General features: G+C 70.2%; 83 protein-coding genes (2 of these 83 running past the window's edge). 6 read left to right on the forward strand and 77 right to left on the reverse strand.

Going from position 1 to position 48740, the window contains the following annotated elements; all coding sequences use genetic code 11:
* From BMW85_RS09475 to BMW85_RS49410, 12 genes are all read right to left on the reverse strand, one after another.
* Positions 1 to 54 carry the 5' portion of a hypothetical protein gene (locus BMW85_RS09475; RefSeq protein ID WP_091079486.1) on the reverse strand. It extends 177 nt beyond the left edge of the window, so only the first 54 of its 231 coding nucleotides appear in the window; its start codon is at positions 52 to 54; its stop codon lies beyond the left edge, outside the window.
* 213 nt (positions 55 to 267) lie between these two features.
* Positions 268 to 549: a hypothetical protein gene (locus tag BMW85_RS09480; RefSeq protein ID WP_091079488.1), complete on the reverse strand. Its 282-nt coding sequence runs from the start codon at positions 547 to 549 to the stop codon at positions 268 to 270.
* Positions 542 to 733 carry a hypothetical protein gene (locus BMW85_RS09485; protein ID WP_091079490.1) on the reverse strand — a complete coding sequence of 64 codons (192 nt, stop codon included), beginning with the start codon at positions 731 to 733 and terminating at the stop codon, positions 542 to 544. Before BMW85_RS09485 ends, BMW85_RS09480 begins: the two co-directional genes overlap by 8 nt.
* A 1-nt stretch (position 734) precedes the next feature.
* Positions 735 to 1013 carry a hypothetical protein gene (locus tag BMW85_RS09490; protein ID WP_091079492.1) on the reverse strand — a complete coding sequence of 93 codons (279 nt, stop codon included), beginning with the start codon at positions 1011 to 1013 and terminating at the stop codon, positions 735 to 737.
* A complete protein-coding gene (locus BMW85_RS48235; RefSeq protein WP_143082175.1) occupies positions 1000 to 1332 on the reverse strand; it encodes a hypothetical protein in 333 nt (110 codons plus the stop codon). Before BMW85_RS48235 ends, BMW85_RS09490 begins: the two co-directional genes overlap by 14 nt.
* A 95-nt stretch (positions 1333 to 1427) precedes the next feature.
* The gene (locus BMW85_RS09500; protein ID WP_091079496.1) at positions 1428 to 1808 is read right to left on the reverse strand and encodes a hypothetical protein; all 381 of its coding nucleotides are present in this window, start codon (positions 1806 to 1808) and stop codon (positions 1428 to 1430) included.
* Between the two features lie 70 nt (positions 1809 to 1878).
* Positions 1879 to 2253 carry a hypothetical protein gene (locus BMW85_RS09505; RefSeq protein WP_091079499.1) on the reverse strand — a complete coding sequence of 125 codons (375 nt, stop codon included), beginning with the start codon at positions 2251 to 2253 and terminating at the stop codon, positions 1879 to 1881.
* Between the two features lie 37 nt (positions 2254 to 2290).
* Positions 2291 to 2509 (reverse strand): hypothetical protein, encoded by a 219-nt coding sequence (locus BMW85_RS48240; RefSeq protein ID WP_143082176.1) that lies wholly within the window; start codon positions 2507 to 2509, stop codon positions 2291 to 2293.
* A complete protein-coding gene (locus BMW85_RS09510; RefSeq protein ID WP_143082177.1) occupies positions 2503 to 2712 on the reverse strand; it encodes a hypothetical protein in 210 nt (69 codons plus the stop codon). The genes BMW85_RS48240 and BMW85_RS09510 overlap by 7 nt, the downstream gene beginning before the upstream one ends.
* 57 nt (positions 2713 to 2769) lie before the next feature.
* Positions 2770 to 3066, reverse strand: a complete 297-nt coding sequence (locus tag BMW85_RS09515) for a hypothetical protein (RefSeq protein WP_091079504.1) — start codon at positions 3064 to 3066, stop codon at positions 2770 to 2772.
* A gap of 78 nt (positions 3067 to 3144) precedes the next feature.
* Positions 3145 to 3429 carry a hypothetical protein gene (locus BMW85_RS09520; protein ID WP_091079507.1) on the reverse strand — a complete coding sequence of 95 codons (285 nt, stop codon included), beginning with the start codon at positions 3427 to 3429 and terminating at the stop codon, positions 3145 to 3147.
* A gap of 108 nt (positions 3430 to 3537) precedes the next feature.
* On the reverse strand, positions 3538 to 3702 hold the full coding sequence (locus BMW85_RS49410; RefSeq protein ID WP_177240578.1) for a hypothetical protein: 165 nt from the start codon (positions 3700 to 3702) through the stop codon (positions 3538 to 3540).
* A gap of 158 nt (positions 3703 to 3860) precedes the next feature.
* On the opposite strand from BMW85_RS49410, the gene BMW85_RS09525 reads away from it, so the two are divergent.
* The gene (locus BMW85_RS09525) at positions 3861 to 4151 is read left to right on the forward strand and encodes a hypothetical protein (protein WP_091079509.1); all 291 of its coding nucleotides are present in this window, start codon (positions 3861 to 3863) and stop codon (positions 4149 to 4151) included.
* Between the two features lie 273 nt (positions 4152 to 4424).
* Here BMW85_RS09525 and BMW85_RS09535 read toward each other — a convergent pair whose 3' ends face one another.
* The 12 genes from BMW85_RS09535 to BMW85_RS09585 form a co-directional block, all read right to left on the reverse strand.
* Positions 4425 to 4631 (reverse strand): hypothetical protein, encoded by a 207-nt coding sequence (locus BMW85_RS09535; protein WP_091079513.1) that lies wholly within the window; start codon positions 4629 to 4631, stop codon positions 4425 to 4427.
* Positions 4628 to 5014: a hypothetical protein gene (locus BMW85_RS09540; protein ID WP_143082178.1), complete on the reverse strand. Its 387-nt coding sequence runs from the start codon at positions 5012 to 5014 to the stop codon at positions 4628 to 4630. The genes BMW85_RS09535 and BMW85_RS09540 overlap by 4 nt, the downstream gene beginning before the upstream one ends.
* A 104-nt stretch (positions 5015 to 5118) precedes the next feature.
* A complete protein-coding gene (locus BMW85_RS52295; RefSeq protein ID WP_091079519.1) occupies positions 5119 to 5409 on the reverse strand; it encodes a DUF397 domain-containing protein in 291 nt (96 codons plus the stop codon).
* Positions 5406 to 5807, reverse strand: a complete 402-nt coding sequence (locus tag BMW85_RS09550) for a hypothetical protein (RefSeq protein WP_091079521.1) — start codon at positions 5805 to 5807, stop codon at positions 5406 to 5408. The genes BMW85_RS52295 and BMW85_RS09550 overlap by 4 nt, the downstream gene beginning before the upstream one ends.
* Positions 5800 to 6045: a hypothetical protein gene (locus BMW85_RS09555; protein WP_091079523.1), complete on the reverse strand. Its 246-nt coding sequence runs from the start codon at positions 6043 to 6045 to the stop codon at positions 5800 to 5802. The genes BMW85_RS09550 and BMW85_RS09555 overlap by 8 nt, the downstream gene beginning before the upstream one ends.
* A complete protein-coding gene (locus BMW85_RS09560; protein WP_091079525.1) occupies positions 6038 to 6433 on the reverse strand; it encodes a hypothetical protein in 396 nt (131 codons plus the stop codon). Before BMW85_RS09560 ends, BMW85_RS09555 begins: the two co-directional genes overlap by 8 nt.
* Entirely contained in the window at positions 6430 to 6672 is a 243-nt protein-coding gene (locus tag BMW85_RS09565) for a hypothetical protein (RefSeq protein ID WP_091079528.1), read from the reverse strand. Before BMW85_RS09565 ends, BMW85_RS09560 begins: the two co-directional genes overlap by 4 nt.
* Positions 6669 to 7439 carry a hypothetical protein gene (locus BMW85_RS09570; RefSeq protein WP_091079530.1) on the reverse strand — a complete coding sequence of 257 codons (771 nt, stop codon included), beginning with the start codon at positions 7437 to 7439 and terminating at the stop codon, positions 6669 to 6671. The genes BMW85_RS09565 and BMW85_RS09570 overlap by 4 nt, the downstream gene beginning before the upstream one ends.
* A gap of 189 nt (positions 7440 to 7628) precedes the next feature.
* On the reverse strand, positions 7629 to 8033 hold the full coding sequence (locus BMW85_RS09575) for a single-stranded DNA-binding protein (protein WP_091079532.1): 405 nt from the start codon (positions 8031 to 8033) through the stop codon (positions 7629 to 7631).
* A gap of 2 nt (positions 8034 to 8035) precedes the next feature.
* Positions 8036 to 9643: an ATP-binding protein gene (locus BMW85_RS09580; protein WP_177240579.1), complete on the reverse strand. Its 1608-nt coding sequence runs from the start codon at positions 9641 to 9643 to the stop codon at positions 8036 to 8038.
* Positions 9643 to 10665 (reverse strand): LvrA C-terminal domain-related protein, encoded by a 1023-nt coding sequence (locus BMW85_RS49415; protein WP_177240580.1) that lies wholly within the window; start codon positions 10663 to 10665, stop codon positions 9643 to 9645. The genes BMW85_RS09580 and BMW85_RS49415 overlap by 1 nt, the downstream gene beginning before the upstream one ends.
* The gene (locus BMW85_RS09585) at positions 10665 to 11282 is read right to left on the reverse strand and encodes a PDDEXK family nuclease (protein WP_143082179.1); all 618 of its coding nucleotides are present in this window, start codon (positions 11280 to 11282) and stop codon (positions 10665 to 10667) included. The genes BMW85_RS49415 and BMW85_RS09585 overlap by 1 nt, the downstream gene beginning before the upstream one ends.
* Positions 11283 to 11456: 174 nt before the next feature.
* Here BMW85_RS09585 and BMW85_RS09590 point away from each other — a divergent pair, with 174 nt between their 5' ends.
* A complete protein-coding gene (locus BMW85_RS09590) occupies positions 11457 to 11681 on the forward strand; it encodes a hypothetical protein (RefSeq protein ID WP_143082180.1) in 225 nt (74 codons plus the stop codon).
* Positions 11682 to 12324: 643 nt separating this feature from the next.
* Here BMW85_RS09590 and BMW85_RS09595 read toward each other — a convergent pair.
* The 20 genes from BMW85_RS09595 to BMW85_RS09675 form a co-directional block, all read right to left on the reverse strand.
* A complete protein-coding gene (locus tag BMW85_RS09595) occupies positions 12325 to 13062 on the reverse strand; it encodes a hypothetical protein (RefSeq protein ID WP_091079540.1) in 738 nt (245 codons plus the stop codon).
* Complete coding sequence (locus BMW85_RS09600) at positions 13062 to 13472, reverse strand: hypothetical protein (protein WP_091079542.1); 411 nt, start codon at positions 13470 to 13472, stop codon at positions 13062 to 13064. The genes BMW85_RS09595 and BMW85_RS09600 overlap by 1 nt, the downstream gene beginning before the upstream one ends.
* Before the next feature lie 27 nt (positions 13473 to 13499).
* Positions 13500 to 13775 carry a WhiB family transcriptional regulator gene (locus BMW85_RS09605; protein WP_091079544.1) on the reverse strand — a complete coding sequence of 92 codons (276 nt, stop codon included), beginning with the start codon at positions 13773 to 13775 and terminating at the stop codon, positions 13500 to 13502.
* Complete coding sequence (locus BMW85_RS09610; protein ID WP_091079546.1) at positions 13768 to 14106, reverse strand: hypothetical protein; 339 nt, start codon at positions 14104 to 14106, stop codon at positions 13768 to 13770. The genes BMW85_RS09605 and BMW85_RS09610 overlap by 8 nt, the downstream gene beginning before the upstream one ends.
* Complete coding sequence (locus tag BMW85_RS09615; RefSeq protein ID WP_091079547.1) at positions 14096 to 14926, reverse strand: DNA adenine methylase; 831 nt, start codon at positions 14924 to 14926, stop codon at positions 14096 to 14098. The genes BMW85_RS09610 and BMW85_RS09615 overlap by 11 nt, the downstream gene beginning before the upstream one ends.
* Positions 14919 to 15092, reverse strand: a complete 174-nt coding sequence (locus BMW85_RS49420; RefSeq protein WP_177240581.1) for a hypothetical protein — start codon at positions 15090 to 15092, stop codon at positions 14919 to 14921. The genes BMW85_RS09615 and BMW85_RS49420 overlap by 8 nt, the downstream gene beginning before the upstream one ends.
* On the reverse strand, positions 15089 to 15403 hold the full coding sequence (locus tag BMW85_RS09620) for a hypothetical protein (RefSeq protein ID WP_091079550.1): 315 nt from the start codon (positions 15401 to 15403) through the stop codon (positions 15089 to 15091). Before BMW85_RS09620 ends, BMW85_RS49420 begins: the two co-directional genes overlap by 4 nt.
* Complete coding sequence (locus BMW85_RS51855; protein ID WP_281249563.1) at positions 15396 to 15530, reverse strand: hypothetical protein; 135 nt, start codon at positions 15528 to 15530, stop codon at positions 15396 to 15398. The genes BMW85_RS09620 and BMW85_RS51855 overlap by 8 nt, the downstream gene beginning before the upstream one ends.
* Positions 15527 to 15835 (reverse strand): hypothetical protein, encoded by a 309-nt coding sequence (locus tag BMW85_RS09625; protein ID WP_091079552.1) that lies wholly within the window; start codon positions 15833 to 15835, stop codon positions 15527 to 15529. Before BMW85_RS09625 ends, BMW85_RS51855 begins: the two co-directional genes overlap by 4 nt.
* Entirely contained in the window at positions 15835 to 16371 is a 537-nt protein-coding gene (locus tag BMW85_RS09630; protein WP_091079554.1) for a DUF4406 domain-containing protein, read from the reverse strand. Before BMW85_RS09630 ends, BMW85_RS09625 begins: the two co-directional genes overlap by 1 nt.
* Positions 16364 to 16723, reverse strand: coding sequence for a hypothetical protein (locus BMW85_RS09635; protein ID WP_091079557.1), 360 nt, complete (start codon positions 16721 to 16723; stop codon positions 16364 to 16366). The genes BMW85_RS09630 and BMW85_RS09635 overlap by 8 nt, the downstream gene beginning before the upstream one ends.
* Complete coding sequence (locus BMW85_RS09640; protein ID WP_091079558.1) at positions 16720 to 16917, reverse strand: hypothetical protein; 198 nt, start codon at positions 16915 to 16917, stop codon at positions 16720 to 16722. Before BMW85_RS09640 ends, BMW85_RS09635 begins: the two co-directional genes overlap by 4 nt.
* Positions 16917 to 17411: a hypothetical protein gene (locus tag BMW85_RS09645; protein ID WP_091079560.1), complete on the reverse strand. Its 495-nt coding sequence runs from the start codon at positions 17409 to 17411 to the stop codon at positions 16917 to 16919. Before BMW85_RS09645 ends, BMW85_RS09640 begins: the two co-directional genes overlap by 1 nt.
* Positions 17408 to 18028, reverse strand: coding sequence for a hypothetical protein (locus tag BMW85_RS09650; RefSeq protein WP_091079562.1), 621 nt, complete (start codon positions 18026 to 18028; stop codon positions 17408 to 17410). Before BMW85_RS09650 ends, BMW85_RS09645 begins: the two co-directional genes overlap by 4 nt.
* On the reverse strand, positions 18025 to 18258 hold the full coding sequence (locus BMW85_RS48245; RefSeq protein WP_143082181.1) for a hypothetical protein: 234 nt from the start codon (positions 18256 to 18258) through the stop codon (positions 18025 to 18027). The genes BMW85_RS09650 and BMW85_RS48245 overlap by 4 nt, the downstream gene beginning before the upstream one ends.
* A complete protein-coding gene (locus BMW85_RS09655; RefSeq protein ID WP_091079565.1) occupies positions 18255 to 18665 on the reverse strand; it encodes a hypothetical protein in 411 nt (136 codons plus the stop codon). Before BMW85_RS09655 ends, BMW85_RS48245 begins: the two co-directional genes overlap by 4 nt.
* Positions 18666 to 18740: 75 nt before the next feature.
* Entirely contained in the window at positions 18741 to 18980 is a 240-nt protein-coding gene (locus BMW85_RS09660; RefSeq protein ID WP_143082182.1) for a hypothetical protein, read from the reverse strand.
* On the reverse strand, positions 18980 to 19489 hold the full coding sequence (locus BMW85_RS09665; RefSeq protein ID WP_091079568.1) for a hypothetical protein: 510 nt from the start codon (positions 19487 to 19489) through the stop codon (positions 18980 to 18982). The genes BMW85_RS09660 and BMW85_RS09665 overlap by 1 nt, the downstream gene beginning before the upstream one ends.
* Complete coding sequence (locus BMW85_RS09670; protein ID WP_143082183.1) at positions 19489 to 20331, reverse strand: hypothetical protein; 843 nt, start codon at positions 20329 to 20331, stop codon at positions 19489 to 19491. The genes BMW85_RS09665 and BMW85_RS09670 overlap by 1 nt, the downstream gene beginning before the upstream one ends.
* Complete coding sequence (locus BMW85_RS09675) at positions 20328 to 20522, reverse strand: helix-turn-helix domain-containing protein (RefSeq protein ID WP_091079573.1); 195 nt, start codon at positions 20520 to 20522, stop codon at positions 20328 to 20330. Before BMW85_RS09675 ends, BMW85_RS09670 begins: the two co-directional genes overlap by 4 nt.
* Positions 20523 to 20636: 114 nt before the next feature.
* Here BMW85_RS09675 and BMW85_RS09680 point away from each other — a divergent pair, with 114 nt between their 5' ends.
* Entirely contained in the window at positions 20637 to 20999 is a 363-nt protein-coding gene (locus BMW85_RS09680) for a helix-turn-helix domain-containing protein (RefSeq protein WP_091079575.1), read from the forward strand.
* Positions 21000 to 21092: 93 nt separating this feature from the next.
* Here BMW85_RS09680 and BMW85_RS09685 read toward each other — a convergent pair whose 3' ends face one another.
* From BMW85_RS09685 to BMW85_RS09775, 21 genes are all read right to left on the reverse strand, one after another.
* Positions 21093 to 21998: a phosphatase domain-containing protein gene (locus BMW85_RS09685; RefSeq protein WP_091079577.1), complete on the reverse strand. Its 906-nt coding sequence runs from the start codon at positions 21996 to 21998 to the stop codon at positions 21093 to 21095.
* Entirely contained in the window at positions 21995 to 23071 is a 1077-nt protein-coding gene (locus BMW85_RS09690; RefSeq protein WP_091079579.1) for an RNA ligase, read from the reverse strand. Before BMW85_RS09690 ends, BMW85_RS09685 begins: the two co-directional genes overlap by 4 nt.
* 9 nt (positions 23072 to 23080) lie before the next feature.
* Positions 23081 to 23224: a hypothetical protein gene (locus BMW85_RS49425; protein ID WP_177240582.1), complete on the reverse strand. Its 144-nt coding sequence runs from the start codon at positions 23222 to 23224 to the stop codon at positions 23081 to 23083.
* A gap of 3 nt (positions 23225 to 23227) precedes the next feature.
* A complete protein-coding gene (locus BMW85_RS09695) occupies positions 23228 to 23749 on the reverse strand; it encodes a hypothetical protein (RefSeq protein ID WP_091079581.1) in 522 nt (173 codons plus the stop codon).
* Between the two features lie 16 nt (positions 23750 to 23765).
* Complete coding sequence (locus BMW85_RS09700; RefSeq protein WP_091079583.1) at positions 23766 to 24200, reverse strand: hypothetical protein; 435 nt, start codon at positions 24198 to 24200, stop codon at positions 23766 to 23768.
* An 11-nt stretch (positions 24201 to 24211) separates the two neighbouring features.
* Positions 24212 to 24427, reverse strand: a complete 216-nt coding sequence (locus tag BMW85_RS09705) for a hypothetical protein (protein WP_091079586.1) — start codon at positions 24425 to 24427, stop codon at positions 24212 to 24214.
* The gene (locus BMW85_RS09710) at positions 24424 to 25194 is read right to left on the reverse strand and encodes a hypothetical protein (protein WP_091079588.1); all 771 of its coding nucleotides are present in this window, start codon (positions 25192 to 25194) and stop codon (positions 24424 to 24426) included. The genes BMW85_RS09705 and BMW85_RS09710 overlap by 4 nt, the downstream gene beginning before the upstream one ends.
* The gene (locus BMW85_RS09715) at positions 25191 to 25628 is read right to left on the reverse strand and encodes a hypothetical protein (protein WP_091079590.1); all 438 of its coding nucleotides are present in this window, start codon (positions 25626 to 25628) and stop codon (positions 25191 to 25193) included. Before BMW85_RS09715 ends, BMW85_RS09710 begins: the two co-directional genes overlap by 4 nt.
* Positions 25625 to 26230 carry a hypothetical protein gene (locus BMW85_RS09720; RefSeq protein WP_091079592.1) on the reverse strand — a complete coding sequence of 202 codons (606 nt, stop codon included), beginning with the start codon at positions 26228 to 26230 and terminating at the stop codon, positions 25625 to 25627. The genes BMW85_RS09715 and BMW85_RS09720 overlap by 4 nt, the downstream gene beginning before the upstream one ends.
* Complete coding sequence (locus BMW85_RS09725; RefSeq protein WP_091079595.1) at positions 26217 to 26900, reverse strand: hypothetical protein; 684 nt, start codon at positions 26898 to 26900, stop codon at positions 26217 to 26219. Before BMW85_RS09725 ends, BMW85_RS09720 begins: the two co-directional genes overlap by 14 nt.
* Complete coding sequence (locus BMW85_RS09730; protein ID WP_091079597.1) at positions 26900 to 27145, reverse strand: hypothetical protein; 246 nt, start codon at positions 27143 to 27145, stop codon at positions 26900 to 26902. Before BMW85_RS09730 ends, BMW85_RS09725 begins: the two co-directional genes overlap by 1 nt.
* The gene (locus tag BMW85_RS09735; RefSeq protein WP_143082184.1) at positions 27142 to 27426 is read right to left on the reverse strand and encodes a hypothetical protein; all 285 of its coding nucleotides are present in this window, start codon (positions 27424 to 27426) and stop codon (positions 27142 to 27144) included. Before BMW85_RS09735 ends, BMW85_RS09730 begins: the two co-directional genes overlap by 4 nt.
* Positions 27423 to 27725: a hypothetical protein gene (locus BMW85_RS09740; RefSeq protein ID WP_091079601.1), complete on the reverse strand. Its 303-nt coding sequence runs from the start codon at positions 27723 to 27725 to the stop codon at positions 27423 to 27425. Before BMW85_RS09740 ends, BMW85_RS09735 begins: the two co-directional genes overlap by 4 nt.
* Positions 27722 to 28177, reverse strand: a complete 456-nt coding sequence (locus BMW85_RS09745) for a hypothetical protein (protein ID WP_091079604.1) — start codon at positions 28175 to 28177, stop codon at positions 27722 to 27724. The genes BMW85_RS09740 and BMW85_RS09745 overlap by 4 nt, the downstream gene beginning before the upstream one ends.
* Positions 28174 to 28908, reverse strand: coding sequence for a hypothetical protein (locus BMW85_RS09750; protein WP_091079605.1), 735 nt, complete (start codon positions 28906 to 28908; stop codon positions 28174 to 28176). The genes BMW85_RS09745 and BMW85_RS09750 overlap by 4 nt, the downstream gene beginning before the upstream one ends.
* Positions 28905 to 29288 carry a DUF6197 family protein gene (locus BMW85_RS09755; protein ID WP_091079607.1) on the reverse strand — a complete coding sequence of 128 codons (384 nt, stop codon included), beginning with the start codon at positions 29286 to 29288 and terminating at the stop codon, positions 28905 to 28907. The genes BMW85_RS09750 and BMW85_RS09755 overlap by 4 nt, the downstream gene beginning before the upstream one ends.
* On the reverse strand, positions 29285 to 29545 hold the full coding sequence (locus tag BMW85_RS09760; RefSeq protein ID WP_091079610.1) for a hypothetical protein: 261 nt from the start codon (positions 29543 to 29545) through the stop codon (positions 29285 to 29287). The genes BMW85_RS09755 and BMW85_RS09760 overlap by 4 nt, the downstream gene beginning before the upstream one ends.
* Positions 29542 to 29904: a hypothetical protein gene (locus BMW85_RS09765; protein ID WP_091079613.1), complete on the reverse strand. Its 363-nt coding sequence runs from the start codon at positions 29902 to 29904 to the stop codon at positions 29542 to 29544. Before BMW85_RS09765 ends, BMW85_RS09760 begins: the two co-directional genes overlap by 4 nt.
* 86 nt (positions 29905 to 29990) lie before the next feature.
* Positions 29991 to 30122, reverse strand: coding sequence for a hypothetical protein (locus tag BMW85_RS51860; RefSeq protein WP_281249564.1), 132 nt, complete (start codon positions 30120 to 30122; stop codon positions 29991 to 29993).
* The gene (locus BMW85_RS09770) at positions 30119 to 30298 is read right to left on the reverse strand and encodes a hypothetical protein (protein WP_091079614.1); all 180 of its coding nucleotides are present in this window, start codon (positions 30296 to 30298) and stop codon (positions 30119 to 30121) included. The genes BMW85_RS51860 and BMW85_RS09770 overlap by 4 nt, the downstream gene beginning before the upstream one ends.
* Positions 30298 to 30558, reverse strand: coding sequence for a helix-turn-helix domain-containing protein (locus BMW85_RS09775; protein ID WP_143082185.1), 261 nt, complete (start codon positions 30556 to 30558; stop codon positions 30298 to 30300). Before BMW85_RS09775 ends, BMW85_RS09770 begins: the two co-directional genes overlap by 1 nt.
* A 158-nt stretch (positions 30559 to 30716) precedes the next feature.
* On the opposite strand from BMW85_RS09775, the gene BMW85_RS09780 reads away from it, so the two are divergent.
* A complete protein-coding gene (locus BMW85_RS09780) occupies positions 30717 to 31271 on the forward strand; it encodes a helix-turn-helix domain-containing protein (RefSeq protein WP_177240583.1) in 555 nt (184 codons plus the stop codon).
* Between the two features lie 24 nt (positions 31272 to 31295).
* On the opposite strand, the gene BMW85_RS09785 is transcribed toward BMW85_RS09780, so the two are convergent.
* Both BMW85_RS09785 and BMW85_RS09790 read right to left on the reverse strand, forming a co-directional pair.
* A complete protein-coding gene (locus BMW85_RS09785) occupies positions 31296 to 31709 on the reverse strand; it encodes a hypothetical protein (protein ID WP_143082186.1) in 414 nt (137 codons plus the stop codon).
* Positions 31710 to 32008: 299 nt separating this feature from the next.
* Entirely contained in the window at positions 32009 to 33469 is a 1461-nt protein-coding gene (locus BMW85_RS09790) for a recombinase family protein (protein WP_091079624.1), read from the reverse strand.
* 154 nt (positions 33470 to 33623) lie between these two features.
* Here BMW85_RS09790 and BMW85_RS09795 point away from each other — a divergent pair, with 154 nt between their 5' ends.
* Positions 33624 to 34799, forward strand: a complete 1176-nt coding sequence (locus BMW85_RS09795) for a membrane dipeptidase (RefSeq protein ID WP_245774705.1) — start codon at positions 33624 to 33626, stop codon at positions 34797 to 34799.
* Here the strand turns inward: BMW85_RS09795 and BMW85_RS09800 are convergent.
* From BMW85_RS09800 to BMW85_RS09840, 9 genes are all read right to left on the reverse strand, one after another.
* Positions 34786 to 35709 carry an aminoglycoside phosphotransferase family protein gene (locus BMW85_RS09800; RefSeq protein WP_091079625.1) on the reverse strand — a complete coding sequence of 308 codons (924 nt, stop codon included), beginning with the start codon at positions 35707 to 35709 and terminating at the stop codon, positions 34786 to 34788. The two genes, BMW85_RS09795 and BMW85_RS09800, sit on opposite strands and share 14 nt — an antisense overlap.
* Before the next feature lie 15 nt (positions 35710 to 35724).
* Entirely contained in the window at positions 35725 to 37086 is a 1362-nt protein-coding gene (locus BMW85_RS09805) for a type III PLP-dependent enzyme domain-containing protein (RefSeq protein WP_091079628.1), read from the reverse strand.
* Positions 37087 to 37226: 140 nt separating this feature from the next.
* Entirely contained in the window at positions 37227 to 39152 is a 1926-nt protein-coding gene (locus BMW85_RS09810) for a helix-turn-helix domain-containing protein (protein ID WP_245774706.1), read from the reverse strand.
* Between the two features lie 45 nt (positions 39153 to 39197).
* Positions 39198 to 39665 carry a DoxX family protein gene (locus BMW85_RS09815; RefSeq protein ID WP_091079632.1) on the reverse strand — a complete coding sequence of 156 codons (468 nt, stop codon included), beginning with the start codon at positions 39663 to 39665 and terminating at the stop codon, positions 39198 to 39200.
* 212 nt (positions 39666 to 39877) lie between these two features.
* Positions 39878 to 40543, reverse strand: coding sequence for a rhomboid family intramembrane serine protease (locus tag BMW85_RS09820; protein WP_091079634.1), 666 nt, complete (start codon positions 40541 to 40543; stop codon positions 39878 to 39880).
* Between the two features lie 43 nt (positions 40544 to 40586).
* Positions 40587 to 43199 (reverse strand): HAD-IC family P-type ATPase, encoded by a 2613-nt coding sequence (locus BMW85_RS09825; RefSeq protein ID WP_091079636.1) that lies wholly within the window; start codon positions 43197 to 43199, stop codon positions 40587 to 40589.
* Positions 43183 to 43527 (reverse strand): ArsR/SmtB family transcription factor, encoded by a 345-nt coding sequence (locus tag BMW85_RS09830; protein ID WP_091079639.1) that lies wholly within the window; start codon positions 43525 to 43527, stop codon positions 43183 to 43185. Before BMW85_RS09830 ends, BMW85_RS09825 begins: the two co-directional genes overlap by 17 nt.
* Entirely contained in the window at positions 43514 to 43837 is a 324-nt protein-coding gene (locus tag BMW85_RS09835; RefSeq protein WP_091079641.1) for an STAS domain-containing protein, read from the reverse strand. Before BMW85_RS09835 ends, BMW85_RS09830 begins: the two co-directional genes overlap by 14 nt.
* A complete protein-coding gene (locus BMW85_RS09840) occupies positions 43834 to 48000 on the reverse strand; it encodes a SpoIIE family protein phosphatase (RefSeq protein WP_091079644.1) in 4167 nt (1388 codons plus the stop codon). The genes BMW85_RS09835 and BMW85_RS09840 overlap by 4 nt, the downstream gene beginning before the upstream one ends.
* A 131-nt stretch (positions 48001 to 48131) precedes the next feature.
* Between BMW85_RS09840 and BMW85_RS09845 the strand changes: the two genes are divergently transcribed.
* On the forward strand, positions 48132 to 48488 hold the full coding sequence (locus BMW85_RS09845) for an STAS domain-containing protein (RefSeq protein ID WP_245774707.1): 357 nt from the start codon (positions 48132 to 48134) through the stop codon (positions 48486 to 48488).
* Between the two features lie 5 nt (positions 48489 to 48493).
* Here the strand turns inward: BMW85_RS09845 and BMW85_RS09850 are convergent, their stop codons facing one another.
* Positions 48494 to 48740, reverse strand: partial view of a helix-turn-helix transcriptional regulator gene (locus BMW85_RS09850; RefSeq protein WP_091079646.1) — the end only. The gene runs 725 nt beyond the window's last position; only the last 247 of its 972 coding nucleotides appear in the window; its start codon lies beyond the right edge, outside the window; it ends in the stop codon at positions 48494 to 48496.

Here is a 48740-nt window from a genome sequence, read left to right on the forward strand (position 1 = left end):
GCACTCGACCTCGAAGTACGAGAGGGGGATCAGGCCAGGGTCGAAGGGGTTCAAAGGGTGATCCTCTCGTTGAGGGAGACGCACGCCCACCCGGTTGGGGGCAGAGCGCACGTCGGCATGGTCGGCTCCTAGACGGACACCCGACCGCAGCCAGGGCAGGAGCGCTGACGGTGGGTACGGGACATGGCTTCCGCCCACTCGTGCCACGCCAGGTAGCCGGAAGGGGCGGGAGTGTGAAGGGCGGCGCGAGGGCAGGGGCGGAGGTCGTCAACCATGCCGCACCTGCTCTTCGGTAATCCACAGTGCGCCCTCATCGCTGGGCTCTTCGTCGCGCTCGTGCACAGCCCACGTGCGTGCGCCGTTGGTGCCGAGTGCGCTCCCCTCCGTCATCTCCGTGGCCACAAGGTCGCCGCCGAAGATGTCGTGACTGCTGAGAGCGTTCAGGGCGGCGTCGAGACTGGCACCCACGGCGATGCGCTTGCGTCCGTCCACGGGATTCTCGCTGAACCAGATCACTTCGGCGATGTAGACGACGGCGGGGTCAGGCATGGTCGTTCCTCTCGGGTAGGGCGGCTTGGTAGGAGTCGGCGAGCTCGCGGAGCGCGTCGTCGGCCTGCTTCTGATGGATCTTGGCCAACCGTGACATCCCTTGATCCAGTGCCCAGGCGGCCTTGCCTTTGTGTCTGCGAGCCTCACTCTTCAGGATGCTCAAGTACAGATCGTTCCTGGCCATGTCAGCCCTCCTCGGGCAGAGCGGCGCGGAGACGGTTCATCGCCTCCACCTCTCGCTTCAGGTCGCTTCCTCGGTACAGGTAGGCGCGCAGATCTTCGGCGGAGACGACGACCAGCCCTGCGCCGGCCAATGCGTCGAGGGCGATTCTGGCCCCCTCTTCGGCCTCCCGGCCGGACAGCATGATCGGCTTGTCGAGCATGGCGTCGGTCAAGGCCCGCTTGCCGAGACGGAGTCTCAGGTGCTCCCGCAGCGCCTTCTCGATCAGCTCAGCGGGGGTCATGGGCCGCTCCCTCGATCTCGTCGGCGACCGCGAGCAGCACAGCCACGACGCTGTCCCCTGTGACCAGCCGCTTGTGGCGGGACTTGAACGCCCTCCAGGCGTCCATCGGGTACGGGCCGTCGTCGGCGACGATGGCGCGGATCTCCTCGGCTACCTTGCGGCGTGTGCGCGCTTCGATGTGCGACAGGGACTCGCCCACGTGCCAGCCCAGCGGTCCATCCCAGTACGGGCAGCATGCGCGCACATGCTCTACGCCCGGATGGTCGCCGTGGCAGACGCACGGGCAGGCTTGTACGGCCCCTTCGGGGATCTCAGGCATCGCTGCCTCCTTGTCGTTGAGGTCTCGGGGTTCGAGCGCCCTCTCTGCGCTCCGAACGCTGTCCCGGCCGGTACCGGGAGGGAGAGGGCTGGGGGTCAATCCTTCGCCGCGTAGTACTTCCTGACCTCCGCCTCGACGTCCACGACGCGCAGGCCGAGAAGCCGGTACCACCAGCGGAAGGCGCGGGCGGTCGGGATGCAGAAGTCCTGCACGATGTCGTCGTTGGCGTCGAGGATGTCGAGCACGGCGTAGCAGTCGCACGGGCCGTCCTCGTGGGTGGTGGGGCGGACGAAGCCGATCGCCCACGCCCTCCGCAGGGAGCGGCGGATGACCCGCTTGGGGTCGGAGGAGTCGACGGGCTCGCTGACGGTGTACTGGCGTCCGTCGCCGTCCGGCAGCGCTCGGAACGCGGACACGGCGACGGCGTTCTCGTGGAGTTCGGGCAGTTCCGGCTTGGTGGCAATGGTCGCGCTCATCGGGGACGCTCCGTTCAAGATCGGGTTGGGTGGCCCGGTGAGAACCGGGCCGGTATCGGCGGCGGTGCCGTCAAACAGTTCGGGCGCGGACCTCTTTCAGCCATGCCGCCACTACGGCCGGATCTTCGCCTGCGGACAGCCGGTCGCACGCCTGCCTGATCGCCGTGTCCAGAGTGGAGATGCGGGCCGCGTCCGCTCGGCGGGCTTCCGCAGTCAGGCGAGCATTGACGGCCAGGCTCCGCTCCTCGTGCTGCTCCTGGGCGGCGTCCCGCAGCAGGCCGGCGCGTGACAGGAGCAGGATCACGCCGAGGCTGTAGTCGTCGGCGTGCCACAGCACCCACCGGCGCTCGTTGAGGGCGTCGACAGCGGCCTGCTCGGCGGGGTTGAGCGGCTGGTCTTCGCGGAGGATCGCTCGGGCTTGGGCGGCGTCGGCGGTGGCGGCCATCGGGGTCTCCTCTGGGTCGGGCAGGAAGCAGATGCGGTCAGGCGGCCGGGAACAGCCCGGCCAGCGGGTTGCCGCAGTCCCGGCACCGCAGCGCGTCCGGGGCGGCAGGACGGCCCTGCGGAGGCTCCCCGCAAGAGCCGCAGCGAACGGACGGGCGGGGTCGGCGGAACAGAGACCGCAGACCCTCGACGAACAGGTCCACGAACTGGCGGGGCGAGCGGGGGACGTAGGCGAGCATCGGGGTTCCGTTCAGCATTGAGGGGGCAGCTCGTGGCAGGTGTAGCCGTGCTCGGCCAGCCACCTGCGGGTCTTCGCCAGCGACATCGGGCCGGTCTCAGGAGTGCCGGTCGCGCTCCACACGGCCTGAAGCTTGAAGTCGGCGTAGTGAAGTACCAGCCCGTAGTGGACGCCGTTCTCCAGCACGGGCATCGTTCGGGGAAGGCGAAGATCCTTCGGCATGTCGATCTCCAAGTCGGGACGGGAGGCTCCGGGCAGAGCCCGGAGCCCAGAAGACGGTCAGGCGTCGGCGGGCCAGAAGCGAGCAACCTGCCGCTCCGCCCAAGCGCGTTCACGGGGCGACTCTGAGACGTTGTAGTCGCGCACCAGGCCGGCGTCAGCGCTGAGGAGGCGTCTGACGATGGTCAGCGCCTCACGCGGCGGCAGGTCGTCCAGCTCGGCATCCCGCACCCCGACTGCGAAGCCAGCCAGCGCAGTCACCATGTCGTCGCGTGACATCCGGAACTCGACCCGGAGCGTGATCCGCTCGACGCCGTCGCGCGACATCGTGACGTTGACGTGCTCTGGGTTCGTCATCTCCGGCTCCTTGGTCGTCGGGGGGTTGGGGTCGGTGTCCGGTCCCGGTACGGGACACCGGGACCGGGAGGGGGCGGGTCAGGCGGCGATCGTGCGCTGGTACTCGTCGTCGCGCAGCGCCTCCGCCAGGTCGTCGAGGGCGCCGACGGCGGGCTGCAGCAGCGTGTCCATGACCTCGCGCGCCTGCTCGGCGGTGTCGCCGGCGTCTTCGGGCAGGGCCGCGCCGAGGGCGAGCAGGACACCGTGGACGATGCCCTTCAGCTTCTCGACCACCTCGGGGCTGTCGGAGGGCTGGTCGTTGAGGCGGGTGGTGAGGGCGTCCATGGCCTTCTCGGCGGCGGCGGCGAGCTCGATGGTGGTCATGTCGGTCTCCTTGATCGAAGGGGCGGGTCTTTGCGCCTGTCTCGGGAGTCGAACCCGAGCGGACCGGTACAGGCAGAGGGGCGGGCCCCCGGAGGGGCCCTGAGGCTGCTACCAGCCGGGGTAGAGGGTGGGGGCCTGCTCGCGGGCTCCGGCCCAGAACGCGTCCTCGGCCTTGGGGTCCAGCGCCAGGCTGTCGGCCGCGGCCTGCAGGTCCTGGAGGGTCATGGCGGGGTTGTCGATCAGGAGGATCTTGGCGGCGAGGCTGGCGTTCATCTCGGTCTCCCTGGTGTGGCGTCCCTTGCTGATGACTCGAAACTACCAGATCTGGCTTAGTCGTCAAGCCTTCTGTGGCCTACTCGCTTCACCGTCACCATGTTGTGACCGAGCCAAGAACGGCTTGACCGCCACGCCGCCGTCGGTACGCTGATCGCGTGAGCCACAACCATGACGTCGTTGGATACGCCGAGATCATCGACCGCGCGCGCGACGAGTTCGAGGCGGAGTTCCCCATGAGCACCGTCCGCAACTGGGAGAAGTACCGGCGCGCCTGGGTGGCCAAGGGCTCCCCCGCGCGCTCCGGCCTCCGCCCCCGCGAAACGCCCATGCCCGAACCGGTCGCCACCGTCAACGGCACCCCCGCCTGGTGCTGGCAGAAGGTCCGCGAGTGGCTGCTCCACAGCCAGCGGGTCGAACAGCCTTCCACTGACGGCTCCCCCGAGTAGGTCACCGGGACTCCCCTGTCCTGCTGGCGGGCCCGTCATGCCCCGTCACGAGCTGGACGGCGGCAACGTGGGGGCAGTCGGCCTCGCCCGTCTCGCACGAGCACAGCCATCGCCCGTCGTAGTTGCGTCGCACGAAGTAGCGGCCGGACTGTCCCTGCATATGCGCACGTACAGCCAGCGGGCGGTCGTTGTCGTCTCGGCCGGTGGCCGCGAACACTGTGACCTTGCCTGCTCGCAGGTATGAGCAGGCTTGGGAGCGGACATCGACGGCCATCAGGACGCCTCCCCTGCCCGGTCTGCGTTCTCGGCGGCATGCTCCCGCCCGTGCAGGTACCGGGCGTCCACCAGGAGCACGTCGTGGCGGCGCAGGTAGCTCTCGATCTCCGCCGCCACCTTCTGCCGGTCCGAGAGGGGCAGCCACGCTCCGACGGACCGGAGTGCGGGATGGACGGCGTTGAACAGGTGGTCGGAGACGGTCACGACGCCTCCCCGGACTGGTGGGAGGCGGGAGCGGTCAGGCAGTCACAGTCGCCGCCAGGGCTGCACGCGACACACCGGTAGGTTCCATCCGGGTGCTTGGTCCACTCCGCCTCGGTGACCGTGGACGCGTCAGCCGCGTTGTCGAAGTGGACGATGTAGCCCTCGCCGGACTCGTCGAACATCTCGGTGCAGTCCGGGCAGCCGCATTCCACGAACAGGCATGACTGCTCGCGCTGGCGCGGGACCCAGCCCGGCTCAGTTTCCTTGGCTGCGTCATCACTGGACCTGAAGTGCGGCTGAAGGTCCCCGTTGTCCCACAGGGCACCGGTCTCGGCGTTGACGAGAATCCAGCAGTTGTCTGCCATGTTGTTCGATTCCTCCATCGAATAGCGATCTTGAGAGTCAAGATCCGTGATCTTTCTCGGACTGGTGAGCGGACAGCGGAGCGCCAGAAGCCACGCTGAATCGCCTAGCGCTCCGCTGTCCGCTACCGGGAGACCGGAGCGGCCTCAAACTCGGCGAGAGACGGCCTCTGGGGCCCGCTACGGGCATCCCCGCCCGAGCCGTCCCCCGCCGTTCGCGCCGCGAGGGCGGTCAGGTCGAACTCTCCGGCGCGGACCCCCGCCAGGAACGCCGCCCACTCATCGCCGTCGAATCGCAGCGAGGGCCCGTCCGGATCCTTGCCGTCCCGCACCAACACGCCGCCCCCGTCCGCGAGCGGCGCCACCTCGACGCAGGACCCGGCGTTGCAGGCGCTCGCCGTACGCCAGGCGGTCACGACGCGGACCCGTTCAGGACACGAGCCACAGCCAGGGCCTCACGGAAGCAGTAGCAGTCCTCGCCGATCGCGCCGTCGCAGGTGTCGTGCAGACGTCCTCGAACCTCGTCGTCGAACTTCTTGGCCGTCTTCTCCAGCCAGGAGGCCAGAGGCTCAGCCAGGAGCGGGTTCACCAGAGCCATCCACTCTGCGGTCTCCTTCTCCAGCGGCTCGTCGAGGACGTACTCGAAGTCGTCGTCGAAGTCCGTACCGGGAACGTTCCGCCACGCCACGAGGCGGTCGCCGTTGTCGAGCGACTCCCACGGGCCTGCTAGCGCGTTGCCGCCGCTCTCGCGCAGCCGCGCTGCCGCCTCTCGGAGTTCGCCGGCGAGGGTCTTCTCAGTCGTGATCTCAGCCATGGTCGGGGGTCTCCTCTTCGGCGGCTTTGGACGGGATGAGGGCGGGGTAGGTGTGCTCGTGGCCGCTGGCAGCGCGACGGAGCTCGCCGATCGTGGCGTGCCAGTCCGTAGCCACGCGCTGCCGTGTCCTGCACGAAAGGTCAGGGCAGGCGACGATCAGCGAGTCGCCCTCGGCGACCACCTCAAAGCGGTCCACGTCGGCGACCGGGGCGAGAGTCTTCTCGGAGGTGTCAGCCACGGACAGCCACCTCCTGCGGCCTCGTGTCGGCGAACATCCGCGCGGGCCGCTCGAACTCGTCTCGGGGGAACAGCCCCTCCTGGCCGGGAGGGTCCGGGATCGGAGTCGGCTCGCCCGGCCCGCCGTCGTCCTCGTCGCGGAAGTACAGGCACGTGTACTGGTCGCCCAGCCGGAACTCGTCCTTGCGTAGCCACTCCGCCGGCGTCTTGCCCGTGTAGGCGACGAGGATGATCGGGCAGGCGTTCTCGTAGTCGTCGTTGCGGGCGGGCTTGTCGTGCACGCAGCGGTGGCAGTTGTTCGCCATCCAGGCGTAGCCCTCGGTGCCGTTCGAGAACGGCGACCCCTCGGCGGCCTTCGCGAACACCTCGTCGGCGGTTGGCAGGCTCATCGGGCGGACACCTCGCCCCCGTGCTCGGCGTCGGACAGTTCGCCGGACTCCAGCAGGCTCGCGGCCAAGCCCATCGCTGTGGCCTGGATAACCACGGCGATGCCGCCACTCTTGCCCGCCGAGACATCGGCGACGGCGTCATTCAGCCGAGGTTCGGCGTAGGCGCGCAGTTCGGCGACGCAGCGGGCGCGCTCGTCGGCGCGGATCTCCGCTTCCGTCGCGGTCTTGGTGTCGCTCATTGGTGGTCCTTCCTGGACTGTCGGGTAAGAGCGGGAGGGGTGTCGAGCACGGGGGCACTGATCAGGTGCAGGGGGGCGGGAACGGCGTCGTCCGCCTCTTCCAGGCTGGGTGTGGGCAGTTCCAGGCCGCCGAGCACAACGGACAGGACGGGCGGGACTGGGCGTGCGGCCTCCACGCGGGCCAGGACCGGCCAGTCGTCGGCGCGGATCCCGACCTTTGGCGGCGCCCACGACCCGTCCGCCTTGCGGTAGTTCTTCTCCCAGTCCCACGGCAGGTAGCACGGCAGCAGACCGCCCCGGTTCGGCAACGGCACCGGAAGGCCGGCGTCACGGCGCCGCTTCTCGGCCGCATTCGCGGCGTCCGCCTCCTGCCGGTGACGGGAGCAGAAGCGGGCCATCTGCCAGGTGCCATCCACAGGGTTCGTCACCTGGAAACCGACCATCGGGCTACGCCCGCACAGGCGCTTCGCCCGCGGCAGCTCGGCCACGCACCCGGCGTCGTACGGTTCCGGGTCCGGCTCGTACCGGGGCAAGTCAGAGCGGATCAACTCCCAAAACCGGAAGTTGTCCAGCCCCATCACCTCGCACGTCCGCTTGATCCGCGCGCCTCGGGGAGCACGCTCCACCCCGAGAACCCAGATCGCGGTCACGACGAACATGCGCAGGTCGCCGCCCCACCGGTTCGGGTTCGGGAACCGGGTGTCGTTCATCGCCCTGGAGATGTCCTCGCGGACTTTCAGCAGGTAGCGAAGATCTTCGCCGTTCACGGGACCTCCTTCGGGTCAGGAACAGGAAGCGCCGGCGAAGGCGCCGGGTCAGGAGGGGGCGGATCCGAGAGCACCTCGTCCAGGAGGCGGATCAGCTCCCGTAACGGCGGGCCCCAGTTCGAGCCGCAGCGGCACACCAGCGAGGCAGGACCTTCGCCCGGCAGGCAGCCGCCGCAGCTCGGGCACGGGTTAGAAGGGAGGCGCATCAGGCGCGCCGCCGTTCGCCCACGGGTCGTCACCGCCGCCGGTCGACCGCTCGGCAGCCTTCGCCGGCCAGCGCAGGTTCGGGCCGGCCGCCTCGACCCGCACCTCGATGCGGGACTGCTTGACACCGTCCTTCTCCCAGTTCGACTGGAACGCCTGCCCGGACACCACCACCGCGGCGCCCTTGCGAAGGTTCTCGGTGATGTGCTCGGCGAGCTGCTCCCACGCCGTGCACGTCCAGAACGTGGTGTCAGCGTCTTCCCACTGGTCGCCGTTCTTGCGGCGGCGGGACGTGACGACGGTGAAGCGGGCAATCGCCTTGCCCTGCTGGGTGAACTTCAGCTCGGGATCGCCGGCCATGCGGCCGGTGAGGGTGATGGGTGCGGACATGTCTAGGCGCTCCTTCGCGCGTTGGACTCCCAGCCAGGTGCCGGGATGAAGTCGGGGGCGATCTGCCAGGGCCAGCTACCTTCGCCGCCGTAGGTGAGGCGGGTGGGCCAGTCGCGGTCGTCTCGGGCGCCGCGCCATGCCTTCACGGCGACGGTGCGGCAGCGCTCGCCATCGCGCATGTCGGGATCGTCGGGTGCGATGCCGAACCCGAACTCCGGCCAGCGCAGCAGCAGGCTGGAGCCGACGGGGCGTACGGAGCGGTTCTTGCCTTGCTCGCCCTGCCCCCCGTGGCCGGCATGTGCCTCGATGACCATGGCGCAGTCGCCCAGGACTCGGGCCTGGTCGAGGACGGCCACGGTCTTGCGGGCGGCGTCTTCGTCGTTGATGTTGCCTGCGTGCAGACGGTAGAAGGGGCCGATGAACAGCAGGTCGGGCTTGTGGGCGGTAACCCGCTCAAGCAGCCAGGCGGCGTCGTCGGCTCGAAGAACGTCGATGCCTGCTGGCCGATGGATGAGCCGCAGGGCGCCATCCGGAACGCGGTGGCCGAATTTGATGGAGCAGGCGGCGAGTGGGCGAAACTTACGGCGGGACTGCTGCTCGGAGTTCTCGCAGTCGATCAGCAGAACCCGCATAGGCGGGATGTCGGTCCACTTGAACGGGTGCAGGCCCGCAGCGACCATGACCGCCATCTGGCGAATCGCCATGGACTTGCCCAGGCCCTCGAACCCGGTCCACACCAGCCGATCGCCACGCTCAAGCAGGTTGGGAACGACCCAGTCGTAGTCGGTGTCGTCGACTGAGATGAACTCCCACAGGTCCGGCGCAAGGTCGGGCTTGGACTCTTCCTCGCTCGTCCAGATCGGCACCAGATCTGGAAGCTTCTTGCCAGCAGCGAAGTGGTCAGTGGCGTCCTTGCCTACCGCGGGCTCCACGAGGCGGATTGACGAGGCGACACCAAGGAGCGCATCACGGACCTGACGGGCGTGCGCTTCGCCGGCATCGTCACGGTCGCAGATGATCGTGACATCAGCCTCGCGGAAGACCTCGGTGTACTCCGGTCGCCACTTGCCGGCGCCGCCGGGGTTGCAGGTGGCCACGAGACCCTGTTTCTCCAGCGTGTGGACATCTTTCTCGCCCTCGGTGATGAAGATGACGTGGCCATCGCGGATGCCCTCGATGACCTTCGGCAGCCGGTAGAGCGGGCGCCGGGTGTCGCCGAGTCTCCAACTCCATCCCTTGGGGCGTGACGGGTCCGGCACGCGGCACGGGAACTGCTTGTCGGCGGTGCGCATCACCTGGAACAGCAGCTTGCCGTCCTCGTCGACGTAGTCGTAGACGGCGACCGCCGGTCCGCGCGGAGTCCACTCGGCGTGCTGGTCGCGTTGCTCTCGCGGCTTGCACAGGTCGGGCCACGACAGGCCGAGCGCGGCGAGGATGTCCTCCGTCTCGCACATCGCGTGGCAGTGGAAGACCACAGGCTGCTCTTTGCCGCGGGTGACGGACAGGCTCTGCTTGTTGTCCGGGTGGGCGGGACACAGCGCCATGTAGCCCCCAGGCTGGGCGCGGACGCCTTCGAGCCGAGGGAGAACGAGGTCGTTGAGGATGTCCATTAGTTGTTCCAGAATTCGTTGGCGACGGGTCTGCGGGTGGGTCGTTGCTCCTTGTAGCGCCGGCCATTGAGCCAGCCCTGAGCCCATTTGGTGCGGTCTGGGTTGCGGCGGGGGTCGTCGCGGAACCATGCCGCGGCTTGGATGATCAGTTCGGGGTTGTCACCGCGGGCTACGGCTGCCTGCCATGCCTTGAAGGCGTCGAACTTGCCGCCTTTCTCGGGGTAGATTTCCCAGAAGCGGACGAAGTCAGGGTCGGATTCGTAGTCCTCGGCATTCGAGCGCCGCTTGCGGCGCTTTCCCCCTGGGGGGGTAGGGGGGGTCTTTTCTTTTGTCTCTGTCTCTGTCTCTGTCTCTGGCGATCGCTCCCGACTCGCTCCAGCGATCGGTGTGCGACGTGCATTGTGGTCGTGCAGGTCAGAGTCCATTCCGGGGATCGGCTCGAAGTGGGAGCCGTTGACTGATGGCGCGCCCTCTTCCGCCTCAACCGCCCCTTCCCCGGTCCTTCGGGCCCCGTTTGAGGAGGGAGACGATTCGGTGTGCGACTCGCCCACCCGATCGGTAACCGAGTCGGAGGTGCGATCGGTGGAGCGATCCATGCCGGACCGGCAGTGGATGCATGCCTCGTTGAACTGCCCCTTCTTCTGGTGCCACCGGATGTGGTTCCCCAAGGTCCCGCCAGCGGCCTTGTCCTCGGCAAGCCGAAGCACCTCAGCTCTCGTGCGGTTCCGCTTCCCGTAGGCGCACACCAGAAAGCCGCCTTCGACCCGTTCCAGCAGACGGGCCTGCACCAGCCGCTCAGCGTCGCGCAGCCCGTTGTCCCACGTGTCGGGGTAGACGAGGATGCCGACCTCTTCCTCCGGCACGAAACCGTCCGACAGGTTGCGCTTGCAGTACAGAGCCATCTGCACGTACAGATCCCGCAGGCCGCGTACGTCGGGGCCGTATCGAAGCAGGCTGCGCACCTTCGGGTCCTCGGCGAAGTTGACGACCAGTTCGATGTAAATCTCCGCCGCGGCAGCCATCAGGCAGACCTCCTACGGGCCGCAGGCCGCGGGGCTCTGGCGAACGACAGGCGGCCGAACTCGCCGAATTGCTCCTTGACGTAATCCCGGCCGGCGTTCCCCGTCTTGCGCGTCATGTTGCGCTGATGGGCGACAGCAGCAACCGCGGAGATGTACTGCCGATTGTGGATCAGACCGTCCTCGGTCCCGCAATGCCGACAGAACCGCCCGTCGAGGCGGGTCTGCGTGAAGCACCACTCTTCACAGACCTCGCACTGGCCGATCGCGATGCGATAGTCGCCGGCCACCGCATGCCAGTTGGCAGATCGACCCGGCTCGCCTGCGGCCCTGAGGATGACGACAAGCTCGCCGCCAGGCTCGTCGGGTGCCGCGACAGCCTTATGGAACTGGCGCGTCTTGTGCAGTCGCTGATTGTGGCCCCCCTTCACCTCGCACCAGACGTTCTGGCCGGGAAGCCGAAAGTCTGCGAGGTAGCGGACGCCACCGCCGAGGTCGACGGCCCATGGCTCGTACTCGTAGTACCAGCCGAGCGTGTCGAACGTGGCTGCCCAATCCGCTTCGAGTGTTGAGCGGTAGGTGGTCCCGTTGTAGGTCAACGGGACAGCGCGGATGTTCAAGGTGCGGGAGGACCTTCCGTGCTGGTGGTGCCAGTGGGACAGGTGGACCTATGTCTCATAATACGCACTCAGTACGTGTTAAGAGAGCCAGTTATGAGGACACGCAAAAGATGCGTGTTTTATCATCAGGTTGTGGTAACGCGCACATGAGACGCTGAAGGAGTGGAGCCCGAGATGACCGCTGAACTGGTAGAAGCCGCGACCGCCTACAACGAAGCGCCGAAGCGGCTGCGCGACGCGATCGTGAAGGCTGCCGAGACCAGCGACGCGACCGCCACGGAGATCGCCCAGGCGATCAACTTCACGTACTCCGTGGACTACGTGGCGAAGATCGTGCGCGAGGCCGGCGTTGCCCGCCCCCGCGGCCGGCGTCCTCGCGCGCCGCGCTCCGACTCCTGATCTGGTTTGGCGGGTACCGGAAGAGGTCATGACGCCTCCCCCGGCCTGCGTGGTCGCCATTCCTGGTGCCATCTGTGCCCGCCTCCTTTCGCGTGTTCCGAGGGCCGCCCGCCCTGTAGCGGGCGGCCCGTTTTCGTGTGGTGACCAGCTCAGGTGTCAGCTGAAGGCATGGTCATGAAGCTGGTCCGTCGCCAGTGGCGCGGAGAGCCCTGTGGCACGGCTCGGCATGTCGGCCGGTTCGGGTCGGGCCCGGATTGTCGGGTCGGCCTGGCGAGAACGTGTCGTGTCCGGGGCTGTCGGCCAGGAGCGGGTGGGCGTGGCATGTCGTCGAGGACTGTCGCCGGGTAGGCGAGGTGTGTCGGCGCGGAGCGGCTGGGCCGGCGTGGACAAGTCGGCCGGGGGTAGCGCATGGGCCGGCGTGGGTAGTCGCGTTGCCGTGGGAAGGCTCGGCTCGTCGGCGTGGCGAGGGATGGAAGGGTCTGGCATGTCGGTGTGATTTGGCGGGAACGAGACGGGGCTGGGCTTGTCGGCGCGGCGGGAGTGTGAGCAAGGCGTGGAGTGTCGGCCTGGACGGGGCGGTGCTGGTTTGTCGCGCAGGGGTGGCTAGCCGTATCGGTCACGGCGTCGCAGAAGAGGGCGTCCATCAGATCCGCTCCCAGGCCAGCAGCTCGAACTTGCCGTCCGACCGGCCGCGGTCGGCGCCGACGCCGATGTCCTCGCCGCGCTCCCAGATGCGCCCCCAGGCTTGCGGGGTGAGGAAGTCGTCGTGGACCTTCAGCTCGAACTCCAGGACCGGCGACTGGACGTACTCGACGCGGTTGATCGACGAGCGGGGCCCCTGCGGGGTCATGACGTGCTTGATGCGCTCCTCAACGCCGGTGGGCTCCTTCACACCGAGCCCGATGTACACGTCGGGGACGAACACCCGCTCCGACAGGGTCGCCATCAGCCCCTTCCGGAAGCCCTTCGGCAGCGGCCGGCCCACGTCGCTTCCGGTGGCGGTCTTGCCGTCCCAGTCGACGCCGGGGTAGGCCGAGTTCGCCCACTCCTTCAGCGCCGCCTTCATGCACCGGCCCTCGTAGGCGAGCTCGCCCGTGTCGGGGACGCGTTTGAACCCGTTGATCGACGGGGCGGCGTCGGACTCCATGAGCGCGTCGGCGAGCTCGTCCGCGGACGGCTGACGGTCCGGGAACCGCTCCGTGAGGGTCTTCTGCACGAGCTCTTGCAGGTGCCGGTCGCCGATGTCCATGCGGGTCTTCAGCCAGCCCTTGATGACGGACGGCGACGACGGAACCCCTCCCACGATCTTGTCGAGGATCTGCAGCCGGACCCGGTAGCAGGCCACGCTGGAGGAGGTGCCGAAGATGTCGACGGCGCCCATCAGCCGGCCGCCTTCCGGTCCGCGGGGACAGCGGTCAGGCTCGGGCGTGCGGTGGCCCGTTCCAGCGCCGCCTCGGCGTTCTTGCGCTTGTGCTTCTCCTCGTCGACCTTCGCTTGGAGGCTGGCCACGTAGTCGGCGACGGACGGCGGCAGCTCGATCGGCTCGGCCAGTTCGGCGCGGGTCTGCCGCAGCGCCCGCTTGGCCTGCCCGTAGCGGACCACGACCGACTGGACCTGCGTCGCCCCTTCGAGGGCGCGGAACAGGTCGAACAGCTCGCGCGGCGTCTTGCCGTCGAGGGTTTGCCCGGTGATCGCCTCGATGTCTGCGCGGACGCCGGGGTCGTGCTGGATCAGCGCCACGACGGCGTCGAACTCGTCCGGGCTGTAGTCCTGGGGGTTGCGTGCTCTCATCGTTGAAGTCCTCGGGGTGCGTGGTGGTCAGGTTGCGGAAGCAGCGGCGCGGCTTGCGGCACGCTGGCGGCGGCGTTTGATGGCGTCGCGCTCGGCGTCGGTGGTTCCGCCCCACACACCGACCACGCCATTCGCCAGCGCCCACTCCTTGCAAGAACTGATGACGCGGCAGCCGCCGCAGACCTTCTTGGCCTTCTCGATCTGCAGAAGGGCGGCACCGGTGTTGCCGATCGGGAAGAACATCTCGGGGTCGATGGAGCGGCAGGCGGCGCGGCGGCGCCAGCCCGATCCAGGGCTAGTCATGGGATGTCGTCTCCGTTTCGTCGTTTCGGGTGGGGTCTCCAAGGGAGAGCGCTGCCGCTACCGCCTTGTAGGCGACCGCGGCCACCAGGCTCGGGTGGTCGTGGACGACGCCGCCCCTCGTGTGGCAGCGCTGGGCGAGTGCGTACGCGAGCGGATCGGACAGCGTCGGGTTCGCGCGGAGTTCGCCGGCGCGAGCCTCGAAGTAGGCCGCGGCGTCCACGCAGGCGCGGTCACGGGCATGCTGCTCGTGGAGCTTGAACTCGCCGCGTACGATCGCCTCGATGTCCACCACAGGGACCGGCAGCGTGACCGACGTCGGTTCAGGACGCATCGGCCGCCTCCTCGTCGAACAGGGACGGGGTGACGTTCGGGAACGGGCGGTTCGACCACAGGACCTCGGTGCGGGCCGACCACTTCTGCGCCTGCCCGGTTGCCGTCGGGATCTCCACCCGGTGCCAGCTGCCATACAGGTCGTCGTACAGCGGTGAGTCGTAGCCAGACAGCACCACCGCGGCGTCGCAGTCGAGCAGCGCTTTGGCGAGTTCAACGTGCTGGTCCTCGCGCGGCATCTCGTGCAGGTAGTTGACGCTCGTCCTCGTCGATGCGAGGTAAGGCGGATCGACGTACAGGCAGACCTCGCGGTGCTTGCCGTAGGAGGCGATCACGTCCAGGGCGGGGCGGCACTCCAGCGAGACCGCGGCCAGCCGCTGAGCCGCGGCCGCGATCCGGGTCACGTACGCGGCGAGGTAGTCGGGCATCCCGGTGGAACCGACCGGTCGGACATAGTGCCGCCAGCCCGTGTTGCGCAGGGTGCCGCCGCGGCCCTGGGTGAGCCTCACCCACACGCGGCGGGCCTGCTCCAGCTCGTCGGCGGCGGGCTCGTACGCGGCCGTGTGCTCGGCGCGGGAGTGTGGCGTCAGCGCGCACACCCGCTCTAGGTCCGCGGGCCGGTCTCGGAGAATCCTCCAGAACGCCATCAAGTCCTGGTCCAGGTCATTGACCGTCTCCATCCGGGACGGCGTCTTGGCCAGCAGCACCGCGAGTGACCCGGCGAACGGCTCCACGTAGTGCTCGTGGGTGGGCAGCAGGCGCACGATCTTCTCGGCGAGAGTCGTCTTACCGCCGTAGTACGTGAGTGGGGGCTTAGGCATCGGCCGCCCCCTTAGGGGTGACCGGCGCGGCGGTCTTGGGGTCGGGCAGGTCGAACAGGACCTCGTCTTGCGGGTCCTCGGCTCGGGCGTCGCACACCCGGTAGTGGTCGGCAGGGGTGGAGCCGTCGAGGGCGGCCTGCTGGCAGCACGGGAGGAGGCTGGTCATGCCGTCACCCGCTCGCGCAGGACTCGCTCGTAGCGCCCCGCCGTCCGCCAGGTGACGCCGATCCGGGCGGCAGCCTGGTCGCGAGGCTCACCCCAGGACCGCAACTCCCTGTAGTCCTCGCGTCTGGCCGCAGCGTTGGCGCGGACAGACGCGATGGCGAGTTGCCGGGCGTCCTCGCGAGACATCGGCGGAGGAGGCCCCTCCGCGGGGCGCCCGGCCCGCTTCCACCGCTGGTAGCAGGCAGAGCACCAGCCACGCACCGCCTTGCCGTCATTGATCGCCTGCTGGCAGCAGGTCCGGAGGTCATTCACCGTCGCCCTCCTCGACGTCGTGAAGGTCCACGGGCAGCAGGGCGTCCACGCGGGCGCAGGCTCGGGCGGTCTTCTCGGCCACCCAGGCGAGCCCGTACACGTACAGGCGGGCAGCGAAGGAGATCACCGGTCACGCCCCCATTGCCGGTCCCATTCGGCGGTCAGCCGGTCGGCTTCGTCGCCGAGGGCGTCGCGGACGACGTGCTCCACCCGGAGCGGCGGGGCGAGTTCGCGGGTGTCGGCTGCCGGGTCGAGCACGTCGAGGCCGGCGTTCGGACGGCGGGCGGGCAGGCGGTTGAGGCGGTCCCTCAGCCACACCACTCCTACGGCGGCGAGGACCAGAGCCAGCAGCGCGATGACGAGCAGCAGGGTGCCGTTGGCGGCGTCGTTGAAGAACACCGCCAACGTCTCCAGCTTGTCGAGGGCGCCCATCACGCGCCCCCGCCCGGCTTCCACTCGATGCCGAGCAGGGAGCGGATCTCGGCGGCGGCGTAGTCCTGGCGTGCCGCCCCCGCCCGGTTGCCGATCTCGCGGTAGGCGTCCTCGGCGTTGGCGAGTTCGCGGAGCCGGGTCTCGGCCTTGGCGCGGAGTGCGGAATCGTGCCCCGCCTCCACCTGCGGGGCGTCTCCCGCGAGGGCCAGGAACGCCTCCAGCTCGTGGACGGGAGTGCCGACGGCCTGTGCTGCCGCTATCTCCGCCCGGCAGCCTTTGGACTGCTCCCAGCCGGGAAGGACCACGACCGCGTCAGCGGACTGCACGATCCATGACAGGACGTTGGCGAGAGCCGGGCGCAGGTCGTGCGGGTCGAAACCTGCGTCGGGGTTAGGCTCGGCCGGGCAGCGCACCTCGTAGCCGAGAGCACGCAGCCGTTCGGCAGCGGCAAGGAACGCCGGGAACCCCATGTCGAGGCGGCCTCGCATCGGGCCGGCGATGTAGACCGCACTGCCGGGGGTCATCGGCTCAGGCATCGTCGTCTCCGTCCTGCTCGTCGGCGAGTACCGCCATCTGGTCGGGCGAGAGCGCGAGCAGGGCTTCCTGAGCCTCGTGCGTGAGAGTGGCGGCCTGGTCGGCGGGAAGGCTCCCGCCGGCGACGTGGGAGCGGTACAGGGCCCGCATGGCGTCCAGCAGCGCCGGGGAGAGGGTCACGAACGGGTCGGCGTCAGCCGGGACCACGATCGCCCGGAAGTCGGGGTCGTCGTCGGTCGGGCTGACGCCGATCGAGACGACGTTGCCGTCCCGCGACACAGCCCAGCCGTAGATGCCGATGGCGTCGGCCACCATCTCGGCGATGAGGTCCGGGGTGGGAGTGGGGATGATCACTTGCCACCACCCCGTCCGACCAGCGCCAGCGTGATCGTCAGGAACGCCGAAGCCAGCAGCGCCGTGTCGTAGCCCATCGTCGGGATGACCGGCCACCACTCGTGGTGGAGGATGCCGACGAACATCATCAGCGCCCACGCGGAGGCCACCCAGCCGCCGACGACGATCGCGATGAAGAGAAGGACGGCACCCATCACGCACCCCCGCCCTGCTCCGCCTGAGCGGCCTCAGCCCGACGACGAGCGATCTCCTCGTCGGCGAGCTTCTGCGCCTCATCGGCCAGTGCGGCCAGACGAGCGGCCAAGCGCCGCGCCTCGACGGGAGTCAGGAAGCCCACGTTGGTGGCCTTCATCGTGTTGACGACCACGAACAGGTCTGGGCTCACCCACGAGCGGACCTCGTCGGCGGGTCCCCACTCCACCTCCAGCGTGGCGGGACGCTCCAGCACGATCGGGGTCTGCTCGCCCTCGACGACGACCGCCCGGAAGTGGACCTCGGGCAGCTTGGTTCCCTCGTCGTCGTCGGCGTAGGGCGTGATCCCGATGTGGACGACGTTTCCGGCAGCGCCGATCGACGGGTGCCAGTAGTTGCCGTCGTGGTAGTCGTTGTCGCCCATCGTCAGCATCTCGGCGACGTTCTCCGGAGTCGGAGGGGTAGCGGCGACCTTCTCGGGGGTGATGTCGCTCATGCGGCACCGTCCTGAGCGGTCAGCGAGTCAATGAGCGCCTGGGCGGCGGCGATCTCGGATCGCAGCTCAGCGGCCCGCTCGCGCCCGTACTCGTCGTCGCGGTCGTCGTACATGCCCAGGTACTTGGCGCACTGTGCGATCTGGCCTACAGCGGCTGCGTGGACGGCCTTACGGGTCGCCCACACCTCGTCGAGGACCGGCGTCCGCTTCTCGCTGATGCACTCGCCGATGTAGCCGTAGACGGTGTTGACGTTGAGGAACGCGTCCCGGTCGTAGAACGCCGCCTTGTAGAAGACGCTGACGCGCCGGCGTCCCAGCTCGTCAACCAGGTACGACCACATGGCGTGGTCGGAGCCCTCGCGCTTCCAGCCGGTCGGGAGTTCGGCGTGCCGGAACAGCGGATCGCCGGCGACCTTGTCGCCCAGCTTGAAGCCGAGCGCGGTCAGCTCGTCCTCGGTGCCGTAGTTGAGGCGGGACGGCAGGACGGTGGAGTTGACGATCTCGCGCTGGCCCTGCGCCTCCATCCGCTCGATAGAGGCGGACGGGCCGCCAGGACCCATCGCGTCGGCCAGGAGCAGGAGAGGGTCGGTCTTGCTGGTGTTGCGCGGGCTGCTCATGCTGCTGTGCCTTCCGGGGAGTCGTAGGGGTGCCGGTAGCCGGCGAACGGGGCCTCCATCGGGAAGATCCCGAGAGGCGTCGTGCGGGGCTGGGAGAAGTCGTCCACGGGGAAGAGCTGCGACAGGCTGGACCAGCCCGTCCACGAGCCGCGCGAGCGGGCCGGGCGGGGGCGGGGAGGGCGGTAGCCGCGACGACGGTGGCGGCCCTTACCGGACAGCAGGGCGGTCACGAGTGCCCCCCAGCGCGCTCCAGGTCGGCGTGGGCGGCGTCGAAACGCTCCAGGGCGCCGTCCGGGGCGTGCGACAACTCCCCGCCGAACGGAGGGATGTGGACACCGGCGGCGGCCAGCATGTCGGCGTAGCCTTTGGCGACATCCTGCGCGGCCCGAGCCTCGGCCTCGGCCTGCCGCTTCTCGCCGTCCTTCTGGATCACCCACGCCTGCTTCTCGGCGATCTCCTTCTCCAGTTGGGCGATCTCCTCGCCCTTCTGGATGGCCGTCCCGCCCATCGAGGTGGCGTGCCGGGCAGCCTCCTGGTACTTGGCGGTCAGCTCGGCCACGATCCGCTGAGCGGCGTGCTCGGTGACGAACACCACAGCCGGCGACGGGGCGGGGAACTGGTCGGTCTTGCGAGACATTCACGTTCTCCTGGTGCGAGATAGGTCGGTTTGGTGCTCGCCCCCTCTCTCGGAGGGGGCGGGGAAGAGAGCGGGCTACGGGGTGGGCGACGGCTTCTCAGCCCGGCGGGTCACCTCGGCGAGGTTGAAGATGTCGTCCTCGCTCGGCGGGGTGAACGAGCCACCGCACCAGCCGTCGAGGCAGGACTCGAACTCGGCGCGCACGTGGTCAGCGCGACCGTCCGCCACGTAGCCACTCAGGGCGTAGCTGAGGATGCGGGACAGCGCCTCACGCTGCTGGGTCGAGAGGACAGGCGGGAGGGCAGAGCCAGCCATCACGCACCCCCGGAGAGCGAGGTCTGACCGGGGTGAACCTCGGTCTCGGCGGGCTTGGCGTCCTGGATGGTCTGCTGAAGTTCCTGAGTAGCCGTAAGGGTCTGCCAGCGCTTGAGTGCCGCGTCCTGGACCGCCTTCGGGTCGATGCCGAACGACTCCAGCGCCGTCCACGTCAGAGCGACGAGAGGCGGGTCCTCCCAGTCGTCCCACATCTGGGCGGCGATCTCGTCCGCCTTCTCCGGCAGGTGCTCGATCAGGGCGCGCAGCAGGAACGACACCGAATGCTCGGCGGTCATAAGCGCCTGATTCTGGAGGTAGCGGGACGCGGCGTCGGCGAAGTTCTCGCCCGACTTCTCCGCCTCCATCTGCGCCTTGAAGAAGGTCTGGTTCAGTGACGCCGACCAGTGCGCCTCTACCGCCATGTACTCGGCGAGCCGGCGCGCGGTCGCCTCCTCGGGCGTGTTCGGGTAGGAGGCGAAGTCGTCCACCGTGGGCAGGTTGTCGGTCATCAGGCGTCGCTCCCTGCGAAGAGTTCGGCTTGCTCGTCGCGGGCGTACTCGCCGGCGTAGTACATGTCCCAGACCTCTTCGAAGAGAGGCAGGTCCCTGCGGGTCCAGGCGTAGGTTTCGCGAACCGCGCCGCTGACGGTGTCCTCGGCCCGCTTGGCAGGCATCGGACGCTGTTCGGCGAGCGCGACCTTGACCACGCGACGCCCGAACCAGGACTGCGCAGACCTGATCTGCGCCTGCGTGAGCCCCTTCGACTTCAGGAAGTCAGGAACGTACAGCGGCAGGTCCTCGTCGGGAATCTCCGGCTCCTCGCCGAGACCGATCGACGTGTGGATCTGGATCCTTAAGCGCTGCCACTTCGGGTCGAGATAGCCATCGCCCGCGATGAGCAGTTCGACCCTCGCCTTGGCGAGGTGGACGCGCTCGATCGCCTCTGAGCGCTGCTCGTGGGTGGCGACCTCTTCGACGTTCAGGAGGTAGGCGCGGACATCCTTGGCGACGGCCGACTCGGTGAGCATCTGGCCGACGTTGAGGATGGCGCGGCGGTTGAAGATGTTGAGCGACCGGCGGTTGGGCGAGGGGGTCAGGTTGACCCTCTCGAACTCGCGCAGGTCTTCGCCCTCAAGGCGCTTCAGGCCGTTGCGCTCAAGCTCCTGCCGGTTGCGCCGGACGACGCTCTTGATGGTCTCGACTTCCACCTCGTAGTAGTCGGCGACCAGTTCGGTGGTCATGTGTACGCCGTCAGACAGGAGGCTGAGCGCCTTCACCTTGTCGAGGACGTCCACCCGCTCCACGTACTGAGCGCGGAGGGTAGGGCTCTCGATCATCGCCAGCTCGTTCACGCCGCCGCTCCCGTGCGGCACATGCGCTGCCGCGCCTCGTACGCCTCGATGGAGGTGATGAGCACCTTGACGGGCGAGTTGCGGGCGTCGCCCAGCTTGATCGCCTCGATCTCGCCGGCGCGGATGTGCTTGAGCAGCGTCGGAGGGCTGATGTTGAGCCGACCGCAGGCTTGCGTTCTGGACAGGTACATGTGACTCACTCCTTCCCTTCGCTTTCCATCTCTTGCCAATCTTAGCCAACTCTAGCCGCTAAATGAATGCCCAAGCGACAGGGAATCTCTGGTCATCTCTGTACACATGGAAGGGTGAGCGACAACGCCCCCGCCAAGCCGTTCCTCGACCTGGTCGAAGCCACCCTCGCCGAGATGGGCCGCACCAAGACCTGGCTCTCCCAGCGCAGCAACGTCAGCCGCGCCACGATCAACAACTGGGCACACCAGCCACGGACACCGCAATCCGCGAGCGTCATCGCCGTCGCCGAAGCGCTCGGCATTGACCAGAGGAGAGCACTCCGTCTGGCCGGCCTCCCGTCCACCGGCAGCACCCCAGAGACCGTCCCGCCGGACCTGTCGTCGATGCCGCTGCCCGCCCTCGCCGAGCGGCTGCACCACCTGAGCGAAGAACTCGACCGCGTCGCCGCCGAACTCGCACGCCGCCCTTCGGCCTGACATCTGCTCTTCTCTCCTACGGTCGGTCTGCTGCTGTAAGGGGGTGTCCGCTACCGACCCCGACCCCCGATGGACGGGGTCGGCAGCGGGAGATCAGAAGTCGCCGTCAGCGACCTGGAGCACGGTCAGGCCCATCGCCCGCCACATCTCGACCACTTGCCGCCGGTCGTCCAGCACGCAGGACACGTCGTAGACGTCGCGAACATGGGCGTCGAACAGCTCGGCCTTGACGATGGAGTCCTTGCGGTGGTCGCCGGCCTCCCGCATGTGCAGGGCGTCGTAGGCGAGGCCGACATGCGCCGTCAGCCACTCCTCCGTCGCCGCCCGGCATGCGTCCGACCGGCCCGACATGAACACGACCCGGTTACCTGCCGCGTGAAGCGCGCGGATGACGGCGATGACCGGGAGGTTCGGCCGGTCATCGCCGACGCGCGTCTCATCGAACGGCGACCTGTCGCCCATCAGGGCGGCGGTCCCGTCGATGTCCACCAGCACGGCCTTCGGGGTGCCCGGCTTGGCCTTGTATGGCTTCACCGCGTTGTCGTCACCAGGCTCCTCCGGCAGCGGCAGGGGGTAGGGGCGGCCCTTCAGGTAGCGGGTGTGCATGCCACGGATGACGTCCCCGCCAACCGGTCGCTCGCGGGCAGCGTCGCGGGCGATGCACTCGTCCACGGAACGGTGGGTCAGATCCCACACCTCGAAGTCGGCGCCGGCGCGGCGAGCGACCCTGGCCAGGTCCCGGACCGTGCGGTTCGGCAGGTTGGTGTCGTCGCACACCACGTCCACGCCCTTGCGCAGCAGCGCCGAAATGGCGGCGTCCCGCGCGGTGAGGATGCGCGGCTCTGTGACGCCCGCGATGTACACGCTGTCGTGGACCATGGCGCGCAGGTCGTCACGGTTGATGCGGGCCCGCTTCTCCGGGTCCTCGGCCACCCACGCCGACGCCATGCACGTCTTGCCGCACCCTGGTAGGCCACGAGTGATGTAGAGGGTGCTCACGCGGCGTCCTCCGAGAACGTGACGGGCCGCATGTCGCCGGACGGGCGCAGCGTCCTCCAAATGGCCGGCCGCGGATCCTTGCCGTCGAGCAGGTTGAACAGCCATGGACGCAGCGTCGACTTGGCCGCTTCCAGGGCGTAGTCCTTGCGCGTCCACCCCTCCGGCAGTCGGCCGAGGATCTTGTCGTGGAACTGCTCGGTGTCGTACAGCAGGTCGTCGGCCTCCTGCGTCAGCCGTCCGGCGAGGTCCTTCACCCACTGGTGGAACTCGTCCGGAAGCGGCTCGCAGATGTCCGCGACGCTCTTGCCTGCGCCGAGCAGCTCCCACACGCCGCGCGCGTTCAGGCCGGTGATGACCTTGTGTAGTGCCACGTAGTCGGCCTGCTTCAGCTTCACCATGTGGCCCGAGTCGAGCATCCGGACCACCAGCCCTTCCGCTCCAGGCCGGGGCGGCATCGCTAACGCCTCGCCCAGCGTGCGGACGCTGAACACCGTTGCCTGCGGCCCGTCCCAGCCCGAAACCCAGTCAGGCCCGACCACTGCGCCGGTCGCGATGTCCACCGCGCCGAGGAGGAACAGGTCGTCCGCGCCGCCGTAGTCGCACACGATCCGGTTCTCCGGATACACGACCTCGAACAGCACCGTCATGCCGGGCGGCGGCTCGAAGTCGCCGTACCGGGCCCTGAAGACAGCCGTGGCGTGCGCCGCCTGCATCGAAGTGAACGAACCGCGCGTCGCCACCGCATACCCGGCAGACGTGGGGTGGAGGATCCCCAACGAGCCGTCCATCTTGTCGATGACCTCGGCCGGCGCCGACAGGTCGAGGTCGCCCGCGAGCGGGTCGCCGTAGTTGAAGAACTTCGCGAACGGCCTCGCCACAATGGCGCCCTGCTCGTCCACGATCAAGCCACGACACGTCCTGGTCACCACGTCCCAGACGCCCTCGTACTGCGTCTTCTCGGTGTAGTTATAGATCTCCAGAGGCTCGGTGGGGTGCTCCTGGACGCGGACGTAACCGGCCTCGATGCACTTCTCCAGATACTCCAGGTCGAACAGGTCCCAGATGTGCGTCACGGGTGGCTCCTAGATGCCGATGCGGACGTAGGCCATGAGGACGATCCCGACGAGGAGCGCGACCGCGCCGCCGGCGAGGACGGCTATGACGGCGGACAGGCAGCCGGAGCCCTCGTCTTCGGGGTCAGGGCGGGCGGGGGTAGGCAGGATCACGGGTCAGCCCACCTTCGCCACGAGCGAGACGGGCGTCCGCACGTCCTGCGGCCGGTCCGACTGGAGGTAGTCGCCCGTCCAGGTGATGAGCGTCCCGTCCGTCGTGAAGAAGAAGACGCCCTCCTCGTTGCCGCCGTACGTGCCGTCATCGCCAGCCGAATCGACGACGTACTTCTCGGTGCAGGACCCGCACGTGGAGTCGGCGAGGTCGTCCTGCGGCAGGAGCTGCGAAGAGACCGACGTCACCTTGCCCTTGATCGTGTAGTAGGCGATGACCTTCGCGTCCTTGCTGAGCAGGTACACGTAGGAGACCCGGTTCGGGTCGTTCGAGCGCTTCAGGTACTCGGCGACGTTCTTGCGGTCCAGCGGATACGACAGGTCCCCCGCGGGGAACGGGACGGCCTTCTCGTACTTCTTCTGCTGGTCGTTGCTCGCCTTCTGTGCGGCCTCCCGCTCGGGGTTGCCGGTGCAGGCGGTCAGCAGCAGCATCGCGGCGGCGGACGCGGCGACAAGCTTGCGGTTCATGACGTGTCTCCGGGGGTTAGTTGCAGTCGGGGGTGTCGTCGCCGATCTCGGCGGGCAGGTCGCGGTCCTTGAACAGCGACCGGTTGGCCTTGGCGGAGTCGGCGTTGTACTTCGCGGCCTGGTCGGCGCGGAACTGCTGCAGGCCGGTCAGCTCGGTGTCGAGCCGGTCCCGCTTCGGGGCGGCCTGGAACCGGTCGGAAGGGTCGCCGTCCGGGTGGCGCTTGTCGTACGCGGCGATCTCGCCCTGCTTCGCGGCGATCTTGACGTCGGTGGCGGCGACGGAAGCGCACAGGTCGTGGAAGTGCTCGTACTGGTAGAGCACGTTGTCCGGGTCTCCGACCCGCTCCCGCACACCGTTCGCGGTACGGACGGGCTGCGTCAGCCAGCCGATCAGGACGACGACCAGCCAGGTCGCCAGCGCGGCGCCGATGACGCCGAGGAACCACTTCATGGGAGCCCCTTTCAGGGGTTGTAGAGGTCGTTCGGGGTGCCGTGCTCGATCAGGTCGGCACGGCGGGCGAGGTCTGCGGTCATGGCCGCGATACAGGCGGGGCAGCCTCCGCACGGGGTGTCGTCCGGTGGGCGGTTGGTGCAGCCGACCGCGCCGGCAGGGCACACGTGATCGGCGGGCAGGGTGGATCGGCACCAGGGGCAGAACCGCATGTCGATGACGCTCACGACGCCACCACCTGTACGACGAACGGCGACGACCCGCACCCGCACGTGAACAGCCCCTCGACGGGGGCGGACCAGCCGGGGCACTGCAGGTGCCCGTACCGGTCCATCGCCTCCGCGAACGCGCCGTCCTGCTGGATCAGCTCCCGCTCCGTGCACGCCACGACAGGGGTCGGCCGGCGCCCTTCCGCGTACGAGCCCGCGGGGGCGGGACGGTGCCCGCCCTTGTCGTCGAGCAGCACCCAGCCGAAGCGGGCGTGCTTGACGGGGATCTCCCACGGGCGGGCCACACCGGAGCGGACCTTCAACCCCAGGCGTTCGGCGGCACTGACCTCCACCCCATCGATGAGGCGATGATCGCGGCGGCATGCTGCGAGCAGCGTGGCGGGCGAGTTCGACCACTCCGCCCTCGTACCGCCGGCCTTCTTCCCCTCACGGTGCGCCGGGTCGTGCGCCTCGCTGGCCCCCCCGCAGGAGAGACCGACCTCGCACACGCCGCCAGACCTACGCACGAGGATGCGCTTCACCGCAGCGGGCACACCCTTCGGCCGGGCCGTCTTCTTCGGCTTGGTCCGCTTCAACGGCTTGCGCGGCTTCTCCTCCTTCTCGGAGGGCGGGAACACCAGGTGCCAGCCGCGCATGCACTGCTCCACATCCGTGGGCAGCACCCGGGACACGCCCAGGTTCTTGATGCGCTCCCAGTAGCGGCGGGCTTCCTCCTCGCTGGCGAAGGTGGCCTTGTTGCAGCAGGTGGGCGTCTTCGTCTTCACCGGCCACCCCCGCGGTAGGAGTGGTATGCCGCCTGAGCGTTGTTGTTGAGCGACTGCGCGAGACTGTTCTGCTCCCGCAGCTTCCACATGTAGCCCGTGGCGTTGGCCAAGTGCAGCTCGGCGAAGTGCACCGCCTCCCACTCCTTGATGACCTTGGAGAACACCCATGCGTCGCGCTCGGCGGCGGTGACCATCCCGAGCCCGCGACCGACCTTCGGGCAGTCCGGAGACAGGAACATCTCGTTCTCGGCCTTCTTGTGAGCGGCCTGGCATTCAGCGAGGCGAGTCCGGGCCTCCTCTACCGCCGCACGGGATGTCTCCAGCTCGTTGCTGAGGTGCTGCAGCAGCGAGTCCGCCTGCGCGGGGTTGAGCGGTGTGCCAGGCCGGGCGAAGACGAAGCCGCCGCTGGCTGCCCGCCGGAATGCCTCAGTCACTGCTGCTCACCCGCCTCAAGGGCGGGCCGGATCAGGTCCGTGATCGACAGGGCGCCGGACTGCCAGGCGTTCGCGATCTGGTCGCGGCCGTTCGGCTTACCCTTCTTCGCGGTCTCGAAGGTGAGGGCGAACTCGCCGGTCGGCTTGCCCTTGACGACCTTGCGGATCTGCACGAGCTCGCCGGTCGTCTCGTTGGCCAACTGCCCGTCCTCGTCCAGCGAGGCGAGCAGCTTGGCCTTGTAGGCGGGGCGGATCTTCTTTCCGACCAGGTCAGGGTGCAGCTTGCGGATGTAGGCCACCACGTCCGGCAGGGTCAGCGCGGTCGGGGATACCGCATACTCGATCTCCTCCGGCTTGTTCGCCTCCACCCACGCGAGCAGCGCGTCCTCGTCGTCCCGGACGACGTCCTTGCCGGCCTTGATGGAGACGGTTCCGACCACGTCACCCGAGGGCAGCGCCACCTCCAGTTGCTTGACGCCCGAGGCCCGCAGGGCGGCGAAGCCGGGCTCGGCCTCCTTGCGCGCGTCGGCGAGCGCCTTATTGACGCGCTTCGACAGGGCGTCCAACGCGGCGATGCGCAGCGGCTCGCTAGGCGGCGTCATGCTGCTCACCCGCCATCGCCTGCTTCAGAGCGTCCGCGAGCGCCGCAGCCGGATCTTCCGACTTGGCCAGCGGGTCCAGCTTCTCGATGAGCTGCTGAGCCTGCGCGTTCGTCAGGTCCTTGGTGGCGGCGACGTGCAGCCCGGTCAGAGCGCCGATCGTCATCAGGATCTCGTCGCGGCCGGCCAGCCCCAACGTGGCGTACTGCGCGGACAGTCGGCGGAGCAGCGCCTTGGAGACGGGCTGCTCGCCAGGCTCCGGCTTGGTCGGCCAGCCTTGCTGGTCGTGAGGCCCAAACTCCCGTTCCGCCTCTCGGGTGCGAACGTCCAGTGAGGTCGCGATGCCCTTCTTCGTGTCCGCCGCGAAGGCCGCCACCAGGGCGCGGCCCCATGCGGACGTCTCGGCGTTCATCAGCTCCGAGTTGCGGGTGTAAGGCGTCGTGCCGGGGAACGGCTCCCACGCGACCCCGATGCCGGGCATCGGGTCATCGGGTGTCCGGTAGAAGGCGGCGCAGTAGACGATGAACGTCTTCTCGCCGATCGTCTCGATCGTGTACGGCTTGGACGGGTCGAGCGGGCGCAGGATGCCCTCGGGGTGCTTCTTGCGGGCCTCGACGATCCGTGTGGCGACCTCGTTGTAGCCGCTGTCCGCCGGGTTGAAGTCGCGTGCCATCAGGCGTTGTCTCCCTCGTCGCTGGGGGTGTCGTCGTCCGGTGCTGCGAGTTCGTCCCGCAGGCGCTCCTCCCAGCGCAGGTACCGGTAGAAGGTGGCGTCGTTGGTGAAGCCGAGCTGGCGCAGCGCGTCCCACCGGTCCACGCCGGCGGCGAGAGCGGCTGAGAACTCGGCGAGGCGGATGATGAACGGGACCTTGGACCGGTATTTGATGGCGAGCATCTTGGCCCGCTTCTCGCTGATCACTGCTGGTCCTTGGATCGCTGGTACTCGTCTTCGATGAAGGCGGGGAGGTGGGGTCCGCCGCCCACGGTCGGCCTCGCGACCTTGGGAGCGTTGAGCCACACGATGTGCGCGTCCACGGACTCCTCCGAGACGCGGGTGTGCTCGTGGGAGGTCTCGACCACCAGCCCCCACGCGCCCTTCCGCTTGCCGAGCCTGAGCACGTCGTCTCCGGTGAGCAGGTATCCGGTCTCGGTCCAGATGCGGGTGATGGTGGCGCTCACCGTCAGCCAGCGACCCTTCATGACGCGACCTGCTCGACCTGGCCGAGGTATCGGGCGTAGATCCGGCACTCACGCCCGACCGTGCGAGCGGTGGCCTCGAAAGACCCCCTGATCGCGAGCGTCTGCACCTGGCCGGCGGTGATGCGGTGCGCTATCGCCGCCGCCCGGTGCGAGGTGTCAGCCAAGCCCACCCGGTGCCACCGGCCAGGGTCGGCGCACAAGGCGGCGGCGATCTCCGGGTAGTTGAGCGGGTCCGCCCGAACGTAGGTGATCGACCTCGCCGGGGGATCCTCGCGGACGATCTCGAAGGCGGTGCTCATGCCTGCTCCTCCGTCCGGCCGTAGCCGGCGGCGAGGATGGCGCGAGCGTTGGCCTCGGCGGTCGACCACGGGTCGATCAGCTCGACGAGCTGCTTGAGCTGTTCTGGGTCCGGCTCGGCGTCCGCGAGGTCGGCAGCGGCGGCCAGGTGGGCGGCGTAGTCGCGCGCCTGCATGGTGGGCACGGACCCGACGACGCGGAGCCCTGCCGAGGCGTTGACGTTCCTACCGTCGACCCAGCCCTCGGTGCGCAGCTCATGGGTGTCCGGGCGGGGCAGGATGATCGGCGGCTCCTGGCCGGCGGCCCGGTACAGGGCGGCGACTATCTCCGGAAGGTCGGCGGCGGGGACATCGACCACCCGTCCGCCTACCCCGACCTCGGCAGCCTCCCCGTATATGTCGGACTTGTCGATCGTGAGGTTGTAGTTGTGGGGGCCCATGAAGGTGTAGCTCATGCGCTCGCCTCCGCCTTCTCGGCGGACTTCACGGCGTCGTACCGCTGGACGCCCCACACGATCGCGTGACAGGCCCATAGGAACGACCAGTCCCAGTCGCGGAGATCCCACTCCTGCCAGCCCTCGAACTGGAACTTGTGGCCGTCGTCGGAGGTGAACGAGAACTCGTCGAGGCCGCGCAGCACGGTCTCCTCGTACTCGGTGCCGCAGCCCCACCAGGGGTCGAAGAAGTGCTCGTGGACCGCCTTCCGCAGCCTCCGCATGTGGTCGCGGGTCTGCTCGTGGCACGGCTTGGCAAGCTCGGGACCCAGCAGGTTGACGGTGTCGAGGCCGAGCTGCGAGGCCCTCTCGGTGAGCCGCGCGTGCAGGAAGTCCTCGTACTCGTCCCTCAGCGCCTGCCGGATGTGCTGGTGCAGCAGGTCCTGGGAGTACTTCTGGACGGAGTGGCGTCCCTCGGGCAGCTTCTCCGCCCAGTAGTCCGGGTTGATCTCTTTGGACCTGCGAGCGCGGAAGAACTGGAACATGTCGGGGGTGCGGGAGAACACGTACGCGTCGTTGAGGTCGCCGCGGATGGCGAGGCTGCCCGGCCAAGTGACGATGTCGAACCAGTAGAGGCCACGCCTGCCGCGGCAGCGCAGGTGCCGGTACAGCCCGTCGTTGTGCAGGACGGTCATCTTGTGCCAGCGGGTGTCCATCGCGAACCGCTTGGCGATCTCCGGGTAGTCGCTCATGCCCGCGCCTCCGCCTTCTCGGCGAGGCCCGCCTCGTGTGCGGCTTTGGCCAGCGCGTCCAGCACCTCATGCAGGGACATGGCGTCCAACCGGTCACCGACATCCGTGATCAGGTCGTCCAGCGGCATGCCCACCACGTCACGGCCGGGCAGGACCAGCTCGGCGAGGTAGAAGGCGGCGTCCACGAGTTGGCGGTCGGACGGCTCCCAGGGCGCGTTCCAGTCGCTGAGTCCCATCCACACGTCCGGCTCGGAGCCGGCGGCGACGGCGAGAGCGCCGAAGGCGTCCACCGCACCCGAGGCGATGACGAAGTTGCTGGAGCACATGCCGCGCTGCTCCAGGACGGTGATGGCGTCGGCGAGGATCGAGGCGGCGTTCACGCGACGCCCCCGTCCTGCTCGGCGGCCAGGTGCGCGGCCACGCGGCGGTCGCTCGGAGTGGCGTCCACCCGCTCGACAGCCAGCAGCGTCCACCACATGCCGCCCGACCACACCTCACGCTCCCCGTGAGCCATGGCAGCCTCCCGAGTGGGCGGGTTGAGCTCGGTGACGACCACGCTGTAGCCGGGCTCGCGGTGGTAGGTGTCGCCCACCTCAAGGTCGGCAGCGATCCGGATGGTCAGCTCGGCGGTACTCACGCGCCCACCTGCACAACCTGGTCGTAGGAGCGGCGCGCCCTGTGGGCCGCGTACGCCGCGTCGTGCACGTGGGAGACGCTGAAGCTGATGCCGCCGACCTCGATCCACAGCGTCCGGCCGTGCTCGTGGACGCTGTACTCGTGAGCGATGCCGGCCTGCTGCACGGCCTTGGCTGCGGCTTCCATGGTGGGCACCGCAGTCTTGTCCCGACCGCCCACGGCCCAGCCGAGGATCGACTGGACCGGGATCTCCGGCACCTGCTCGAACATGTCGATGAGGGCGCGCAGACCCGCGATGATCTCGGCTCGCTCGTTGGCGGTCTGGCTGGTGATCTCGGAAGGGGGTGAGATGATGCTCATCAGTCCTGCTCTCTAGGTCGTGGTCCGACTTGGGGTTGAGCGGGATCAGCGGGTCCGTCAGTGGCGTCTGGCGGGCCCGCAGCCCGTTAGGGCGTGCGGTGGCGGCCGACGTAGACGGCGACACCGGGGTCGGCGCGGTCCACGGCGGCGAGCTGCGAGACGCGCACCGAAAGGCCGAGCGTCATCAGGAAGGCACCCCAGCGCTGCTCGGGGGTCATGCCGCCTCCCCCGCCTGCGCGGGCAGAGAGGTACGGATGCCACCGAGGACTCGGGCGATGAGCGTGAGCTGGTCCGGCTCCAGCGGGCCCCATCCGGCGACGAGCCTCTGGATGTCGGGCTGCTGGGAGCGGTCCGCGAGGTAGGCGAGGTAGTCGGCCTCGTTCTGGGGGATCATCAGGCGCTCACCTGCTCGATCTCGAAGACGTCTTCGAAGCGCAGGTCAGGGAAGGCGTAGAGGACGCCGGCGATGAAGTTTTCGCCGGGCCGGATGCCGCCTGGCTCGGAGGGTCCTTGCTGGACTCGGCTGACGGTGGTGCGACTGACGCCGATCCGCTCGGCACGAGCGCTGTCGGTCGCCAGGTCTTTGGCGTTCATGCGGCGCTCCCACTCCTTCAGCCGGAGGCTGATGACGGGCCGCATCGTTCGTTCGTGCATGCACGCACTCTTGCATGTGGGAGTGCACGCACGCAACATCTTCTGGCTGGAATCTTGTTCTCTCAGGCCACGCTGTGCACTCACGCACCACTGGTCACAGCCATATCCCGAGCTGCAACAGCACTGACATGAGTCAGGTTGCGTGTTATGGTGCGTGCGTGCACACCAGTCAGTCGGAGTGGAACGCTGACCTACTCCGGACAACCCTCCAAGAGATCCGGGACCGCGCCGGACTCACCCATGCCGACATCGGCAAACTCGCCGGCCGTGACCGCACCACCGCCAGCAAATGGCTGCACGGCAAGCACCAGCCGGACGTCGAAGCAGTCACGCGCCTCACCACCGCACTGCGCGCCTCGCACCCCGAACTCGGCGACCTCATCGACCAGTTCATGCAGGCGGCGGGCTACCAGGTGCACGCCTCGACGGACGCCCTCATCCCCCCGCCTCACCGCATCGTCGAGGCACTCAGGGAGCAGGCTCGAAGCCGCAACCAGTCACTCGGCGAACTCCTAGTCGGAGAGGGGCTGGCTCACCCGGACGAACTGATCGTCCCGGACGCCCTTCCGCCAGACCCGACAATTGAGGAGATCAACGCCTCGGACATCTCGGACGAGACAAAGGCGACTCTTATTCGGCTTCACCTTGAGAATCGCGCCAGACGCTTCGAACAGGAGCGCCTTAAACGCGCAAAACCGGATGGCCGAAACTAGGCCATCCGGTTGGATCTTTTGCTTTCAACCGAGGCGGCGCAGTTGCCTCGGACTGATAGGCGATAGATCTTGTGCGTCGTATCGCGCCACCGCGTCGCTTCGGACACCCATCTCGAAGAACCGCTCAACGGCGAGAACATGCTTGGCGAGGATTTCGGCGTGGTCCGACGTCGCCTTCTCGTTCCGTTCGGCGTGGGTCGACGTCGCCTTCTCCATCCTCTCGGCATGCTCTGCGACCTTGCCGGATACCCGTGCGACCTGATCCACCAGCCGGGCCATGCCGGCCCGTACCGTTGCGCAGATCGCTGTAGTGGCCCCCACCCCTACCGTCACCAGCAGGATCGCCGTGTTGCGCAGCTCCGGCAGCGAGTGCACGACGGCGCCAGCCCAAGCCAGAACCGCCACGCCGACCAGAATGACATTCGTGCGATCTTTCAATTTGCGAGTCCTGCCCTCCGGGCCGCGCCCTTGCGGCCCACCGTTCACCGCGTTCTCCCCATGAGCAACAGTCCCGTTACTCTAAGCGTTCACGACAATGGGGACCAGTAGGGTCGAACTACTTTTCTGAGCCTTCCACATGTTTGTCCGGGGAACGCTCCAACGCCGCCGCGCCGACCACCACCCTTCAGTGGTGCGTTCCCGCACGTGACAGCGAAGTTTCCTGCGGGCGGTCTGCACTCCCAGTGGACAACAAGGGTAAGTAAAGCATTACCGGTCCGTCAGTTTCTCCATTACGGTCAGGCCCTCCTCGGTGTCACCCGCACCGACTCCTCATCAGCGAAACGCTTACGCCCGGAGCCGATAGGCAAGATCTCCACCGTGAACAGCGACGCGATCACCTCACGCTGCTGCGCCAGATCCAGCCCCCGCCACCGCGCCGGCACATGCTCCGGCCCGTCCTCGGTCAGATGTGGGACGTGCGGCATGAACTGAACAGACTGGATGTCCCGCACCTCGCCCTCAATCGCCCGGATCTTCGGCAGCCGGGCCGCCTCCACCCGCACCAGCCCCTCGGCGGACAACTCCCCCGCCTCCGCCTTCGCATAGAAGGCGTCCAACTCGGCGCGCTCCTTCTCCAGCCGGGCCAGCGCCTCGCTCAGCTTCGTGCTCTCCTGGCCGTCCAGCATGGCCGCCAGCGCGTCCGGCTGCTGCAGCACGGCGATCGTGACGCTCTCCACGTAGGCGTCCACCCGTGCTTTGCCGCGCGTGAGATGAGTGACGATACGCCCCTCACCGTCGAGAGATCGGCAGGTGTATCGCACCACGCCGGCGCGGGGCGCGGTCTTCAGCTTCGTGCCACAAATCCCGCACAGCGCGATCCCGGAAAGCAGGTGCTTGACAGCGGAAGGCCGGGGTCCGCCGCGTTCCGGGTTCGTGAGCCTGGCGACCAGCATGTAGTGGACGTGCTCGTCCAGGATGGGCGGGAACCACTCCTCGCTCTTGATCCGCTCACCGTTATGGACGCGGTAGCCCAGATACGACGGGTGCAGCAGCATCCGCTTGATGGGGCCCGCCTGCCAGTGCTCGGCCCGAGGCGCGGGGGTGCCGCGGCCGTTCAGGCGCCGGGCAATCCCTTCGAGGGTCACGCCGCTTTTCACCCAGTCGGCCATCTCTCGGACGACGGCGGCCTCGTCCGGTTCGATGACCTGACCGACGAGGGCGCCGGTGGCGGGGTCATAGACGCGGCGGTAGCCGTAGCGGGCGGGGCCGTGGGGGCGGCCTTCGGCGGCTCTGGCGCGGGTGCCGCGCCTGATCCGTTCGCTGATCTTGCCTGATTCGTATTCCGAGTCCACGCCGTCCTCCGCCAGCGACCGCCGATCGCGAGGCTTACGGACATCATAGGTGTGGTCATGGGACGTTATGTGGATGAGGACGCCCTGCTCCTGGCAGAGGTTGAGCAGCGTCGACCATCCCTGGAGCTCGCGCCCGCCGCGGCTGGGCTCCCACATGACAAGGACGTCGAACGCGCCGCCCGCGAGCGCTTCCAGGAGTCGCTCCCAGTCGGGCCGGCCTCCCCGCGCGTAGCGGGAGGCGGATTTGTCGTTGTCGGTGAAGATCTCAGCGACGGCCCACCCGTGCCTGTCACAGTGCGTGACGTTGGCGACCTTCTGTTCTTCGACGGATCGGGCGTCGCGCCGCTTGTCCTTGGAGACGCGATCATAGATAGCTGCTCTGAGCTGGGGTTTTTCGGGGGGCATGTACCGAGCGTAAAGGGTTTGGAGTGTCTACGCAATCAGATCTCACGACCCCGTCGGCTGGCCCACCTTCCGCGACTGGCCGGCGCACGACTCGCTCACCCACCAGCAGGCGTACTACACCTGGGTCGAGCGCGCCTGGCGGGGCGGGCTGCGGGTGCTGGTCAACCACCTGGTGGCCAACCGGCAGCTCTGCGCGATCTACCCGCTCAAGAAGTACTCCTGCGACGAGATGACCTCCATCAGGCTCCAGGCGCAGCGCGCCCGCGAGCTGCAGGCCCACATCGACGCCGAGGCGGGCGGCCCCGGCAAGGGGTGGTTCCGCATCGTCGCCGATCCCGCCGAGGCCAGGCAGGTGATCGGGGCCGGCAAGCTGGCCGTCGTGCTCGGCGTCGAGACCTCCGAGCCGTTCGGCTGCCGCCAGATCCTCGGCATCCCGCAGTGCACCAAGGCCCAGATCGACCGGGGCCTGGACGAGATGCGGGCGCTCGGCGTGCGCACCATGTTCGTCTGCCACAAGTACGACAACGCGCTGTGCGGCGTACGCTTCGACTCCGGTACCCAGGGCGCGATCGTCAACGTCGGCAACCTGCTCGCCACCGGCTCGTTCTGGCAGGCCCGCACGTGCACCGGCCCCGAGCACGACAACCCGATCGACCCGGCCGGCGTGCTCCCCGACCAGATCGCCCGGCTGCTCCCGCCCGGCGTGTCGCTGCCGCTCTATCCGCCGGCTCCGCACTGCAACACCCGGGGCCTGACCGCACTCGGCGAGTACATGGTCCAGGGCCTGATGAGGCGCGGCATGCTGATCGAGCTCGACCACATGAGCGTCAAGGCCGCCGGCCGTACGCTCGACCTGCTGGAGGCGGCCCGCTACCCCGGCGTCATCTCCTCCCACAGCTGGGCCGACCCGAACTTCCTCCCCCGCATCTACGCCCTCGGCGGCATGGTCACCCAGTACGGCCACGACGCCACCGAGTTCGTCGCGGAGTGGCGGCGCACGGCGCCGCTGCGGCAGCGCTACCAGGTGCCGGGCTACGGCTACGGGCTCGACGTCAACGGCATGGGCAAGCTGCCCGGGCCGCGCGCCGGCAACGCCGCGAACCCGGTGACGTACCCGTTCACCTCGTACGACGGGAGCGTGGTGCTGGACCGGCCGCGCACCGGCGAACGTGTCTGGGACGTCAACGTGGACGGGGTGGCCCACTACGGCCTGGTCCCCGACTGGATCGAGGACATGCGTCACCTCGCCGGCCAGGACCTGGTACGCGACCTCGCGGCGGGCGCGGAGTCGTACCTGCGGACGTGGGAGGCCGCCATTACCGACGGCTGAGCAGAGCGGCGGCGATGGCGACCTGGGCGGGTTCCAGCGTCGCCTTGCCGTCCTCGACGTCCCACAAGGCGTTCTGCAGCACGCGGCCGAGTGTCCAGCCGGTCGCCCGGCCCCGGTCCAGACCCAGGACCTCGGTCAGCAGGTCGAACCGCCGGAGCACCGCGCGAGCCACGTCACCGGTGGCCTCCACCTCGTCCCACCGGTTGTCCAGCGCCGGCAGCAGCTCGAACCCCGGGGCGCCGGCCAGCGGTTCGGGGTCGATGGCCAGCCAGGGCTCGCGCTCTCCGGCGAGGACATTGTCGTAGTGCAGATCCCAGTGCAGCAGGCGGTCGCCGGGTTCGCCCACCAGCTCGGCCACGGCGGACGCGCAGGTGCGCACCAGCCGCCGGTCGGCGGGGTCACGCAGGGCCCGCACCGCCTCCGGGACCTGGTCGAGCATGGCGGCGGCGAGGTCCGACAGCCGCCGCAGGCCCGGCGGGGCGGGCACCGCGGTCAGCCGCGCCATCAGCTCGGCCAGGATCCGCAGCGCCTTCGTGTCGTCGGCGACCGAGGACAGGGGCCTGGCCGCGTCCAGCCGCTCCAGCAGCTGCGTGGCGCTGCCCTCGTCATGGTCGAGCAGGCGTACGATCCCGTCGCCGTCCCACGCCCGCAGCCCGGCCGCGGTGCCGGCGGTCTCCTCCCGCGGCTGCTGAAGCTTCAGCACGGCGGGCGTTCCGTCGGCCCGGAGCACGGGCAGGACCAGCGACGCCATGCCGTGAGCGGGCGAACCGTCCGGCCGCAGCTCCCAGCGGTCCAGGAACGCCCCGCCCAGCCGGGGCAACTCGGCCAGCCACGCCCGCGCCTCGGCGCCCTGGGTGCCGTAGGACTCGGCGAACGCCTCAGGAACATCGACGGAGATCAACTCGGCCACGGCTGCCAGCCTAGGTCAGAGGGCCGGCTCCAGGAGGCCGCCCAGTGCTCCTGCGTACGCCAGGCCGCTGGTCGCCGCGATCTCGTCGAGGGTCTGCGCGGTCCGTACGGTGGCCAGGCGCACCTCGCCGCCGTCCGCGACCGTGAAGCCGTGCACCCCCGGGTACGGCAGGCTGTTGTACGCCCACGGCGTCGAGAAGTAGTACGCCCCGGTGTCGCGCAACACGACCACGTCGCCCTCCGCCAGCTCCGGCAGCTCCCTGGCGTGCGCGACCACGTCCCCGGCGAAGCAGCACGGCCCGGCCACGTCCTGCACCAGGAGCGGGCCGTCCTTCGGCAGCCCGTCGGCGTCGTACGCGGCCACCCGCAGCGGCCACGCCTCCGGCATGAACACCGTGCGGGTCGCGACCTGCGCGCCCGCGTGCGTGATCGCGATCCGCCGCCCGCCCGCGTCCTTGGTGTACTCGACCAGGGCGGCGATGAAGCCGTTCTTGGCCAGGAGGGAGCGGCCGAACTCGGTGACCAGCGCGTACCGGCCGTCGAGGATCCCGGGGACGGCGGCCTGGAGCGCGGCCACGTACTCGGCGTAGGTGGGGGTGGTCTCGTCGTCGGCGAAGTTCACCGGCAGGCCGCCGCCGATGTCGAGGCTGGTGATCCGGCGCTCGCCCAGGACGGCGTTGATCTCCTCGGCCAGCGCGTACGTCTCGGCGATGCCCGCCGCGATGAGCTCCAGCGGGCAGCCCTGGGAGCCGACGTGCGCGTGCAGGCGGGTCAGCCAGGGACGCTCGGCGAAGGCGCGCACCACGCGCTCACGGTTGCCCGGGTCGCGCAGCGTCACCCCGAACTTGGACGTGGCCGTCGCCGTGCTCATCGCGCCGATGGAGCCGCTGCCCACCTGCGGGTTCACCCGCAGCCCGACGACCGACGCGGACCCGGGCCCGCGCAGCTCGTCGATGCGGCGCAGCTCGTCGAGGTTGTCGGCGTTGACCGCGACCCCGAGCGCCAGCGCCTCGGCGAGCTCCGCGCGCGTCTTGGCGGGCGAGTCGAGGACGATGTCGCCGGGCGCGAACCCGGCGTCGAGCGCGATACGCAGCTCACCCGGGCTGGCGACCTCGCAGCCCATGCCCTGCTCGGCGAGCAGCCGCAGGACCGGGATCAGGGACGCGGCCTTGGCGGCGAAGGTGTGCAGCACCCGGGGCGCGGGGGCGAACGCCTCGCGCAGGGCGGCGACCGAGTCGCGTACGGCCTCGACGTCGACGAAGCCGGCGACCGGGTGGGCCGGACCGACCGCGCCGGTCATGACCGCGTGCCGGACGACGTCGGCCACCCGGTCGGCGGTGGTGCGGGCGGGGGAGAGCGTGGGGCTGCCGTGGATCACGGTACGGGGCTCCTGGACGGACACGGGGGGTGCGTGGCTTTCGGACTGGGACCAAAACAGATTCGGGCATACGGAGCCCGATCGTCTTCGTCCGCCCGGCCAAAGGTCACGACCGGCTCTGTCCGTACGGCCAAAAGAGGTCAGCGCGGCGGGCGGGTCGCCAGACGGACCGCGAGGGTGAGCATGAGCCGGACATCGGGGTCGTCCAGGTCCACGCCGTACCGGTCGCGGACGCGGCGCAGCCGGTAGCGCAGGGTGTTGGGGTGCAGGACCAGCCGCTTGGCCGCCCGGCCGACGTCGCAGGAGGCGTCCAGGTACGCGGCGAGCGATCGGACCAACTCACCGCCCGCCGCGAGATCGGCCCGCACCAGGTCGTACACGGGGCCGCTACCCCGCTCCCAGACCGGACGCACCGCGTCCAGCACCCGCTGAACATCCAGGGCAGCACCCAACTCGCCGGCCGACGCATACCGACGCGGCCCCCGCCCCTCACCAGCCGCCCACCCCTCACCGGCAGCCCGCCGATCGTCGGCAGTCCCTCCGCCACCGGCTGGCCCGACTCCGGCCGCCGGCTCCTGCGCGACGCTCGCCGCCCGCTCGCGCAGCACCCGGACGACCAGCTCGGCGTCGGCGCGGGAGTCGGCGGCGCGCAGCGGGGACGGCACGACCGGCCCCGCCCCCACCCACACCGGCCCCGCACCCTGGGCCGCGCCTCCCAGCGAAGCGGCCAGGGTGTCCAGCTCCCGGGCCAGGGCCAGCACGTCCCGCTCGGCACCCCGCCGCACCGGCACCAACGCCATCACCCGCCCGCCATCCCGCAGCACCCGAATTCCGGCCCGGTAGGAGACCGCCTGCACGGCCAACAGCCCCATCGTCCGCTCCACCACTGCCTCCCGCTGCCCATCAGCTGTGGCGGACGTGGCCGCTGGGGTGACGGCGGCCGACGAGGCGGCAACCGTGGCAGCCGACGGCGCGGCGGACGCGGCAGCCGGCGGTGCAGGGGGCGGGGTGATGGAGACGGGGGGTGCGGGGGTGGGGGGATGGGCCAGGTCGGTGGGGTCGGCGATCACGACCGCGCAGGGCTGGTCCGGGGCGAGGCCGAGGGTCCAGGCGTGGGTGCTCATGTCCCCGCGGCCCGCCAGCAGGGCGCGCAGCGCGTGCTCCTCGCGCCGCCGCGCGCCGCTCTCCCGCAGCCGGTGCTGCACCAGGTACGGCACCGCCACCTCGGCCGCCCGCCGCAGCGCCCGCGCCGCGCCTTCGGTGAACGGGCCGCCGGCGTCGGCGGCGGCCCAGATGGAGCCGAGCATCTCCCGCCCGCTGCGGATGGCGATGATGAGCCGTTCCGGGCTGGAGCCGTCGGCGGGCCGGTGGATCACCTCGTCGGAGGACCACAACGTACGCAGCAGCCCGCTGCGCCGCAGCTCCTCCACCCGCCAGTCGGGCACCCGGCCGCCGAGGATGGTGGAGCGGCGCAGCTCGTCGGCCTCGGGCCCGATGGCGGAGTAGGCCAGCACCCGGAACGCGGTGTCCTCGATGGTGATCGACCCGCCGGTGAACTCGGCCACCGCCGACGCCAGCGCCGCCAGCCCGCCGCCGGCCGTGACGTCGGCCATCCGGTCCCCGCGCCCGGCTCCGGCGTAGGCGGCGGCCGAGCGCACCAGGGTGGCCACGTCGTCCCAGTCGGCCCAGGCGGCGCGGGCGAGCAGCGCGACCCCGGCACGTTCCGCGACCGCGACCGCCCCCGCCTCAGCCCCCGTCCCTGGACCCGGCTCAGCCTGTACGTCTTCGGGGGCCGGGTCGAGGCTGGGGTCGTCGCGCAGCACGACGGCGACGGCGCCGCGTCCGGCGGCCTCGCGGATGAAGTCGTTCACCGACGGCAGCACCCCCACCGCCAGGACGATCCGCCCCTCGTACGAGCGGGCCGCCCCCTCCTCACCGATGATCATCCCGGTGATGGCCACGTCCTGCCCGGAGGGCGCGAGCAGCAGCCGCAGGATGCCGCCCTCGTCGAAGGCGAGCAGCTCGCGCAGGGTGAGTCCGGTGTCGCGGGTGGCGCGGGCGGTCATGCGGGGGAGCATACGGAAGCGGCCTGACCTCGCAGAACCCGGGGCTCACAGAGCGGCGCGGGCGGGGACCAGGCGGGCGCCGAGGGCGCGGGCGCCGATCACCAGGGCCGCGGCGGCGAGGACGATGTCCTTGAAGATGTACTGCGCCTCCAGCGTGGGCGCGCCGGGGAACAGATCGGTGAAGAACAGCGCGTACGGTGCGAAGAACCCGGCCAGCGCACCGGCCATCACCACCAGCCCGGTCTTCAGCAGCCGGCCCGTCACCAGCGTGAGGCCGATGAAGACCTCCAGTCCGGCGATCACGGCCTGCGCGGCGTACCCCGACAGCAGGCCCATGGACAGCCTCTCCAGCGTGGCCACCGACAGCGCCTCCGCCGGACTCACCCCCGGGAAGAACTTGAGCGTCCCGAAGGCCACGAAGACCAGCCCGAGGCTGATCCGCAGGATGTCGATGCTGTGCCGGCTCAGCCAGGCGGCCAGTTTGGAGATCATGGTCTCGATGGCGGCGGTCATGTCGCGCTCCCTGTCGAAGAAGTCGTTTCCGTCGTGCTCAAGACTCCTGAATCGGGAGGCGCCGGACATCCGGCCTCGGGCGGCACTCGTGCTACGCCACCGCGGGTACGGCGGGGTCAGGGTCTACCGCCCTGGTCCTCAGGGGTCCGCCCTAGGGGACGGCCGCTCACCACGTCGGGCACCCGGGCGCGTACTCCGCCGGGCGTACGCGCTCAGAGCCCGAGGTCGTCCAGTTCCTTGTGGAGGGACGAACGCGAGCCGCCGGATGCGGGCGAGGCGGCGGGCTTGGAGGCGGCGGGCCTGCGGTCGCGGAAGATCCAGCCACCCAGCGTGCCGGCCAGGAACCCGAACAGGTGCGCCTGCCAGCCGATCCCCTCCTGCGGCAGCAGCCCGGCGAACTGGTAGGCGAAGGACAGCGCCATGACCACGCCGATCACGATGTCGATCAGGTGCCGGTCGAAGACGCCGCGCACCAGGACGTACCCGAAATATCCGAAGACGACGCCGCTCGCCCCTGCCCCGACGGCGTCCGGGTCCGCGGTGAACCACTCACCGAGCCCGCTGACCAGGACGATGAGCGCCGTCACGCTGAAGAACTTGGCCACGCCCCGGTAGGCGGCGAGGAAGCCGAAGACGAACAGCGGCCCCGAGTTGGCCTCGATGTGTTCCCAGCTCCAGTGCAGGAACGCCGAGGAGATGATGCCCGGCAGCGTCTCCGGGTGCCACGCCTGCACGCCGTACTCGCGGCTGAGCGCGTAGCCGGACAGCCAGTTGGGGATCTGCAGGACCCAGATGACGGCCAGGAACCCGACCATCACCCATAACGCCTTGCGGGCCTCCGCGATCATGATTTCGGCCGTCTGGCCCCTGGACTCCATCGGTCTGCTCCCCTGGTCGATCATGTGCCGGGCGGACCAAGTATCACGCCTTGCGTCTCGTACGGGTAGTGAGCGCCACCAGCACCCCGGCGTACAGGACCAGCACCAGCAGCAGCCACAGCAGGCTCGTGACGGGCAGCGCGACCAGCCCCAGCACCGGCGCGAGCGGCGAGAGCGGCAGCAGCAGGCCGGCCGCCGCGAGCGCGCCCGTGGCCAGGCCGAGCGGGCGCGACACCCGCGCGACGGGGCGCAGGAGCAGCATGATGGCGGCCTGGGTGAGCACGTTCTCGACCAGCCAGCCGGTGTGGAAGGCCGACTCGTCCAGCACGCCGTGGACGCGGGTCAGCACCGCGAACGTGACCAGGTCGACGCCCGCGTTCACCAGGCCGAACCCCGCGATGAAGCGGAGCACGGCCTGCCGCCGCAGCCGGAACGGGCGGCGCAGCACGGCCGGGCCTGGCCGCTCGAAGGCGAGGGCGAGCTGGGCGGCGTCGAAGCAGAGGTTCTGGGCGAGCACCTGGACGGGCAGCATCGGCAGGAACGGCAGCGCCAGCCCGGCGACCAGCATGGCGATCACGTTGCCCAGGTTCGAGGACAGGGCGATGCGCAGGTAGGTGACGATGTTGCCGCTGCTGCGCCGGCCCACGACGACCGCCTGGCCGATGGCGGAAAGGTCCTTGCCGGCCAGCACGACGTCGGCGGCCTCGCGGGTGACGTCCACGGCGGAGCGCGGGCAGATGCCGACGTCGGCGGCGCGCATGGCGGGCAGGTCGTTGACGCCGTCGCCGAGGAAGCCGACGGTGTGCCCGGCGGCGCGCAGCGCGCGTACCACGCGGGCCTTCTGCTCCGGTGTGCAGCGGGCGATCACCGTGGCCCGTTCGGCCCCGGCGGCGGTGAGGCCGGCCGCGTCGGCCACCTCGCCCGCCTCCAGGCCCAGCTCGCGGCAGATCCTGGCCGCCGTGCCCGGATGGTCGCCGGTCAGGATCTTGACCTTGACGCCACGGCGGGCCAGCAGCGCGAGGGCGGCCGCGGCGTCCGGGGAGGGCTCGTCGGCCAGGGTGACGAAGCCGACGAGGGTGAGGCCGCGCTCTCCGGCCTCGTCCAGGCGGGGCTGGGGGGACGCGGTCCCACGGGCCACGGCCTCCTGGGCGAACGCGGTCCGGTGGGCCACGGCCTCCTGCGCGGACGCGGGCCCGCGGGCCACGGCCAGCACGCGCGCGCCGGACCGCGCCAGGGCGGCGGCGGTGGCGGCGGCGCGCCGCCGCTCGCGCTCGCTCGTCGCGCACCGCTCCAGCACCGCCTCGACGGCGCCCTTGACGACCACGACGACGTCGTCGCCGTCGCGTACGAGCGCGCGGGAGACCCGGGTCAGCGGATCGAACGGCACCGCGTCCAGTCCCTCGACCTCGCCCAGCTGCTCGGGGGCGCCGGCGAGGATGGCCTCGTCGAGCGGGTCGGGGGCGGGCGGGTCGGCGAGGTGCAGCGTCACCAGGCCGTTGACGGCCGCCCAGCGCAGCGGCTCGGGGTCGGGCCGCCCGCCGGGGCCGACGGACCCGCTCAGCACCGGGCGGTCGCGGGTGAGCGTGCCGGTCTTGTCCATGCACAGGACGTCGATCGCGCCCATGTCGGGCAGCGCGGACAGCCGTTTGACGATCACGCCGCGCCGCGCCAGCAGCGCCGACCCCCTGGCCAGCACGGTGGTCACCACGACGGGCAACATCTCGGGCGTCAGCCCGACCGCCACGGCCACCGCGAACGGCAGCGCCTCCAGCCCCTTGCCGCGCAGCACCGCGTTGGCGACCAGGGCGACCGGCGGGATGACCAGCATGCCCCGGACCAGGACCCAGGAGAGCCCGTACACGGACCGGTCGAAGGCCGACGTCCGCCGCCCGGCCCGGCCTCGCGGTAACCGCGCGCCCGCACGCCGGGAAAGCCGCACTCCGGGCCCCGCCCGCCGGGAAAGCCGCGCACCGGGCGGGGGGACGGCGTAGGCGCCGGCGAAGCGGGTGGCCGCTCCCGTCGCGGTCACCACGGCGAGCGCGCTCCCCGAGGCCACGCTGCTGCCCTGCCACAGCAGGTGCTCGTCGCCCTCCGGCAGGTCGAGCGCCCGCTTGGCCACCGGCGCGGACTCCCCGGTGAGCTGTGCCTGGTGCACGGTCAGGCCGTTGGCCCGCAGCAGCCGCGCGTCGGCGGGCACCAGGTCCCCTGGGCCCAGCTTGATCACGTCTCCGGGCACGAGCTGGTCGGCCGGGATCTCCCGCTCCTCCGGCTCGGCGTCCTTCGTGGCGCGCCGCCGTACGGTCGTCGTGGTGGCGACCAGCTTGCGCAGCGCGGCCGTCGAGCGGTCGGCGCGATGTTCGCCGTTGGAGCGCAGCAGGCAGCTCACCAGGACGAGGACGACGATGACGCCCGCCGTCGCCCAGGACGCGATGAGCGCGCTGACCAGCCCCAGCCCCAGCAGCACCAGCGTGAACGGGTCGCGCAGGCTGCGGAGCAGCCGGCGCGGCCAGGTGGGCGGCAGCCGGGACGGGACGACGTTCTCGCCGTGGTCGAGCAGCCGGGCCTCGGCGTCGGCGGTGACGAGACCGCGCGGACCGCTCTCCAGCCGCCGCAGGACCCGGAGCGGGGTGTCGGCAGTCTCAGGCGCCCAGACCACGGGCGCGCTCCCCGGGGCCCCGCCGCTCGGCGAGCCGGCCGACCAGGCCCTGCACCGTGGTCACGATGTCCTGGTCGTCGATGAGGTAGACCACCCTGCGGCCCTCGCGCCGCGACCGGACGAGGCCCGCCAGCTTGAGCTTGGCCAGGTGCTGGCTGACCGCGGGCAGCGCGCCACCCACCCGTTCGGCCAGCCCGGACACATCGCACTCGCCCTGCGCCAGCGCCCACACGATGTGCAGCCGGGACGGCGAGGACAGCAGCCCGAACACGGCCGCCGCCTGGTCGAGCACGTCGGCCGGCGGGTCGGGCCTCTCATTGGCCGACATCTTCCCCCTTGTCGTCCGTGAGGCCCTCGACGGTGGTGAGCTCGGCGAGCCCCGAGATCGTCAGAACGGGTTCGATCAGCGGGTTGGCGACCAGCCGGATGCGTTCGACGTGGGAGAACAGCACGGTCAGGCCCGCGCTGTCGAGATATTCGACCGCGCTCAGGTCGACCAGCACCGTGCCGCCGCCGTCGGCGCCCGCCAGCGCCTCCTCCAGCGCGCCGGCGTTGCTCATGTCGATCTCGCCCACGCAGGCGAGGACCAGGGTGCCGTCCGGCCGCTGCGAGGCGACCACGGTGAGAGGTGCGGTCATCGTGAGATCCTCGTCTGCAGGTCGACGGTGGTCCCGGCGGCGCCGGGGTGGATGGAGACCTCGTTCATCAGGGCGCGCATGAGCGCGACGCCCCGTCCGCGGTGCGGGTTGGCCTCGGGCTCGGGGATCTTCCAGCGACCGGTGTCGGTGACGGTGAGGTGCAGGCCGCTGCCGGTGGCGACCGCCCGCAGGCGGATCGTCCGGCCGGGGGCGTCGCGGTGGCCGTGCTCGATGGCGTTGGCGCACGCCTCACCCGCCGCCACGAGCACGTTCTGCATCTGCGCGGGGGCGAGCTGGCAGCGGCTCAGCCAGTCGCGCAGCGCCGCGCGTACGGGGGCGAGCTGGCTGGACTCGGCGGGGAAGGCGACCTCCAGCGGGGCGGGCTGGCGGTAGAGGAGCAGCGCGACGTCGTCGCTGAAGCCGCCGTCCGGGGTGAGGCTGGCCATGACCTCGCTCGCGAGCGCCTCGATGGGGGCGGCGCAGCCCGCCTGTACGGCCGCGCTGGCCTCGTCGATGCCGACCGTCAGCGGACGCCGGCGCCGCTCGACCAGCCCGTCGGTGTAGACGAGCAGCGTGGACCGGGGCGGCATGGTGCACCTCGCCTCCGGTCGCGGCCTGCCCATCGGCACGGCGAGCGGGGCCGCCCGGCCGCCCTCCAGGAGCTGGGTGCTGCCGTCGGCGTGGGCGAGGATGCCGGGCGGGTGGCCGGCGCTGGAGTAGACGAGCTCGCCGGTGGCGGTGTCGAGCACGCCGCAGAAGGCGGTGGTGCACTTGGCGCCGGGGATGAGCGCGGCGAACCTGTCGAGCGCGGTGAACACCTGCGCGGGCCCGGCGTCCTGGAGCAGCAGGGCCCGGCAGGCGCTGCGCAGCTGCCCCATGACGGCGGCGGCCTCCAGCCCGCGCCCCACGCAGTCGCCGACCACGATCCCGATGCGCCCGCCGGACAGCGGCACGATGTCGTACCAGTCGCCGCCGACCTCCAGGGGGCGGCCGGCCGGCTCGTAGCGGACGGCGAAGCCGTCGGGCAGCTCGGACGGGCCCAGGATGGCCCGCTGGAGCGCCACGGCGGCCTCGCGCTGCTGGTCGAGCTGGTGCACCCGGTGCAGGCCCTGGCCGAGGTGGCCGGCGAGCAGCGCCAGCAGGGTCTGGTCCTCACTGGTGAAAGGCCGGTTCTGGCTGAGGTCGACCCAGACGGTGAGCAGTCCCTCGGGGTGTTCGAGGGTGATGCCGGCGCCGTCCGCGCCGGGCGCGACCGGGCGGAGTGGCGGCTGGTCGCGCAGCGCGGCCAGCTTCTCCCGCAGCTCCTCGGGCAGGTCCGGCCAGTCGCCGCCCGCGGGCGCGCGGGCCAGGCCGCGTGGCCGGCCGTCGTTCCACACCGCGGCGAGGACCTGCCGGGCCCGCCACACCTCCTGCAACGCCTCCAGCCCGCCGGCCAGGGCGTCGGTCAGGTTGACGGCCTGGGAGACGCGCATGCTGAGCGCGGCGAGCGCGCTCTCGCGCTGCACGAGGTAGTGCTCGGCGGTGACGTCGCGCATGGTGCCCACGACGCGGCGGCGGCCGGTGTCGGGGTCGGTGACCGCGTTGAAGGTGAACGTGATCCACACCTGGTGCCCGTCCCGGTGGGTGACAGGGACGACGTTGCTGCCCCTGCCCTCGCGCATCATGCGCTCGAACGCCTCGGCGACCAGGGCGTGCGCCTGCGGATCCGCGTTCACGTCCGGCCACCAGGGGTGCTCGGCCGCGTACGGCAGGTCTTCGGGCCCGTAGCCGAGGATGTCGGTGAAGGCGGAGTTGACCTCGATCACCGCGCCGGTCTCGTCGGTGACGAAGAACGCCTCCTGCAGCGAGTCGATCATGGCGGTGCGCCACCGGGTGTGGTGGTTGCGCATCCGCGCCAGCTCCACGTTGGCCCGCGCCCGCGCCAGCAGCTCGGCGGCGGAGAACGGCTTGACCAGGTAGTCGTCGGCGCCCGCCTCCAGGCCCTCGATCGAGTCCTCCTGCCCGGCGCGGGCCGACAGCAGCAGCACCGGCACGCCGGCGGTGCGCGGGTCGGACCGCAGCGCCGAGACCAGGGCAAGGCCGTCGAGGCGCGGCATCATGACGTCGCTGACCACGAGGTCGGGCGCGTCCGCGCGGACGGCGTCCAGGGCCTCCAGCCCGTCGCCGACGGCGGTGGCGTGGTAGCCGGCGCCCCTGAGCAGCCGGACGAGGTATTCGCGCATGTCGCTGTTGTCGTCGGCGATCAGCACCCGGGCCGCCGCGCCGCCGTCCGGTGCCGGCAGGCCGGCTCCGGCGGGGACCTCGGCCGCCGGCTGGGCGACGCCGTCGTCCTCGGGGAGCCAGCGCAGGGCCTCCTGGACGTACGGGTCGGCGCCGGCCGTGACCGTCTCGGCCGCGCCGGGCGCGATGATGCTGTCAGGAGGCAGGTGCGCGGCGCCGAAGGGCAGCCGGACGGTGAACGTGGTGCCCTCGTCCTCGACGCTGTCGGCGGCGATGGTGCCGCCGTGCAGGCCGACCAGCTCCTGCACCAGGGCCAGTCCGATGCCGCTGCCCTCGTGGGAGCGCGAGCGGGCGCTCTCGATCCGGTGGAACCGCTCGAACAGCCGCGGCAGCTCCTCGGCCGGGATGCCGATGCCCGTGTCGGTGACCGTCACCACCGCGTGCCCGTCGTGCTCGCGCACGCTGATGCCGACCGAGCCCTCGAAGGTGAACTTCAGCGCGTTGCTCAGCAGGTTGAGCACGACCTTCTCCCACATGCTCCGGTCGAGGTGGACCGGCTCGGCGAGCGGGGGGCAGTCGACCACGAACTCCAGCCCGGCCTTGTCGATGGCGGAGCGGAAGACGCTGGCCAGCTCGGCGGTGACGGCCGCGAGGTCCACCGGCTCGTAGCGGGCCTGCATGCGGCCGGCCTCGAGGCGGGAGAAGTCGAGCAGCGTGTTGACGAGCTTGCCGAGGCGCAGCCCGTTGCGGTGGATGACCTCGAGGTCCTGGCGCACCTGCGGGGAGGCGTCGGCGAGCGCGCCGCGCAGCTCCTGCACCGGCCCCATGATCAGGGTGAGCGGGGTGCGGAACTCGTGGCTGATGTTGGAGAAGAAGACGGTCTTCGCCCGGTCCAGCTCGGCCAGCTCCTCGGCCCGCCGCTGCTGGGCCTGGTAGCTGCGGGCGGAGGAGATGCCGGCCGCGACGTGGCCGGCGGCCAGCTCGACGAAGCCGCGGTAGCCGTCGTCCAGCGGCCGGTAGCGGTTGAGCGCGGCCACCAGGAACCCGTACGGCCCGCCGCCCTGCTGGAGCAGCGGCACCACGAGCGCCTGCGTGGGCGGCTCGTTCCAGTGTCCGGCCGGCAGGCCGGTGAACGGCGCGCCGTCGAGCGCCACCAGCTCGGACTCGCCCTGGGCCAGCGCGGCGAGCGGCCACACCGGGTGGGGGTCGTCGGCGGGCAGGACGATCGGGGCGGCCGGGTGCCCGGCCGGGATGCCGGTCGCCTCGGCCAGCCGCGCGCCGCCCTCGTCGTCGAACAGGTAGGTGATGGTGAAGGGGAGGTCCTGCGGGTTCTGCCCGAGCTGGCGGCAGGCGAAGGCCAGCATCTCCTGCTCGGTGCGCACCACGCTGGGGTCGGAGCCGAGGTCGCGCAGGGTCGCCATGCGCCGCTCGCCGACGACCCGGTCGGTCTCCTCGCTGACCACGCAGAGCATGCCGACCACCGCGCCGTCGTCGTCGCGCAGCGGGCTGTAGGAGAAGGTGTGGTAGGTCTCCTCCGGATAGCCGGCCCGCTCCAGGAACAGCAGCAGCGCCTCGTCCCAGGTGGCCCGGCCGGTGTCGAGCACGGCGTGGATGCGGGGCCCGATGTCGCCCCAGATCTCCGCCCACACCTCGCTGGCCGGGCGGCCGAGCGCCCACGGGTATTTCCTGCCGAGGGTGTCGCGGCGGTAGGCGGCGTTGCAGAAGAACGTGAGCTCCGGCCCCCACGCCATCCACATGGAGAAGCGGGACGACAGCAGGATGCTCACGGCCGTCTGGAGGCTCTGCGGCCACTCCTCCGGGGGGCCGAGCGGGGTGGCGCGCCAGTCCACCAGGGCGAGTTCGCGGCCGATCTCGTCGTCCACGGTGAAGATCCCGGCCCCCGCGGCCGGCACCGGGCCGCGCTCAGCGTCGTCGCGTGCCACACGAGACCCTTTCGTTCGTAGCCGGGCAGGTCAGACACCAGCTCGCCAGTACGTAGAATAGGGCAGATCACCCCATGGCTCGTGCCCCTCTTCCCCAGGCGCGAGGACCCACCCCTCTCTCAGGAGCCTCGGTGCAGCAGGATCCCGGTCTGACCGTCACCTACCAACCGCATTCGGCTCGCATCCACGTGCTGGTCGTCGCCGGCGACCTCGATCACCACACCTCGCCGCGGCTCCAGGCCGCGCTCGACCAGGTGGCGCTCGCGCCCGGCGACGGGCTGGTGATCGACCTGTCGGCGCTGCCGTTCTGCGACTCCACGGGCATCTCCGTGCTCGTGATGGCGCACCAGCGGGCCCAGGAGGCCGGGGCCCGGCTCGGGCTGGCCGGGCTGGAGCCCGACATCGCCCACGTCTTCAAGATCATGGGACTGGATCGGCTGCTCTCCTTCTACGAGAGCCGCGACCTGGCCATCGCCGCGCTGCAGTAGCGCGGTCAGCTCCGGTCGGCCGGTGCGGAGCTCGCGGCGAGCAGCCGCTCCCCCAGGGTGCGCGCCGCCCGCACCAGGTCCGGACATTTCACGATCCGGTACGGCACCGGCAGCCTGGCCAGCTCCTCGGCGTACCAGGCCGGGTTGTTCGTGCTGCCCACCAGCCGGGTGGTGGCGGCGCCGAGCGGTTCGGGGCGGCCCATGACGCGGGAGAGCCAGCCCGCCACCCGCTCGGCGGGGGCCTCGACGACG

It is taken from the genome of Nonomuraea wenchangensis, assembly GCF_900111685.1.
GTDB classification, from domain to species: Bacteria; Actinomycetota; Actinomycetes; order Streptosporangiales; family Streptosporangiaceae; genus Nonomuraea; species Nonomuraea wenchangensis.

What these genes read in the sequence shown, in the direction of transcription:
- BMW85_RS09480 (WP_091079488.1), bottom strand. Translation starts at nt 549, where the DNA reads ATGCCTGACCCCGCCGTCGTCTACATCGCCGAAGTGATCTGGTTCAGC.
- BMW85_RS09740 (WP_091079601.1), bottom strand. Translation starts at nt 27,725, where the DNA reads ATGAGCACCGCCTTCGAGATCGTCCGCGAGGATCCCCCGGCGAGGTCG.
- BMW85_RS09610 (WP_091079546.1), bottom strand. Translation starts at nt 14,106, where the DNA reads ATGCGTCCTGAACCGACGTCGGTCACGCTGCCGGTCCCTGTGGTGGAC.
- BMW85_RS09640 (WP_091079558.1), bottom strand. Translation starts at nt 16,917, where the DNA reads ATGGGTGCCGTCCTTCTCTTCATCGCGATCGTCGTCGGCGGCTGGGTG.
- BMW85_RS09565 (WP_091079528.1), bottom strand. Translation starts at nt 6,672, where the DNA reads ATGAGCGACACCAAGACCGCGACGGAAGCGGAGATCCGCGCCGACGAG.
- BMW85_RS09720 (WP_091079592.1), bottom strand. Translation starts at nt 26,230, where the DNA reads ATGACGCCGCCTAGCGAGCCGCTGCGCATCGCCGCGTTGGACGCCCTG.
- BMW85_RS09575 (WP_091079532.1), bottom strand. Translation starts at nt 8,033, where the DNA reads ATGTCCGCACCCATCACCCTCACCGGCCGCATGGCCGGCGATCCCGAG.
- BMW85_RS09550 (WP_091079521.1), bottom strand. Translation starts at nt 5,807, where the DNA reads ATGGCTGAGATCACGACTGAGAAGACCCTCGCCGGCGAACTCCGAGAG.
- BMW85_RS09500 (WP_091079496.1), bottom strand. Translation starts at nt 1,808, where the DNA reads ATGAGCGCGACCATTGCCACCAAGCCGGAACTGCCCGAACTCCACGAG.
- BMW85_RS09590 (WP_143082180.1), top strand. Translation starts at nt 11,457, where the DNA reads ATGACCGCTGAACTGGTAGAAGCCGCGACCGCCTACAACGAAGCGCCG.
- BMW85_RS09580 (WP_177240579.1), bottom strand. Translation starts at nt 9,643, where the DNA reads ATGGACATCCTCAACGACCTCGTTCTCCCTCGGCTCGAAGGCGTCCGC.
- BMW85_RS09660 (WP_143082182.1), bottom strand. Translation starts at nt 18,980, where the DNA reads ATGGCTGGCTCTGCCCTCCCGCCTGTCCTCTCGACCCAGCAGCGTGAG.
- BMW85_RS09835 (WP_091079641.1), bottom strand. Translation starts at nt 43,837, where the DNA reads ATGACCGCACCTCTCACCGTGGTCGCCTCGCAGCGGCCGGACGGCACC.
- BMW85_RS09655 (WP_091079565.1), bottom strand. Translation starts at nt 18,665, where the DNA reads ATGTCTCGCAAGACCGACCAGTTCCCCGCCCCGTCGCCGGCTGTGGTG.
- BMW85_RS09520 (WP_091079507.1), bottom strand. Translation starts at nt 3,429, where the DNA reads ATGACCACCATCGAGCTCGCCGCCGCCGCCGAGAAGGCCATGGACGCC.
- BMW85_RS09735 (WP_143082184.1), bottom strand. Translation starts at nt 27,426, where the DNA reads ATGAAGGGTCGCTGGCTGACGGTGAGCGCCACCATCACCCGCATCTGG.
- BMW85_RS09650 (WP_091079562.1), bottom strand. Translation starts at nt 18,028, where the DNA reads ATGAGCAGCCCGCGCAACACCAGCAAGACCGACCCTCTCCTGCTCCTG.
- BMW85_RS09600 (WP_091079542.1), bottom strand. Translation starts at nt 13,472, where the DNA reads ATGAGAGCACGCAACCCCCAGGACTACAGCCCGGACGAGTTCGACGCC.
- BMW85_RS49410 (WP_177240578.1), bottom strand. Translation starts at nt 3,702, where the DNA reads ATGAACGCCAGCCTCGCCGCCAAGATCCTCCTGATCGACAACCCCGCC.
- BMW85_RS48235 (WP_143082175.1), bottom strand. Translation starts at nt 1,332, where the DNA reads ATGCCTGAGATCCCCGAAGGGGCCGTACAAGCCTGCCCGTGCGTCTGC.
- BMW85_RS09560 (WP_091079525.1), bottom strand. Translation starts at nt 6,433, where the DNA reads ATGAGCCTGCCAACCGCCGACGAGGTGTTCGCGAAGGCCGCCGAGGGG.
- BMW85_RS09490 (WP_091079492.1), bottom strand. Translation starts at nt 1,013, where the DNA reads ATGACCCCCGCTGAGCTGATCGAGAAGGCGCTGCGGGAGCACCTGAGA.
- BMW85_RS09810 (WP_245774706.1), bottom strand. Translation starts at nt 39,152, where the DNA reads ATGACCGCCCGCGCCACCCGCGACACCGGACTCACCCTGCGCGAGCTG.
- BMW85_RS09615 (WP_091079547.1), bottom strand. Translation starts at nt 14,926, where the DNA reads ATGCCTAAGCCCCCACTCACGTACTACGGCGGTAAGACGACTCTCGCC.
- BMW85_RS09770 (WP_091079614.1), bottom strand. Translation starts at nt 30,298, where the DNA reads ATGATCCCCCAGAACGAGGCCGACTACCTCGCCTACCTCGCGGACCGC.
- BMW85_RS09745 (WP_091079604.1), bottom strand. Translation starts at nt 28,177, where the DNA reads ATGAGCTACACCTTCATGGGCCCCCACAACTACAACCTCACGATCGAC.
- BMW85_RS09605 (WP_091079544.1), bottom strand. Translation starts at nt 13,775, where the DNA reads ATGACTAGCCCTGGATCGGGCTGGCGCCGCCGCGCCGCCTGCCGCTCC.
- BMW85_RS09665 (WP_091079568.1), bottom strand. Translation starts at nt 19,489, where the DNA reads ATGACCGACAACCTGCCCACGGTGGACGACTTCGCCTCCTACCCGAAC.
- BMW85_RS09625 (WP_091079552.1), bottom strand. Translation starts at nt 15,835, where the DNA reads ATGGGCGCCCTCGACAAGCTGGAGACGTTGGCGGTGTTCTTCAACGAC.
- BMW85_RS09695 (WP_091079581.1), bottom strand. Translation starts at nt 23,749, where the DNA reads ATGAACCGCAAGCTTGTCGCCGCGTCCGCCGCCGCGATGCTGCTGCTG.
- BMW85_RS09725 (WP_091079595.1), bottom strand. Translation starts at nt 26,900, where the DNA reads ATGGCACGCGACTTCAACCCGGCGGACAGCGGCTACAACGAGGTCGCC.
- BMW85_RS09830 (WP_091079639.1), bottom strand. Translation starts at nt 43,527, where the DNA reads ATGTCGGCCAATGAGAGGCCCGACCCGCCGGCCGACGTGCTCGACCAG.
- BMW85_RS09540 (WP_143082178.1), bottom strand. Translation starts at nt 5,014, where the DNA reads ATGGAGGAATCGAACAACATGGCAGACAACTGCTGGATTCTCGTCAAC.
- BMW85_RS09700 (WP_091079583.1), bottom strand. Translation starts at nt 24,200, where the DNA reads ATGAAGTGGTTCCTCGGCGTCATCGGCGCCGCGCTGGCGACCTGGCTG.
- BMW85_RS09595 (WP_091079540.1), bottom strand. Translation starts at nt 13,062, where the DNA reads ATGGGCGCCGTCGACATCTTCGGCACCTCCTCCAGCGTGGCCTGCTAC.
- BMW85_RS48240 (WP_143082176.1), bottom strand. Translation starts at nt 2,509, where the DNA reads ATGCTGAACGGAACCCCGATGCTCGCCTACGTCCCCCGCTCGCCCCGC.
- BMW85_RS49420 (WP_177240581.1), bottom strand. Translation starts at nt 15,092, where the DNA reads ATGACCAGCCTCCTCCCGTGCTGCCAGCAGGCCGCCCTCGACGGCTCC.
- BMW85_RS09505 (WP_091079499.1), bottom strand. Translation starts at nt 2,253, where the DNA reads ATGGCCGCCACCGCCGACGCCGCCCAAGCCCGAGCGATCCTCCGCGAA.
- BMW85_RS09485 (WP_091079490.1), bottom strand. Translation starts at nt 733, where the DNA reads ATGGCCAGGAACGATCTGTACTTGAGCATCCTGAAGAGTGAGGCTCGC.
- BMW85_RS09750 (WP_091079605.1), bottom strand. Translation starts at nt 28,908, where the DNA reads ATGAGCGACTACCCGGAGATCGCCAAGCGGTTCGCGATGGACACCCGC.
- BMW85_RS09790 (WP_091079624.1), bottom strand. Translation starts at nt 33,469, where the DNA reads ATGCCCCCCGAAAAACCCCAGCTCAGAGCAGCTATCTATGATCGCGTC.
- BMW85_RS09675 (WP_091079573.1), bottom strand. Translation starts at nt 20,522, where the DNA reads ATGTACCTGTCCAGAACGCAAGCCTGCGGTCGGCTCAACATCAGCCCT.
- BMW85_RS49415 (WP_177240580.1), bottom strand. Translation starts at nt 10,665, where the DNA reads ATGGCTGCCGCGGCGGAGATTTACATCGAACTGGTCGTCAACTTCGCC.
- BMW85_RS09510 (WP_143082177.1), bottom strand. Translation starts at nt 2,712, where the DNA reads ATGCCGAAGGATCTTCGCCTTCCCCGAACGATGCCCGTGCTGGAGAAC.
- BMW85_RS09775 (WP_143082185.1), bottom strand. Translation starts at nt 30,558, where the DNA reads ATGCACGAACGAACGATGCGGCCCGTCATCAGCCTCCGGCTGAAGGAG.
- BMW85_RS09820 (WP_091079634.1), bottom strand. Translation starts at nt 40,543, where the DNA reads ATGGAGTCCAGGGGCCAGACGGCCGAAATCATGATCGCGGAGGCCCGC.
- BMW85_RS09765 (WP_091079613.1), bottom strand. Translation starts at nt 29,904, where the DNA reads ATGAGCATCATCTCACCCCCTTCCGAGATCACCAGCCAGACCGCCAAC.
- BMW85_RS09630 (WP_091079554.1), bottom strand. Translation starts at nt 16,371, where the DNA reads ATGCCTGAGCCGATGACCCCCGGCAGTGCGGTCTACATCGCCGGCCCG.
- BMW85_RS09815 (WP_091079632.1), bottom strand. Translation starts at nt 39,665, where the DNA reads ATGACCGCCGCCATCGAGACCATGATCTCCAAACTGGCCGCCTGGCTG.
- BMW85_RS09645 (WP_091079560.1), bottom strand. Translation starts at nt 17,411, where the DNA reads ATGAGCGACATCACCCCCGAGAAGGTCGCCGCTACCCCTCCGACTCCG.
- BMW85_RS51860 (WP_281249564.1), bottom strand. Translation starts at nt 30,122, where the DNA reads ATGACCCCCGAGCAGCGCTGGGGTGCCTTCCTGATGACGCTCGGCCTT.
- BMW85_RS09515 (WP_091079504.1), bottom strand. Translation starts at nt 3,066, where the DNA reads ATGACGAACCCAGAGCACGTCAACGTCACGATGTCGCGCGACGGCGTC.